Origin of the sequence: Streptomyces racemochromogenes (assembly GCF_044129415.1) — a bacterium.
Taxonomy (GTDB): domain Bacteria; phylum Actinomycetota; class Actinomycetes; order Streptomycetales; family Streptomycetaceae; genus Streptomyces; species Streptomyces racemochromogenes_A.
This window is the reverse complement of record NZ_JBBDHD010000002.1, coordinates 110,519-165,449: the sequence shown is the minus strand read 5'-3', so window position 1 is coordinate 165,449 and position 54,931 is coordinate 110,519. Positions and strand designations below refer to the sequence as shown.

Annotated in this window: 55 protein-coding genes (2 of these 55 cut by a window edge); 27 read left to right on the top strand and 28 right to left on the bottom strand. The window is 73.1% G+C overall.

The genetic code is table 11. The annotated features are described in order from the left end of the window. The 3 genes from WDV06_RS01740 to WDV06_RS01730 form a co-directional block, all read right to left on the bottom strand. Positions 1 to 201: the 5' portion of a PspC domain-containing protein gene (locus WDV06_RS01740; protein ID WP_395507771.1), read on the bottom strand. 12 nt of this gene lie to the left of the window's left edge; only the first 201 of its 213 coding nucleotides appear in the window; its start codon is at positions 199 to 201; its stop codon lies beyond the left edge, outside the window. A 57-nt stretch (positions 202 to 258) separates the two neighbouring features. Then, entirely contained in the window at positions 259 to 849 is a 591-nt protein-coding gene (locus tag WDV06_RS01735; protein WP_395507770.1) for a VanZ family protein, read from the bottom strand. A 269-nt stretch (positions 850 to 1,118) separates the two neighbouring features. Beyond that, positions 1,119 to 1,742, bottom strand: coding sequence for a PH domain-containing protein (locus tag WDV06_RS01730; protein WP_395507769.1), 624 nt, complete (start codon positions 1,740 to 1,742; stop codon positions 1,119 to 1,121). A 138-nt stretch (positions 1,743 to 1,880) separates the two neighbouring features. On the opposite strand from WDV06_RS01730, the gene deoC reads away from it, so the two are divergent. From deoC to WDV06_RS01715, 3 genes are read left to right on the top strand one after another with little or no spacing between them, the layout of a single operon-like run. Then, complete coding sequence (gene deoC, locus WDV06_RS01725; protein ID WP_395507783.1) at positions 1,881 to 2,843, top strand: deoxyribose-phosphate aldolase; 963 nt, start codon at positions 1,881 to 1,883, stop codon at positions 2,841 to 2,843. A gap of 5 nt (positions 2,844 to 2,848) precedes the next feature. Then, on the top strand, positions 2,849 to 4,285 hold the full coding sequence (locus tag WDV06_RS01720; RefSeq protein WP_395507768.1) for an aldehyde dehydrogenase family protein: 1,437 nt from the start codon (positions 2,849 to 2,851) through the stop codon (positions 4,283 to 4,285). Beyond that, positions 4,278 to 5,174, top strand: a complete 897-nt coding sequence (locus WDV06_RS01715) for an aldehyde dehydrogenase family protein (protein ID WP_395507767.1) — start codon at positions 4,278 to 4,280, stop codon at positions 5,172 to 5,174. The genes WDV06_RS01720 and WDV06_RS01715 overlap by 8 nt, the downstream gene beginning before the upstream one ends. A gap of 80 nt (positions 5,175 to 5,254) precedes the next feature. Here WDV06_RS01715 and WDV06_RS01710 read toward each other — a convergent pair whose 3' ends face one another. Next, positions 5,255 to 5,608 (bottom strand): hypothetical protein, encoded by a 354-nt coding sequence (locus tag WDV06_RS01710; RefSeq protein WP_395507766.1) that lies wholly within the window; start codon positions 5,606 to 5,608, stop codon positions 5,255 to 5,257. Between the two features lie 143 nt (positions 5,609 to 5,751). On the opposite strand from WDV06_RS01710, the gene WDV06_RS01705 reads away from it, so the two are divergent. Continuing rightward, on the top strand, positions 5,752 to 6,390 hold the full coding sequence (locus tag WDV06_RS01705) for a uridine kinase family protein (protein ID WP_395507765.1): 639 nt from the start codon (positions 5,752 to 5,754) through the stop codon (positions 6,388 to 6,390). A 168-nt stretch (positions 6,391 to 6,558) separates the two neighbouring features. Here WDV06_RS01705 and WDV06_RS01700 read toward each other — a convergent pair whose 3' ends face one another. Continuing rightward, a complete protein-coding gene (locus WDV06_RS01700) occupies positions 6,559 to 7,260 on the bottom strand; it encodes a SigE family RNA polymerase sigma factor (RefSeq protein WP_395507764.1) in 702 nt (233 codons plus the stop codon). Positions 7,261 to 7,467: 207 nt separating this feature from the next. On the opposite strand from WDV06_RS01700, the gene afsQ1 reads away from it, so the two are divergent. The 3 genes from afsQ1 to WDV06_RS01685 all read left to right on the top strand — a co-directional run bounded on the left by afsQ1 (position 7,468) and on the right by WDV06_RS01685 (position 10,263). Then, positions 7,468 to 8,145, top strand: coding sequence for a two-component system response regulator AfsQ1 (gene afsQ1 / locus WDV06_RS01695; protein ID WP_185117195.1), 678 nt, complete (start codon positions 7,468 to 7,470; stop codon positions 8,143 to 8,145). Beyond that, positions 8,142 to 9,632 (top strand): sensor histidine kinase, encoded by a 1,491-nt coding sequence (locus tag WDV06_RS01690; RefSeq protein ID WP_395507763.1) that lies wholly within the window; start codon positions 8,142 to 8,144, stop codon positions 9,630 to 9,632. The genes afsQ1 and WDV06_RS01690 overlap by 4 nt, the downstream gene beginning before the upstream one ends. Positions 9,633 to 9,714: 82 nt before the next feature. After that, complete coding sequence (locus WDV06_RS01685) at positions 9,715 to 10,263, top strand: hypothetical protein (RefSeq protein WP_395507762.1); 549 nt, start codon at positions 9,715 to 9,717, stop codon at positions 10,261 to 10,263. Positions 10,264 to 10,295: 32 nt separating this feature from the next. On the opposite strand, the gene WDV06_RS01680 is transcribed toward WDV06_RS01685, so the two are convergent. Further along, positions 10,296 to 10,769, bottom strand: a complete 474-nt coding sequence (locus WDV06_RS01680) for an anthrone oxygenase family protein (protein WP_395507761.1) — start codon at positions 10,767 to 10,769, stop codon at positions 10,296 to 10,298. Between the two features lie 5 nt (positions 10,770 to 10,774). Then, positions 10,775 to 11,431 (bottom strand): maleylpyruvate isomerase family mycothiol-dependent enzyme, encoded by a 657-nt coding sequence (locus WDV06_RS01675; RefSeq protein WP_395507760.1) that lies wholly within the window; start codon positions 11,429 to 11,431, stop codon positions 10,775 to 10,777. A 71-nt stretch (positions 11,432 to 11,502) separates the two neighbouring features. On the opposite strand from WDV06_RS01675, the gene WDV06_RS01670 reads away from it, so the two are divergent. Next, positions 11,503 to 12,486, top strand: a complete 984-nt coding sequence (locus tag WDV06_RS01670; RefSeq protein ID WP_395507759.1) for a LysR family transcriptional regulator — start codon at positions 11,503 to 11,505, stop codon at positions 12,484 to 12,486. An 82-nt stretch (positions 12,487 to 12,568) separates the two neighbouring features. Here WDV06_RS01670 and WDV06_RS01665 read toward each other — a convergent pair whose 3' ends face one another. The 3 genes from WDV06_RS01665 to WDV06_RS01655 all read right to left on the bottom strand — a co-directional run bounded on the left by WDV06_RS01665 (position 12,569) and on the right by WDV06_RS01655 (position 15,686). After that, positions 12,569 to 14,218 (bottom strand): phospho-sugar mutase, encoded by a 1,650-nt coding sequence (locus WDV06_RS01665; RefSeq protein WP_395507758.1) that lies wholly within the window; start codon positions 14,216 to 14,218, stop codon positions 12,569 to 12,571. Between the two features lie 51 nt (positions 14,219 to 14,269). Further along, positions 14,270 to 15,076, bottom strand: a complete 807-nt coding sequence (locus WDV06_RS01660) for a purine-nucleoside phosphorylase (RefSeq protein WP_045949141.1) — start codon at positions 15,074 to 15,076, stop codon at positions 14,270 to 14,272. A 172-nt stretch (positions 15,077 to 15,248) separates the two neighbouring features. After that, complete coding sequence (locus WDV06_RS01655; RefSeq protein WP_007266087.1) at positions 15,249 to 15,686, bottom strand: gamma-glutamylcyclotransferase; 438 nt, start codon at positions 15,684 to 15,686, stop codon at positions 15,249 to 15,251. A 183-nt stretch (positions 15,687 to 15,869) separates the two neighbouring features. On the opposite strand from WDV06_RS01655, the gene WDV06_RS01650 reads away from it, so the two are divergent. Then, positions 15,870 to 17,309, top strand: a complete 1,440-nt coding sequence (locus WDV06_RS01650) for an NAD(P)H-quinone dehydrogenase (protein WP_395507757.1) — start codon at positions 15,870 to 15,872, stop codon at positions 17,307 to 17,309. 235 nt (positions 17,310 to 17,544) lie between these two features. After that, positions 17,545 to 18,474 carry a DeoR/GlpR family DNA-binding transcription regulator gene (locus WDV06_RS01645; RefSeq protein WP_395507782.1) on the top strand — a complete coding sequence of 310 codons (930 nt, stop codon included), beginning with the start codon at positions 17,545 to 17,547 and terminating at the stop codon, positions 18,472 to 18,474. 270 nt (positions 18,475 to 18,744) lie between these two features. Here WDV06_RS01645 and WDV06_RS01640 read toward each other — a convergent pair whose 3' ends face one another. Continuing rightward, positions 18,745 to 20,508 (bottom strand): acetyl/propionyl/methylcrotonyl-CoA carboxylase subunit alpha, encoded by a 1,764-nt coding sequence (locus WDV06_RS01640; RefSeq protein ID WP_395507756.1) that lies wholly within the window; start codon positions 20,506 to 20,508, stop codon positions 18,745 to 18,747. 378 nt (positions 20,509 to 20,886) lie between these two features. Here WDV06_RS01640 and WDV06_RS01635 point away from each other — a divergent pair, with 378 nt between their 5' ends. Next, a complete protein-coding gene (locus WDV06_RS01635) occupies positions 20,887 to 21,318 on the top strand; it encodes a hypothetical protein (RefSeq protein ID WP_395507755.1) in 432 nt (143 codons plus the stop codon). Here the strand turns inward: WDV06_RS01635 and WDV06_RS01630 are convergent. From WDV06_RS01630 to WDV06_RS01615, 4 genes are all read right to left on the bottom strand, one after another. Continuing rightward, on the bottom strand, positions 21,299 to 21,907 hold the full coding sequence (locus WDV06_RS01630; RefSeq protein ID WP_395507781.1) for a Maf family protein: 609 nt from the start codon (positions 21,905 to 21,907) through the stop codon (positions 21,299 to 21,301). The genes WDV06_RS01635 and WDV06_RS01630 overlap by 20 nt on opposite strands. Positions 21,908 to 21,919: 12 nt before the next feature. Then, positions 21,920 to 22,054 carry a morphogenic membrane protein MmpB gene (gene mmpB / locus WDV06_RS01625; protein WP_395507754.1) on the bottom strand — a complete coding sequence of 45 codons (135 nt, stop codon included), beginning with the start codon at positions 22,052 to 22,054 and terminating at the stop codon, positions 21,920 to 21,922. A 97-nt stretch (positions 22,055 to 22,151) separates the two neighbouring features. Next, a complete protein-coding gene (locus tag WDV06_RS01620; RefSeq protein ID WP_395507753.1) occupies positions 22,152 to 22,364 on the bottom strand; it encodes an acyl-CoA carboxylase subunit epsilon in 213 nt (70 codons plus the stop codon). A gap of 21 nt (positions 22,365 to 22,385) precedes the next feature. Next, positions 22,386 to 23,978 carry an acyl-CoA carboxylase subunit beta gene (locus WDV06_RS01615; protein ID WP_395507752.1) on the bottom strand — a complete coding sequence of 531 codons (1,593 nt, stop codon included), beginning with the start codon at positions 23,976 to 23,978 and terminating at the stop codon, positions 22,386 to 22,388. A 131-nt stretch (positions 23,979 to 24,109) separates the two neighbouring features. Between WDV06_RS01615 and WDV06_RS01610 the strand changes: the two genes are divergently transcribed. The 5 genes from WDV06_RS01610 (at position 24,110) to hutH (ending at position 30,147) form a co-directional block, all read left to right on the top strand. Further along, the gene (locus WDV06_RS01610) at positions 24,110 to 24,976 is read left to right on the top strand and encodes a biotin--[acetyl-CoA-carboxylase] ligase (RefSeq protein WP_395507751.1); all 867 of its coding nucleotides are present in this window, start codon (positions 24,110 to 24,112) and stop codon (positions 24,974 to 24,976) included. A gap of 297 nt (positions 24,977 to 25,273) precedes the next feature. Beyond that, complete coding sequence (locus WDV06_RS01605) at positions 25,274 to 26,431, top strand: adenylate/guanylate cyclase domain-containing protein (protein ID WP_395507750.1); 1,158 nt, start codon at positions 25,274 to 25,276, stop codon at positions 26,429 to 26,431. Between the two features lie 30 nt (positions 26,432 to 26,461). Beyond that, the gene (locus tag WDV06_RS01600) at positions 26,462 to 27,271 is read left to right on the top strand and encodes an enoyl-CoA hydratase/isomerase family protein (RefSeq protein WP_395507749.1); all 810 of its coding nucleotides are present in this window, start codon (positions 26,462 to 26,464) and stop codon (positions 27,269 to 27,271) included. A gap of 111 nt (positions 27,272 to 27,382) precedes the next feature. Further along, positions 27,383 to 28,498, top strand: coding sequence for a GGDEF domain-containing protein (locus tag WDV06_RS01595; protein ID WP_395507748.1), 1,116 nt, complete (start codon positions 27,383 to 27,385; stop codon positions 28,496 to 28,498). Between the two features lie 107 nt (positions 28,499 to 28,605). Beyond that, positions 28,606 to 30,147 carry a histidine ammonia-lyase gene (hutH, locus tag WDV06_RS01590; protein ID WP_395507780.1) on the top strand — a complete coding sequence of 514 codons (1,542 nt, stop codon included), beginning with the start codon at positions 28,606 to 28,608 and terminating at the stop codon, positions 30,145 to 30,147. A gap of 80 nt (positions 30,148 to 30,227) precedes the next feature. Here hutH and WDV06_RS01585 read toward each other — a convergent pair whose 3' ends face one another. Continuing rightward, positions 30,228 to 30,572 (bottom strand): hypothetical protein, encoded by a 345-nt coding sequence (locus tag WDV06_RS01585; RefSeq protein ID WP_395507747.1) that lies wholly within the window; start codon positions 30,570 to 30,572, stop codon positions 30,228 to 30,230. A gap of 164 nt (positions 30,573 to 30,736) precedes the next feature. On the opposite strand from WDV06_RS01585, the gene WDV06_RS01580 reads away from it, so the two are divergent. Beyond that, positions 30,737 to 31,021: a hypothetical protein gene (locus WDV06_RS01580; RefSeq protein WP_395507746.1), complete on the top strand. Its 285-nt coding sequence runs from the start codon at positions 30,737 to 30,739 to the stop codon at positions 31,019 to 31,021. Between the two features lie 144 nt (positions 31,022 to 31,165). Beyond that, positions 31,166 to 32,419: a L,D-transpeptidase gene (locus tag WDV06_RS01575; RefSeq protein WP_395507745.1), complete on the top strand. Its 1,254-nt coding sequence runs from the start codon at positions 31,166 to 31,168 to the stop codon at positions 32,417 to 32,419. A 70-nt stretch (positions 32,420 to 32,489) separates the two neighbouring features. Here WDV06_RS01575 and WDV06_RS01570 read toward each other — a convergent pair whose 3' ends face one another. After that, on the bottom strand, positions 32,490 to 33,404 hold the full coding sequence (locus WDV06_RS01570; RefSeq protein WP_395507744.1) for a helix-turn-helix transcriptional regulator: 915 nt from the start codon (positions 33,402 to 33,404) through the stop codon (positions 32,490 to 32,492). A 196-nt stretch (positions 33,405 to 33,600) separates the two neighbouring features. On the opposite strand from WDV06_RS01570, the gene WDV06_RS01565 reads away from it, so the two are divergent. Further along, complete coding sequence (locus WDV06_RS01565; protein ID WP_395507743.1) at positions 33,601 to 34,647, top strand: NAD(P)-dependent alcohol dehydrogenase; 1,047 nt, start codon at positions 33,601 to 33,603, stop codon at positions 34,645 to 34,647. 102 nt (positions 34,648 to 34,749) lie between these two features. Here WDV06_RS01565 and msrA read toward each other — a convergent pair whose 3' ends face one another. The 4 genes from msrA to WDV06_RS01545 all read right to left on the bottom strand — a co-directional run bounded on the left by msrA (position 34,750) and on the right by WDV06_RS01545 (position 38,632). Beyond that, on the bottom strand, positions 34,750 to 35,418 hold the full coding sequence (gene msrA / locus WDV06_RS01560; RefSeq protein ID WP_395507742.1) for a peptide-methionine (S)-S-oxide reductase MsrA: 669 nt from the start codon (positions 35,416 to 35,418) through the stop codon (positions 34,750 to 34,752). Positions 35,419 to 35,506: 88 nt separating this feature from the next. Next, complete coding sequence (locus WDV06_RS01555; protein ID WP_395507741.1) at positions 35,507 to 35,722, bottom strand: hypothetical protein; 216 nt, start codon at positions 35,720 to 35,722, stop codon at positions 35,507 to 35,509. After that, positions 35,719 to 37,317, bottom strand: coding sequence for a M48 family metalloprotease (locus WDV06_RS01550; RefSeq protein WP_395507740.1), 1,599 nt, complete (start codon positions 37,315 to 37,317; stop codon positions 35,719 to 35,721). Before WDV06_RS01550 ends, WDV06_RS01555 begins: the two co-directional genes overlap by 4 nt. A gap of 208 nt (positions 37,318 to 37,525) precedes the next feature. Further along, positions 37,526 to 38,632 (bottom strand): hypothetical protein, encoded by a 1,107-nt coding sequence (locus tag WDV06_RS01545; protein ID WP_395507739.1) that lies wholly within the window; start codon positions 38,630 to 38,632, stop codon positions 37,526 to 37,528. A gap of 142 nt (positions 38,633 to 38,774) precedes the next feature. On the opposite strand from WDV06_RS01545, the gene WDV06_RS01540 reads away from it, so the two are divergent. Beyond that, a complete protein-coding gene (locus tag WDV06_RS01540) occupies positions 38,775 to 39,932 on the top strand; it encodes a cystathionine gamma-synthase (RefSeq protein ID WP_395507738.1) in 1,158 nt (385 codons plus the stop codon). Between the two features lie 25 nt (positions 39,933 to 39,957). Here WDV06_RS01540 and WDV06_RS01535 read toward each other — a convergent pair whose 3' ends face one another. From WDV06_RS01535 to WDV06_RS01525, 3 genes are read right to left on the bottom strand one after another with little or no spacing between them, the layout of a single operon-like run. After that, positions 39,958 to 40,209 carry a hypothetical protein gene (locus WDV06_RS01535; protein WP_395507737.1) on the bottom strand — a complete coding sequence of 84 codons (252 nt, stop codon included), beginning with the start codon at positions 40,207 to 40,209 and terminating at the stop codon, positions 39,958 to 39,960. Continuing rightward, positions 40,206 to 40,655, bottom strand: a complete 450-nt coding sequence (locus WDV06_RS01530) for an RNA polymerase sigma factor (RefSeq protein ID WP_395507736.1) — start codon at positions 40,653 to 40,655, stop codon at positions 40,206 to 40,208. Before WDV06_RS01530 ends, WDV06_RS01535 begins: the two co-directional genes overlap by 4 nt. Before the next feature lie 60 nt (positions 40,656 to 40,715). After that, the gene (locus WDV06_RS01525) at positions 40,716 to 41,237 is read right to left on the bottom strand and encodes a MarR family winged helix-turn-helix transcriptional regulator (RefSeq protein ID WP_395507735.1); all 522 of its coding nucleotides are present in this window, start codon (positions 41,235 to 41,237) and stop codon (positions 40,716 to 40,718) included. A 238-nt stretch (positions 41,238 to 41,475) separates the two neighbouring features. Between WDV06_RS01525 and ilvA the strand changes: the two genes are divergently transcribed. From ilvA to WDV06_RS01510, 3 genes are all read left to right on the top strand, one after another. Beyond that, positions 41,476 to 42,705 carry a threonine ammonia-lyase gene (gene ilvA / locus WDV06_RS01520; RefSeq protein WP_395507734.1) on the top strand — a complete coding sequence of 410 codons (1,230 nt, stop codon included), beginning with the start codon at positions 41,476 to 41,478 and terminating at the stop codon, positions 42,703 to 42,705. Positions 42,706 to 42,869: 164 nt separating this feature from the next. Continuing rightward, positions 42,870 to 43,895 carry an ATP-binding cassette domain-containing protein gene (locus WDV06_RS01515; RefSeq protein WP_395507733.1) on the top strand — a complete coding sequence of 342 codons (1,026 nt, stop codon included), beginning with the start codon at positions 42,870 to 42,872 and terminating at the stop codon, positions 43,893 to 43,895. Further along, positions 43,892 to 44,749, top strand: coding sequence for an ABC transporter permease (locus tag WDV06_RS01510; RefSeq protein ID WP_395507732.1), 858 nt, complete (start codon positions 43,892 to 43,894; stop codon positions 44,747 to 44,749). The genes WDV06_RS01515 and WDV06_RS01510 overlap by 4 nt, the downstream gene beginning before the upstream one ends. An 80-nt stretch (positions 44,750 to 44,829) precedes the next feature. Here WDV06_RS01510 and greA read toward each other — a convergent pair whose 3' ends face one another. The 3 genes from greA to WDV06_RS01495 all read right to left on the bottom strand — a co-directional run bounded on the left by greA (position 44,830) and on the right by WDV06_RS01495 (position 46,530). Continuing rightward, positions 44,830 to 45,330, bottom strand: coding sequence for a transcription elongation factor GreA (gene greA, locus WDV06_RS01505; protein WP_395507731.1), 501 nt, complete (start codon positions 45,328 to 45,330; stop codon positions 44,830 to 44,832). A 109-nt stretch (positions 45,331 to 45,439) separates the two neighbouring features. After that, positions 45,440 to 45,949 carry a cupin domain-containing protein gene (locus WDV06_RS01500; RefSeq protein ID WP_395507730.1) on the bottom strand — a complete coding sequence of 170 codons (510 nt, stop codon included), beginning with the start codon at positions 45,947 to 45,949 and terminating at the stop codon, positions 45,440 to 45,442. A gap of 167 nt (positions 45,950 to 46,116) precedes the next feature. After that, positions 46,117 to 46,530, bottom strand: a complete 414-nt coding sequence (locus tag WDV06_RS01495) for a DUF4307 domain-containing protein (RefSeq protein WP_395507729.1) — start codon at positions 46,528 to 46,530, stop codon at positions 46,117 to 46,119. Between the two features lie 106 nt (positions 46,531 to 46,636). Here WDV06_RS01495 and mca point away from each other — a divergent pair, with 106 nt between their 5' ends. Together mca and WDV06_RS01485 are read left to right on the top strand one after the other, a co-directional pair. Then, a complete protein-coding gene (gene mca / locus WDV06_RS01490; protein ID WP_395507728.1) occupies positions 46,637 to 47,518 on the top strand; it encodes a mycothiol conjugate amidase Mca in 882 nt (293 codons plus the stop codon). A gap of 2 nt (positions 47,519 to 47,520) precedes the next feature. Beyond that, positions 47,521 to 47,754, top strand: a complete 234-nt coding sequence (locus tag WDV06_RS01485; protein ID WP_395507727.1) for a hypothetical protein — start codon at positions 47,521 to 47,523, stop codon at positions 47,752 to 47,754. A 387-nt stretch (positions 47,755 to 48,141) separates the two neighbouring features. On the opposite strand, the gene WDV06_RS01480 is transcribed toward WDV06_RS01485, so the two are convergent. Then, positions 48,142 to 51,366, bottom strand: coding sequence for a tetratricopeptide repeat protein (locus tag WDV06_RS01480; protein ID WP_395507726.1), 3,225 nt, complete (start codon positions 51,364 to 51,366; stop codon positions 48,142 to 48,144). A gap of 267 nt (positions 51,367 to 51,633) precedes the next feature. On the opposite strand from WDV06_RS01480, the gene WDV06_RS01475 reads away from it, so the two are divergent. Both WDV06_RS01475 and WDV06_RS01470 read left to right on the top strand, forming a co-directional pair. Further along, the gene (locus tag WDV06_RS01475) at positions 51,634 to 52,941 is read left to right on the top strand and encodes a recombinase family protein (RefSeq protein ID WP_395507725.1); all 1,308 of its coding nucleotides are present in this window, start codon (positions 51,634 to 51,636) and stop codon (positions 52,939 to 52,941) included. A gap of 48 nt (positions 52,942 to 52,989) precedes the next feature. Next, positions 52,990 to 54,931, top strand: partial view of a thioredoxin domain-containing protein gene (locus WDV06_RS01470; protein ID WP_395507724.1) — the 5' portion only. It continues 113 nt past the right edge of the window; the window shows 1,942 of its 2,055 coding nt (coding positions 1-1,942); it begins with the start codon at positions 52,990 to 52,992; the stop codon falls past the right edge of the window.

The window sequence follows — 54,931 nt, the reverse complement described above, 5'->3', positions numbered from 1 at the left end:
GTTCGCCGTGCCGACGCCCGGCTTCTCGTTCGGGATCAGCACCCACAGCGCCAGGTAGATCAGGAACTGGGGGCCGGGCAGCAGGCAGGACAGGACGAAGATGAGCCGCATCGTGCGGGGCTTCATTCCGTACCGCTTGGCCAGTCCGGCGCAGACGCCGCCGATCATCCGTCCGTCACGGGGGCGGGCCAGCGCGCTCATGGTGTTCTCCTTCGCATCGGGATTCGCGCGCTTTCCTTCTGTGCTCGGCGCGATGAATCAATACTCGCGCGGTACCGCCGACAGAACGTCGGTCCACGGGCCGAGCCCGACCCTGGGAATTCTCGGGGTGTTCCCCTGAGGAACGCCGTCGGGGGAGGTCAGGGGCCTGCGCAGCCGGGCCCGCAGCACCGGGACGACCGCCGCGTGCGCGATCACCACCCCGGCCGTGTTCAGCAGCAGGGCGTCCACGTCCAGCACCCGCCCCGGGACCGCCGTCTGGAGCATCTCGATGCTCAGCGAGATCAGTACGGCCGCCGCCGCCGTACGCGCCAGGGAGGACCATGCGGCCAGCGGGCCGGGCTCCAGCCGGCCGCCGGCCAGCGGCAGCAGCACCCCCAGCGGGGCCAGCAGCGCCAGCCCCTCCCCGATCCGCCGCGCGGCCTCCAGAGGCCCCATCGCCAGGTCCGCCCGGATCCCCTCCAGCGGGGTCAGGTTCGCGGCCGCCGCCCAGGGGACGTCCAGTGGACTGAGGGTGAGCCATCCGACGAGCAGCAGGTGCGCGGCCAGCAGGGCCCCGCTCAGGAGGCGCGGACGGACCGGGAGCTGTGTGGCGGTGGCGGCGCTGCCGCTGCCCTCATGACGGTGCACACCATCGAGGACGCCGCCCCCGGTGGCGACGGTTCCGGCCGGCCCCCGCCGTCTCGGCCCGCCCGGCACCCGCTCCCGCCCGGTACCAACGTCCGGCCCGCCCGGTACCCGCGGCCTGCCCGTACCCGGTCCCGCCCGGCCGCCGCCCGGCGGCGTTCACCGCCGCGTATCGCTCCGCCCGGTCGGCGAGACCGGTGAGCCGCTCGCAGGGCTCGCACCCCGCCTCGGTGGCGGCGTACCCCGCCGGGGCGCCGGGCCCCGCGGGCGTCCTACTTGACGACCAGCAGCACGGCGAGCGCCGCCGCGCCCACGACCGCCGGGGCGATGATCTCCCAGGCCCACCGCACGGAGACCGGGCCCTGCGCGCCCGGCCGGCCGGCCCCGCGCTCGGCGAGCTCGGTCATCTCGTCCACGGCCTTGTCGGCGGAGGCCCGCGCGACGGGTGCGGCCGGCCCGCCCGCGCCGCCGGACCCCTTGGCGCCCGGCGCCTCGTGCCGGGCGGCCGAGCGGTTCGCCTTCTTGCGCTCGCGCAGCGACACCGGCACCGACCAGAGCTGGTACTTCGCCCCGTCCGCCAGCACCTCCGCCGAGTACCCGGCACGCACCGCGTCGACGGCTCCCCAGGGCAGCTCGATGTTCCGGAACGGGTTGCGGATCCGCATCCGGTCCTCGTTGGCGAAGACGGCCGGCCGGATGGTGAACGCCACGGTCAGCGGTACGGCGCACAGCGCCGCGGCCAGCCCGATCCAGCGGCCGCTGCCCACGCCGCGCACGACGGCGTCCCCGCAGAGCCAGACGATCATCGCCAGGATCAGCACCCCGGTGACGACGGCCATGGGGGAGCGGTAGACGCGATCGGCGAAGGCCGGCTCATGGGGGGAGGGTGTGGTCATGCCGCCGATTGTGCCGCATGCCCGCCCGGCGGCCACCGGTGCACGGGTGCGGTGTGCACCGATGGTCGATGTCACGCCCAGATGTGCACGCGGGGGGTGACAGGTCGCTACGCGCGTAGATATGCTCATCTGGTGACCATGCCCACCACCCTCACCGCATTCGCTGACGTGACGACGTCCGACAGCGCGCTGCGCCGCTTCCTGCACGGGCTGCCCGGCGTCGACGCAGTCGGACTGGAGGCCCGCGCGGCCGCCCTCGGCACCCGCTCGATCAAGACGACGGCCAAGGCGTACGCCATCGACCTGGCCATCTCGATGATCGACCTGACGACGCTGGAGGGTGCGGACACCCCCGGCAAGGTCCGGTCGCTCGCCGCCAAGGCCGTCAACCCCGACCCCCTCGACCGTACGACGCCCATGACCGCCGCGGTCTGCGTCTACCCCGACATGGTGGCCACCGCCAAGGCGGCGCTGAACGGCGCCGACGTCAAGGTCGCCTCCGTCGCCACCGCCTTCCCGGCGGGCCGCGCCGCCCTCCCGGTCAAGCTGGCGGACACCCGTGACGCCGTCGCCGCGGGCGCCGACGAGATCGACATGGTCATCGACCGTGGCGCCTTCCTCGCCGGCCGCTACCTGGAGACGTACGAGCTGATCAAGGCCGTCAAGGAGGCGTGCGTCCGCGAGGACGGCACCGCCGCCCGGCTGAAGGTCATCTTCGAGACCGGCGAGCTGTCGACGTACGACAACATCCGCCGCGCCTCCTGGATCGGCATGCTCGCGGGCGCCGACTTCATCAAGACCTCCACCGGCAAGGTGGGCGTCAACGCCACCCCCGCCAACACCCTGCTGATGCTCGAAGCCGTCCGCGACTTCAAGGCGCAGACTGGAATCCAGATCGGCGTGAAGCCGGCCGGCGGCATCCGGACCACCAAGGACGCCATCAAGTTCCTGGTCCTGGTCAACGAGACCGCGGGCGAGGACTGGCTGACCAACGAGTGGTTCCGCTTCGGCGCCTCCAGCCTGCTGAACGACCTGCTCATGCAGCGCCAGAAGCTGAGCACCGGGCGTTACTCCGGCCCCGACTACGTGACGGTGGACTGATCACCATGGCTTCCCTCTTCGAGTACGCACCGGCTCCCGAGTCCCGCTCGGTCGTCGACATCGCCCCCTCCTACGGGCTCTTCATCGACGGCGAGTTCACCGACGCCGCCGACGGCAAGGTCTTCAAGACCGTCAGCCCCTCCAGCGAGGAGGTCCTGGCCGAGGTCGCCCAGGCCGGCGCCGCCGACGTCGACCGTGCCGTGAAGGCCGCCCGCCGCGCCTTCGAGAAGTGGTCCGCGCTGCCGGGCTCCGAGCGCGCCAAGTACCTCTTCCGCATCGCCCGGATCATCCAGGAGCGCAGCCGCGAGCTCGCCGTCCTGGAGACCCTGGACAACGGCAAGCCGATCAAGGAGACCCGCGACGCGGACCTCCCCCTGGTCGCCGCCCACTTCTTCTACTACGCGGGCTGGGCCGACAAGCTCGACCACGCGGGCTACGGCGCGAACCCGCGCCCGCTCGGCGTGGCCGGCCAGGTCATCCCGTGGAACTTCCCGCTGCTGATGCTCGCGTGGAAGATCGCCCCGGCGCTCGCCACCGGCAACACCGTCGTCCTCAAGCCGGCGGAGACCACCCCCCTCTCGGCGCTGTTCTTCGCGGACATCTGCCGCCAGGCCGGTCTCCCCAAGGGCGTCGTCAACATCATCCCCGGCTACGGGGACGCGGGCGCCGAACTCGTCGCCCACCCCGACGTCAACAAGGTCGCCTTCACCGGCTCCACCGCGGTCGGCAAGGCCATCGCCCGCCAGATCGCCGGCACCGACAAGAAGGTCACCCTGGAGCTGGGCGGCAAGGGCGCCAACATCGTCTTCGACGACGCCCCCATCGACCAGGCCGTCGAGGGCATCGTCAACGGCATCTTCTTCAACCAGGGCCAGGTCTGCTGCGCGGGCTCCCGCCTCCTGGTCCAGGAGTCGATCCACGACGAGCTCCTCGACTCCCTCAAGCGCCGCCTGAGCACCCTGCGCCTGGGCGACCCGCTCGACAAGAACACCGACATCGGCGCGATCAACTCCGCCGAGCAGCTCGCCCGGATCACGGCCCTGGCCGACACCGGCGAGGCCGAGGGCGCCGAGCGCTGGTCCCCGGCCTGCGAGCTGCCGTCCGCCGGCTACTGGTTCGCCCCGACGCTCTTCACGAACGTCACCCAGGCGCACACCGTCGCCCGTGACGAGATCTTCGGCCCGGTCCTGTCCGTGCTGACGTTCCGCACCCCGGACGAGGCCGTCGCCAAGGCCAACAACAGCCAGTACGGCCTCTCCGCCGGCATCTGGACGGAGAAGGGCAGCCGCATCCTCGCGGTCGCGAACAAGCTCCGCGCGGGCGTTGTCTGGGCCAACACGTTCAACAAGTTCGACCCGACCTCGCCCTTCGGCGGCTACAAGGAGTCGGGCTTCGGCCGCGAGGGCGGCCGCCACGGTCTGGAGGCCTACCTCGATGTCTGAGACCTCTGTGCGTCTGAACGTCTTCAAGACCTACAAGCTGTACGTCGGGGGCAAGTTCCCCCGCTCCGAGAGCGGCCGGGTGTACGAGGTGACCGACTCGAAGGGGAAGTGGCTGGCCAACGCCCCGCTGTCCTCCCGCAAGGACGCCCGTGACGCGGTCGTCGCCGCGCGCAAGGCCTTCGGCGGCTGGGCGGGCGCGACCGCGTACAACCGCGGCCAGATCCTCTACCGCATCGCCGAGATGCTGGAGGGCCGCCGGGACCAGTTCGTCCGCGAGGTCGGCGAGGCCGAGGGGCTGTCGAAGTCCAAGGCGGCGGCAGTCGTGGACGCGGCCATCGACCGCTGGGTCTGGTACGCGGGCTGGACCGACAAGATCGGCCAGGTCGTGGGCGCGGCCAACCCCGTGGCGGGCCCCTTCTTCAACCTCTCCACCCCCGAGCCGACCGGCGTCGTCACGGTCGTGGCCCCGCAGGACTCGTCCTTCCTCGGCCTGGTCTCGGTGATCGCCCCGGTGATCGCGACGGGCAACACCGCCGTCGTCATCGCCAGCGAGAAGGCCCCGCTGCCCGCCCTCTCCCTGGGCGAGGTGCTCGCCACCTCCGACCTGCCGGGCGGCGTCGTCAACATCCTCTCCGGCAAGGCCGCCGAGATGGGCCCGCACCTCGCGGCCCACCAGGACGTCAACGCGATCGACCTCGCGGGCGCGGACACGGCCCTGGCCAAGGAGCTGGAGATCGCGGCGGCCGACAACCTCAAGCGCGTCCTGCGTCCCCAGCCTGTGGACGACTGGGCCGCCGACCCGGGCACCTCGCGCATGACGGCGTTCCTGGAGACCAAGACGGTCTGGCACCCCACCGGGTCGCTGGGCTCGGGCGGCTCCTCGTACTAGTCGCACCGGGACCCCCGCGCGAACCGGCCCCGGCAGCCACCTCCCCCGTGCTGCCGGGGCCTTCGCGCGCCGTGACGCCGTCAGGACTTCGGCAGGACCGGCCCGAGCAGCGAGCCCACGGCCGCCTGCGGGATCTCCTTCACCGACGGCCCCTGCGTCAGCACCCCCGTCACCATCGTGGTGCCCACCGCCGGGAAGTCGGCGACCTTGGTGCCCACCCCGTTGTCCAGCGGGTCCACGCCGGTGTGGGCGAGGGGGTTCACCTTCAGGTTCGCGATCGGGTCGACGACCCCGGCGACGGCCGCCGCCGGGTCCAGTTCCCCGGCCTGCGCCCCGCCGGCCGCCATGGCCAGGGCCGCCCCGGCCATGGAGAGGGTCAGCCCGGCGGAGCGGAGCTTCTTGGAGGAGGAGTCGGAGGCTGCGTGACGTGCCATTGGTTCCCGCCTGTGGTCGTAGTCGCGTGCGCACACAGAGTAGTCGAGGCGGTGTCCCCGGTTCCAACCCGCCGTGTGAGACCGGTCGCAGGGGCTGTCCGCAGTGTGCCGATACGCCGGGTCATGCCTCACACTGGTCTCCCGTGAGCTGTTCATCTCCCCTTCCGACGCGCGTCGTGCTCCTGACCGGCCCCTCGGGTTCCGGCAAGTCCTCGCTGGCGGCCCGCTCGGGCCTGCCCGTACTGCGACTGGACGACTTCTACAAGGAGCAGACGGACCCGACCCTCCCCCTGGTCGAGGGCAGCTCGGACATCGACTGGGACTCGCCCGGCTCCTGGGACGCCGACACCGCCGTGGCCGCCGTCGCCGAACTCTGCCGCACCGGCCGCACCGAGGTCCCCGTCTACGACATCGCGACCAGCTCGCGCACCGGCACGGAGACCCTCGACATCTCCCGCACCCCGCTGTTCATCGCGGAGGGCATCTTCGCCGCCGACATCGCCGCCCGCTGCCAGGAGCTCGGCCTCCTCGCCGACGCGATCTGCCTGCGCGGCCGCCCCTCCACCACCTTCCGCCGGCGGCTGGCCCGCGACCTGCGCGAGGGGCGCAAGTCCCTGCCGTTCCTGCTGCGCCGGGGCCTGCGCCTGATGCGCGCCGAACGCGGCATCGTCGCCCGGCACGTCGCCCTCGGCGCCCACGCCTGCGGCCGTGACGAGGCCCTGGGCCGGCTCGCCGCGGCGGCGGCGGGCCGCCACCGCTCGGCGATCGGCGCGGTGGCGTAGCCGTACGCACGAAGCGGCGCCCGGACCGCGTGAGCGGCCCGGGCGCCGAAGAGGGAGCGGGACCGAGCGGACCCCCGACCGCCTGATCCCGCCCCCGTCCCCCCGTGGCCTCCGCCCCACCCCCGTAGGACGGACCCCCTGGCCGGTGGTCTGTGGTGTGTCTCCGCGTTACGCGACGAGCTCCCCGAAGGAGTCCGCCTCGTCCCGCCCGAAGCTGAGCGCCTCGTCCTCGCGCAGCCGGCGCAGCGAGCGCCAGATGCTCGACTTCACGGTGCCGACGCTGATGCCCAGGATCTCCGCGATCTCCGGGTCCGTGCGGCCCTCGTAGTAGCGCAGCACCAGCATCGTGCGCTGCGGCTCCGGGATCCGGGCCAGCGCCTGCCAGAGCACCGCGCGCAGCTCCGTACCGCGCATCGCGTCCGTGTCGGAGGCCGTCTCCGGCAGCTCCTCCGTCGGGTACTCGTTGAGCTTGCGCCGACGCCACGCGCTGATGTGCAGGTTCGTCATCGTGCGGCGCAGGTAGCCGCCCACCGCCGCCTTGTCGCTGATCCGGTCCCACGCCCGGTACGTGGAGAACAGGGCGCTCTGCAGCAGGTCCTCGGCCTCGTGGCGGTCGCCGGTGAGGTGGAAGGCCGTCGCGTACAGCGCCGCGCGCCGCTCCTGGACGTACGCCGTGAACTCCGCCTCCGAGGAGGAGGACGGGGAGGAAGGGGTCCGCTGGGCGGGAACCGCCTGGTACTGGTTCGCGTCAATGGCTACGACGCGAGCCTGTCGCCGGGAGCCCGGCACCGTACGGACACCTGCCCGGCGGTTCGCGTCGTGCAGCCGCGTGACAACCGCGCTGGTGGTGGTGCTGTGCAGCGTGTTCATCTCGCGCCCCCCGTCGTGGAGTCTGCTTCGGTCCGTGCTTCGATGACAAAAGACTGCCCGGCCGACTTAACCGCCGTGTCCGTCGACTGTCACAGCCCTGTCACAGCCGTCTTCGGCCGCCCTGCGGCACCCCCCGGCGGGGACCGCCGGCGGATCCGTCGCGCGCGACGGTCGAAGTCCCGACGGCCGATGGGACAGAATGAGCCCGTGCCTTTCCTGTTGCTGATCGAGGACGACGACGCCATCCGCACGGCCCTCGAACTCTCCCTGACTCGCCAGGGCCACCGTGTGGCCACCGCGGCGACGGGTGAGGACGGCCTGAAACTGCTGCGCGAGCAGCGGCCGGACCTGATCGTGCTCGACGTCATGCTGCCCGGGATCGACGGCTTCGAGGTGTGCCGGAGGATCCGCCGCACCGACCAGCTGCCGATCATCCTGCTCACCGCGCGCAGCGACGACATCGATGTCGTCGTCGGACTGGAGTCCGGAGCGGACGACTACGTCGTCAAGCCCGTCCAGGGCCGCGTGCTCGACGCCCGCATCCGCGCCGTGCTGCGCCGCGGCGAGCGCGAGGCCAGCGACTCCGCCGTCTTCGGGTCCCTCGTCATCGACCGCGCGGCCATGACGGTCACGAAGAACGGCGAGGACCTCCAGCTCACCCCGACCGAGCTGCGGCTGCTCCTGGAGCTCAGCCGCCGGCCCGGCCAGGCGCTGTCCCGCCAGCAGCTGCTGCGGCTGGTGTGGGAGCACGACTACCTGGGCGACTCACGGCTCGTCGACGCGTGCGTGCAGCGGTTGCGCGCCAAGGTCGAGGAAGTGCCCTCGTCGCCCACCCTGATCCGTACGGTCCGGGGCGTCGGCTACCGCTTGGACTCCCCGCAGTGACCAAGGCCCTCTTCGCGGGCCGGCGCTGGACCAGCCTGCGGGTGCGGCTGCTCGTGGTGTTCGCCCTGGTCGCCCTGGTGGCCGCCGTCTCCGCCTCCGGAATCGCCTACTGGCTCAACCGCGAGGCGGTGCTCACCCGTACCCAGGACGCGGCCCTGGGCGACTTCCGCCAGGAGATGCAGAACCGGGCCGCGGCCCTGCCCGCCGACCCCACCCCCGAGGAACTGCAGCGCACCGCCGAGCTGATGGCGGGCAGCAGCCCCGGCTACAGCGTGCTGCTCGTCCACGAACGCAAGGACAGGCGGCTGGTGTTCGGTGCCGCGGGAGCGGACTCGTTCGGGCTGGACGACGTACCGAAGTCCCTCCAGAACGCGGTGAACGACCGCCAGAAGAGCACGGCCGCGAACGACGCCGAGTACCACATGTACTGGCAGCGGACGAAGCCCGGCGGCAAGCCGTACCTGGTCGGCGGCACGCGGATCGTCGGTGGCGGACCCACCGGCTACATGTACAAGTCCCTGGCGACGGAACGGGACGACCTCAACGCGCTCGGCTGGTCCCTGACCATCGCGACGGGGCTGGCCCTGCTCGGGTCCGCGCTGCTCGCGCAGGCCGCGGCGCGGACCGTCCTCAAGCCCGTCCAGCGGCTCGGCGAGGCGGCCCGGCGGCTCGGCGAGGGCGAGCTGGACCACCGGCTCGACGTATCGGGCACCGACGAACTGGCGGACCTCTCGCGGACGTTCAACCGGACGGCGGAGGCGCTGGAGAAGAAGGTCGCCGACATGAGCGCGCGGGAGGAGGCCAGCCGGCGGTTCGTCGCCGACATGAGCCACGAACTGCGCACGCCGCTGACGGCGTTGACGGCTGTCGCCGAGGTGCTGGAGGAGGAGGTCGACGACCTCGACCCGATGATCGCTCCCGCGGTGGGCCTGGTGGTCAGCGAGACCCGGCGGCTGAACGACCTGGTGGAGAACCTGATGGAGGTCACCCGCTTCGACGCGGGGACGGCGCGGCTGGTGCTCGACGACGTGAACGTCGCCGACCAGGTCACCGCCTGCATCGACGCCCGGGCCTGGCTGGACGCCGTCGAGGTCGACGCCGGCCGCGGGATCGTCGCGCGGCTCGACCCGCGGCGGCTGGACGTGATCCTGGCCAACCTGATCGGCAACGCCCTCAAGCACGGCGGATCGCCGGTACGGGTGTCGGTCCGGGTCGACGGGGAGTGGCTGGTCGTCGCGGTCAAGGACAACGGGCCCGGCATCCCGGAGGAGGTGCTGCCGCACGTCTTCGACCGGTTCTACAAGGCCAGCGCGTCCCGGCCGAAGTCCGACGGCAGCGGGCTGGGCCTGTCGATCGCCATGGAGAACGCGCACATCCACGGGGGCGACATCACGGCCGAGAACGGCCCGGAAGGCGGGGCCGTGTTCACGCTGCGGCTCCCGGTGGACGTGGGGAAGGTGATCGCCGGTGGCGGCACGGACGCATAGGGCACTGCCGGCTGTCGCCCTTCTTTCCCTTTCCCTCTCCCTGACCGGGTGCGGGATCAGGGCCACGACCGTTCCGGTCGACGTGGGCCCCGCCCCGTCGCGGGTCTCCTGCGACACCCCGGACCTGCCGTCCGGGCAGAGCGGGGTGCAGGGGTTCCGGGCCAGGATCGAACTGGTCTGCGGATCGCAGCTGGTGGCGGTGGAGCGGGTCGTCCCGGTGCCCGACAAGCGGACCGGGCGCGACCCCGTCACGCTGGTCGCGCAGGCCCTGCTGGAGGAGCTGGAGCGCACCCCGTCCGAGCAGGAACGGGAGGGCGGCTTCACCACCGGCGTCCCGGACGGCCTGTCGGCCGCCCCGGCCCGGCCCGGCGACCCGGCGGGGACGGTCCGGCTGAGCCGCAAGCCCGAGGACCTGCCGCCGGTGGCCCTGGCCCAGATCGTGTGCACCCTCTCGGCGAGCGACGCCGTCTCGGCCGGCCCGGGCCCCGTGGTCCTGGGCGGCCCGGACGTGGACCCGCCGCGGGCCTGGGAGTGCACGGACGCGGTCCGCAGCCGCCCGGAATCGGCCCCGACCCTGGGCGAACTGGTACGCCCGACCGGCTCGCCGTCACCGTCGGCATCGGCCTCCTGAGCCGATCGGGGACCCCGATCGTCATGCGTCGCTCAGGTGCGTTCGCCGGACGGCCGCCTGAGGGTGAGGGCGATGAGCAGTGCGAAGGCGAGGGCGGCCGTTGCGGTGCGGGCGTCGTTGAAGAGCTCCCAGCGGCGCAGGATCTCCGCGTGGTCGGGCGGTGGCGCGGTGGCGGCCCACTGCTTGATGCGGCCGTTGATCGGGACGTTCCCGAAGCGCGTGATCAGGAACGAGGACACCGTCAGGGACCCCGCCGCGGCCGCCAGGACGCGGGTCCGGCCGCGCAGCGAGGCGGCCAGAGCGAGGGTGCCGATGGCCGAGACCGCCATCGTGGTCTGCATGGTGATGCCGTTCGTCTTCATCAGCTCGGCGTGGAAGTCGAGCCGCATCCCGATCGGCACGGCGTTGAAGGCGGGGACCAGGTTGGCGGCGCCGTAGCCGAACGCGCCGGCCAGCAGGCCGGTGGAGAAGAGGGCGAGTGCCTGGAGGAGTCGGGTGCGTCGCACCGCCGTCACCGGCCGGTGAAGCGGCCGGCCGCCTCGCCGCGGAGCCGGCCGGGCGGCAGACGGCGGCCGAAGGCGAGCAGGAGGAGGTCCTGGGCAGCCCCGTACACCGGAGTCGGCCCGGCCCCGTAGGACCAGCCCGTGTCCTCCGCGCACAGCCGTGTGCCGGCCAGGTCGACGCCGAAGAACCTCAGACCGCGGGGCCGGATCTCGTCGAGCAGGATGCGCAGCCGGTCCTCCGGGACGCGCCGGCCGAGCCCCAGGGCGGTGGTGACGTCCAGGCCGTGGACCACGTCGTGGCCGAGGGCTGCCGGGAGCCCGCCGACCGGCGGGGTCCACGGGTGGTGGGCGTGGTCGCGGAGGAAGGCGCTGAGCTCGGCGGTGGAGTGGGCGGCCGCGTCCCGGCGGGCGACCCGGTCGGTCATACGGTGGAGGCTGCCCCTCGCCTTGAGGAGTTCACCCAGGGTGGCGGGGAGGGAGAGCCGGAAGCCCATGGACATGTGGGCGACGACCTCGCGGACGCTCCAGCCCGTACACAGGCTGGGCGCCTGCCAGTCCTCGGCCCGCAGGGTGTCGAAGAGATCGGCCAGCTCGCGGCGTTCGCCGGCGATGGCGGACGTGAGGGCGGCCTGCCGGTCCGGGGTGGGTTCCGTCGCGCTTTCCATGGGATCAAGCCTGCCGGTGGGCGATCCATAGGGCCAATAGATGGTTCTGCTGCCCTCTAGCATCGGCGGTTATGGAACTGCGGCAGCTGCGCTACCTCGTCACCGTCGTCGAAGAGGGCGGCTTCACGCGTGCCGCCGCCCGGCTGCACCTCGCCCAGCCGGGCCTGAGCGCACAGATCCGGCAACTGGAGCGGGAGTTGGGGCAGCCGCTGCTCGACCGCTCGCACCGGTCGGTGACCTTGACCGAGACCGGCCGGGCGGTCCTGCCGTACGCGCGGGCGGCGCTGGCCGCCGCGGACGCGGTGCGGGAGACGGCGGACGCGTTCACCGGGCTGCTGCGCGGGCGGGTCTCGCTGGGCCTGGTCCCGGGAGCCGCGGGGCACGCGTTCGACATCCCTTCCTTTCTGGCGGACTTCCACGACGCCCACCCGGCGCTGGAGATCGCACTGACCGAGGATTCGTCGGAGCGGATGCAGACGGCGCTGCTGGCCGGCGAGCTCGACATGGCGCTCCTCGGGCCGACCGAGGAGACGCCGCCGCACGGGCTGTCCTTCCAGACGGTGATCGACGTCCCGCTCGTGGCCCTGGCGGCGGCCGGGGACCCGCTCTTCGAACGGGCCGGCGCCACGAGTGTGCCGCTGGCCGGCCTGCGCGACCGGGCGCTGATCTGCCTGCCGCGCGGGACCGGGGTGCGGGCGGCGCTGGAACGCGCCTGCGGGCGGGCGGGATTCCGGCCGCGGGTCGCCTTCGAGGCGGCGGCGCCGCCGGTGCTGGTGCAACTGGCGGCCCGGGGGCTGGGCGTCGCCATACTGCCGGGCGGGGAGGGGCACCGGGAGGCCGGGGACGGAGCCACGGTCGGCGGAACCGCCGTGCGGACCCTGGCCATCGTCGACCCCGCCATGCGCGCCCGCATAGCCCTCGCCTGGCGCTCCACCGGCCCCGCGAGCCCGGCGGCCAAGGCCCTCCTGGACAGCCTCCGCGGACGCCTGCGCGCGAGCCTGCCGACGACGACCACGACGGCGGGAGGGGCGGGGCCCGGACCGGCGGGCACCTGAACGACCGGTGAGCCCCGCGCGCCACCACGGCGACGGCCCCCGCAGGTGGAGCTGCGGGGGCCGTCGGCGTGGGCGGGAGGGCCTACAGGCCCATCGCCGCCGCGAGGTCCTTCTTCACCGTGTCCAGGATTTCCTGGCCGCGGACGCGGGCCGGGGCGAGGTCCGCGGCTTCGGCCACCGGGACCACGACCTCCAGGTAGCACTTCAGCTTGGGCTCCGTGCCCGACGGGCGGCAGATGACCCGGGCCTTGTAGTCGCCCTCCAGGTAGTAGCGCAGGCCGTCCGTGGGCGGGAGCTTCGCCGTGCCCTGGGAGAGGTCCTCCGCCGAGACCACCCGCAGGCCGGCCAGGGCCGTCGGGGGTTCCGCGCGCAGCCGCGCCATCGCGTCGGCGATGACCGACAGGTCCTCGACGCGGACCGACAGCTGGTCGGTGTGGTGGAGGCCGTGGGCCATCGCCAGGTCGTCCAGGAGGTCGGTCAGGGTGCGGCCCTGCTCCTTGAGCTCCGAGGCCAGCTCGGCGACCAGGAGGGCGGCGGTGATGCCGTCCTTGTCGCGGACGCCCTCGGGGTCCACGCAGTAGCCGAGGGCCTCCTCGTAGCCGTAGCGCAGGCCCTCCACGCGGGAGATCCACTTGAAGCCCGTCAGGGTCTCCTCGTAGCCGAGGTTCGCCGCCTCGGCGATGCGGCCCAGGAGGGACGAGGAGACGATCGACTCGGCGAAGACGCCCTGGGCGCCCTTGTGCACCAGGTGGGCCGCAAGGAGGGCGCCGACCTCGTCGCCGCGCAGCATGCGCCAGCCGCCGTTGTCGGGGACGGCGACCGCGCAGCGGTCCGCGTCCGGGTCGTTCGCGATCACGATGTCCGGCTGGACCTCGGCGGCCCTGGCGAAGGCCAGGTCCATCGCGCCCGGCTCCTCCGGGTTGGGGAAGGCGACCGTCGGGAAGGCCGGGTCCGGCTCCGCCTGCTCGGTGACGAGCACCGGGGCGGGGAAGCCGTGCCGGGCGAAGGCCGCCAGGACGACGTCCTTGCCGACGCCGTGCATGGCCGTGTACACGGTCCGCACGCCACGGGGGGACCCGGGGGTCAGGACGGCGTCCGTGCGCGCCAGGTAGGCCTCCAGGACCTCCTCGTCGAGCTGGAGCCAGCCGTCCGAGGGGCGGGGGACCGAGGCGAGGGTGGCGATCGCGTCGATCTCCGCCGCGATCTCGGCGTCCGCCGGGGAGACGATCTGCGAGCCGTCGCCGAGGTAGACCTTGTAGCCGTTGTCCCGCGGAGGGTTGTGGCTCGCGGTCACCTCGACGCCGGCGACGGCTCCCAGGTGCCTTATCGCGTACGCGAGGACCGGTGTGGGGAGGGGGCGGGGGAGTACGGCCGCGCGCAGGCCGGCGCCCGTCATGACGGCGGCGGTGTCGCGGGCGAAGTCCGCGGACTTGTAGCGCGCGTCGTAGCCGACGACCACCAGGCCGCCCTCGTGCCCCTGGGCCTTCAGGTAGGCCGCCAGTCCCGCCGCGGCGCGGATGACCACCGAGCGGTTCATCCGCATCGGGCCCGCGCCGATCTCCCCGCGCAGTCCGGCGGTGCCGAACTGGAGCGTGCCGGAGAAACGGTCGGCGAGCCCGGCGGTGTCGCCCGCCTCGATGAGCGCGCTCAGCTCGGCCGCGGTCTCCTCGTCGGGGTCCTCCGCCAGCCAGGTCCGCGCCCGGGTGAGCAGGTCGTCCTGTGCCTGTTCCACTGGTTCCGCCTTACCTCTCGTACGTCGTCGGTCGTCGAGTCGGGTCGTCGATCAGATGCGGGCGAGGACCTGCGTGAGCAGGGTGCCCATGCGGGCGGCGGAGTCGCGGCCGGCCTGGAGGACCTCTTCGTGGTTCAGCGGCTCGCCGGACAGGCCCGCGGCCAGGTTGGTGACCAGGGAGATGCCGAGCACCTCGGCGCCGGCCTCACGGGCGGCGATGGCCTCCAGCACGGTGGACATCCCGACCAGGTCGGCGCCCATCACGCGGATCATGTTGATCTCGGCCGGGGTCTCGTAGTGCGGGCCGGGGAACTGGACGTAGACGCCCTCTTCGAGGGTCTCGTCGATCTCCTTGCACATCGCGCGCAGGCGCGGCGAGTACAGGTCGGTCAGGTCCACGAAGTTCGCGCCGACGATCGGAGAGGTGGCGGTGAGGTTGAGGTGGTCGCTGATCAGGACGGGCTGGCCGGGCTTCATGCCCTCGCGCAGGCCGCCGCAGCCGTTGGTGAGGACGACGGTCTTGCAGCCGGCGGCGACGGCGGTACGGACGCCGTGCGCGACGGCGGCGACGCCGCGGCCCTCGTAGAAGTGGGTCCGGCCCAGGAAGAGCAGCGCGCGCTTGTCGCCGATCTTGTACGAGCGGATCTTGCCGCCGTGGCCCTCGACGGCGGGCGGCGGGAAGCCGGGCAGCTCGGTGACCGGGAACTCGGCCTCGGGCGCGCCGAGCGCCTCTGCGGCGGGGGCCCAGCCGGAGCCCATGACGAGGGCGACATCGTGGGATTCGACGCCGGTGAGCTCGCGGAGGCGGGCGGCGGCGGCGTCGGCGGCGGCGAAGGGGTCGGTAACAGATGCGTTCACGCAGACGAGCGTAGCCGCTGTTGGCCTACGCGCGTAGATGGCACAGCTCACGGTGTTCGGATCGTTGCCTTGTCGTTTCCGCCGAAACGTCCCGGAGGGGGTGGTGAGGGCCCTGCGGGGGCGCGGGGACCGCTGCGCGGAGCCGCCCGCCCCGCCCCGCCCCCGCCCTGCGTCAGCAGGGGCGCTTGCGGAGTTCCATCACGTAGTCGTGCGGGGCGCCGGCCGACTCGGCCGCGTCGGCGATCTCGCCCAGGTAGCGGGCCGAGGGGAGGCCGCCCTCGTAGCCGTTGAGGACGTAGCACCAGGCGGCCTCCTCGCCGTCCAGCGTGTGCACCCGGATCCGCATGCGGCGGTAGATGTCCAGGCCGACGCCCTCCCAGCGGTCCATGGAGTCCTCGTCCAGCGGCGCGATGTCGTACAGGGCGACGAAGACCTGCTGGCGGGGGGCCTCCACGATGGTGGCGAGGGCGCCCTCCCAGCCCATCTGCTCGCCGCCGAAGGTCAGCCGCCAGTCGTTGATCCAGCCCGTGCCGCGCAGCGGCGAATGCGGAGCGCGGCGCGTCATCAGCCGCGGGTCGAGGTTGCCGGCGTACGCGGCGTAGAGCGACATGAGGTCGAGGGTACGGGAGGGGCGCCCCGGCACGCGTGCCCGGATGCCGCACGGATGGCGGGACCGGGAGTGGAGCACCTTGAAGCGTGCGGGACAATGGGCGTGGAATGCATCCCCCGGGGAGACCCCCCGGATCGCCGGCCGGGGCGGCAGCCGGCCGGGCAGACGTGAGGCGGAGTTTTCGTGACCCGGATCGTGATCATCGGCGGCGGACCCGGCGGGTATGAGGCGGCCCTGGTGGGGGCCCAGCTCGGCGCGGAGGTGACCGTCGTCGACTGCGACGGTCTGGGCGGGGCGTCGGTGCTGACCGACTGCGTGCCCTCCAAGACCCTCATCGCGACCGCCGAGGTCATGACCACCTTCGACTCCTCGTACGAGGAGCTCGGCATCGTCGTCGCCGACGACACCCCGCCCATCGAGCAGGCCGCCCGCGTCGTCGGTGTCGACCTCGGCAAGGTCAACCGGCGCGTGAAGCGCCTCGCGCTGGCCCAGTCGCACGACATCACCGCCTCCGTGACCCGGGCCGGCGCCCGCGTCCTGCGCGGCCGCGGCAAGCTCGGCGGGCCGCAGGGCATCGACGGCACCCGGGACGTGATCGTCACCGCGGCCGACGGCACGGAGACGATCCTCACCGCGGACGCCGTCCTGATCGCCACCGGCGGCACCCCCCGGGAGATCCCCGACGCGATGCCCGACGGGGAGCGGATCCTGAACTGGACGCAGGTCTACGACCTGGAGGAGCTCCCCGAGGAGCTCATCGTGGTCGGCTCCGGCGTCACCGGCGCCGAGTTCGCCGGCGCCTACCAGGCGCTGGGCTCCCGGGTGACGCTGGTGTCCTCCCGCGACCGCGTGCTGCCGGGCGAGGACCCGGACGCGGCCGCCGTCCTGGAGGACGTCTTCCGCCGCCGCGGCATGAACGTCATCGGCCGCTCGCGCGCCGAGTCCGCCAAGCGGGTCGGCGACCGGGTGGAGGTCACCCTCTCCGACGGCCGGGTCATCAGCGGCACCCACTGCCTGATGGCGGTCGGTGCGATCCCCAACACCCGGGACATGAACCTGGAGGAGTCCGGGGTCCGGCTGAAGGAGTCCGGCCACATCTGGACCGACAAGGTCTCGCGGACGTCCTCGCCGGGCGTGTACGCCGCCGGTGACGTCACGGGCGTCTTCGCGCTGGCCTCCGTCGCCGCCATGCAGGGCCGCATCGCGATGTACCACTTCCTCGGCGACGCGGTGGCCCCGCTGAACCTGAAGACGGTCTCCTCGAACGTCTTCACCGACCCCGAGATCGCCACTGTCGGTTACACCCAGGCCGACGTGGACGCCGGGAAGATCGACGCCCGTGTCGTGAAGCTGCCCCTGCTGCGCAACCCGCGCGCCAAGATGCAGGGCATCCGGGACGGCTTCGTGAAGCTGTTCTGCCGTCCGGGCACCGGGATCGTGGTCGGCGGCGTGGTCGTCTCGCCGCGCGCGAGCGAGCTGATCCACCCCATCTCGATCGCCGTGGACAACAACCTGACGGTCGAGCAGATCGCAAACGCGTTCACGGTGTACCCCTCGCTGTCCGGTTCGATCGCCGAGGTCGCCCGTCAGCTGCACACGCGCAAGACCGCCGCAGAGGCGTAGGGCCGCGACTGCGCCCGGATCAACCGCCCCTTCCCGTACGGGGATTGGGGCGGATTCCCGGGAGCGGGGAGGGCCGCCGGGCGGGCGCCGGGCGACCGTTCGGACGCGTATACCACTTGTCGCCCCACGGTATGGACAACTTCGGTATTCCGGCGCAAGGAGCTGAAACAAGACGGTCGTTGGGGTTACTGTCAGTTTCGTGTTCGCTGCTGAACGTCGCCAATTGATCCTCGAAATGGTGCGTGCCAACGGAGCGGTTTCGCTCCGTGAGCTCGCCCGCGTCGTCCAGACCTCCGAAGTGACCGTACGGCGGGACGTGCGGGCACTGGAGGCAGAAGGACTCCTCGACCGCCGGCACGGCGGTGCGGTCTTGCCGGGCGGTTTCACGCGGGAGTCCGGCTTTCCGCAAAAATCCCATCTCGCGACGGCGGAGAAGACCGCCATCGCCGATGTCGCGGCCGGCCTCGTCGAAGAAGGCGAGGCCGTCGTCGTCGGCGCGGGCACCACGACCCAGGAGCTGGCCCGCCGGCTCGCACGGGTGCCCGGTCTGACCGTCGTCACCAACTCGCTGCTCGTCGCCCAGGCGCTGGCGCACGCCAACCGGGTGGAGGTGGTGATGACCGGCGGCACGCTGCGCGGGTCGAACTACGCCCTCGTCGGCAGCGGCGCCGAGCAGTCCCTCCAGGGGCTGCGGGTGTCGCGGGCCTTCCTGTCCGGCAGCGGTCTGACCGCCGAGCGCGGGCTGTCCACGTCCAACATGCTCTCCGCGAGCGTGGACCGGGCGCTGGTGCAGGCGGCGGCGGAGGTGGTGGTCCTCGCCGACCACACGAAGCTGGGCACCGACACGATGTTCCAGACGGTGCCGACGGACGTGATGACGCGGCTCGTGACGGACGAGCCCCCGCCGCACGACGACCGGGCCGCCACCGAGCTCCAGGCGCTCGCCGACCAGGGCGTGCAGATCACCGTGGCCGGGGCCGCGCCGGCCTCCGGCGGGCACGGGGGCGCCGGGGAGGGCATGCCGGGGCGCAGGCCGCGCCGGGACGCGCCGCTGCCGGTGCAGCGGCGGGGCGGACCGACGGCGCAGCTGCGGAGCGCGCCCGCGGGGCTGCTGGAGCAGCAGGCGGGGGAGCGGGCCCGGGTCGCCGACATGCGGCGCCGCTAGCCGCCGGCCGCTCGGCGTTCGCCGCCGAGGTCCCGTCCGCCGGCTTCCGCCGCCGTGCCCCCGGCCGGTGTCCACCGGGCCGTCCCCGCCAGGGCGGCCCGTCGGACACCGGCCGGCGGCGCGCTGGGGCCCCGGCGGGGGCCCGCTCCCTGGCGGCTCCGCCCCCAGGCCCCCGCGCCTCGAACGCCGGCGGGCTGGATCCTGCCGCGCGCGAAGGCCCCCGGCCCGGGGGATGGTCCGGGGCGGGGGCCTTCGTGATGTGCGGGGGCGTCAGTCCTTGATCTCGCAGATCGTGGCGCCGGAGGTGAGGCTCGCGCCGACCTCGGCCGTCAGGCCGACGATCGTGCCGGAGCGGTGCGCGTTCAGCGGCTGCTCCATCTTCATCGCCTCCAGGACGACGATCAGGTCGCCCTCGTTGACCTGCTGGCCCTCCTCCACGGCGACCTTCACGATCGTGCCCTGCATCGGCGAGGCGAGGGTGTCACCGGAGGCGGCCGGGCCGGACTTCTTGGCCGCGCGGCGCTTCGGCTTGGCGCCGCCCGCGGCGGCCGTGCGGGCCAGGGTCATGCCCAGCGAGGACGGGAGGGAGACCTCCAGCCGCTTGCCGCCGACCTCGACGACGACGGTCTCGCGGCCGGGCTCGTCCTCGGTGTCGTCGGCGGCCGGAGCCGAGAACGGCGGGATCTCGTTGACGAACTCGGTCTCGATCCAGCGGGTGTGGACCGTGAACGGGTTGCCGTCGGCCGGGGCGAAGGCGGGGTCGGCGACGACCGCGCGGTGGAACGGGATGGCGGTGGCCATGCCCTCCACGTTGAACTCCGCCAGGGCGCGCGCGGCCCGCTGGAGGGCCTGCTCGCGGGTGGCGCCGGTGACGATCAGCTTGGCCAGCAGCGAGTCCCAGGCGGGGCCGATGACCGAGCCGGCCTCCACGCCGGCGTCCAGGCGCACGCCCGGGCCGGTCGGGGCGTCGAACCGGGTGACGGTGCCGGGGGCGGGCAGGAAGTTGCGGCCCGGGTCCTCGCCGTTGATGCGGAACTCGAAGGAGTGGCCGCGCAGGACCGGGTCCCCGTAGCCGAGCTCCTCGCCGTCGGCGATGCGGAACATCTCGCGGACCAGGTCGATGCCGGCGACCTCCTCGGTCACGGGGTGCTCGACCTGGAGGCGGGTGTTGACCTCCAGGAAGGAGATCGTGCCGTCGGTGCCGACGAGGAACTCGACGGTGCCCGCGCCGACGTAGCCGGCCTCCTTGAGGATGGCCTTGGACGCGGCGTAGAGCTCGGCGTTCTGGGCCTCGGACAGGAACGGGGCCGGGGCCTCCTCGACGAGCTTCTGGTGGCGGCGCTGGAGCGAGCAGTCACGCGTGGAGACGACGACCACGTTGCCGTGGGAGTCGGCCAGGCACTGGGTCTCGACGTGGCGCGGCTTGTCGAGGTAGCGCTCGACGAAGCACTCGCCGCGGCCGAAGGCGGCCACGGCCTCGCGCACGGCGGACTCGTACAGCTCGGGGACCTCTTCGAGGGTGCGGGCGACCTTCAGACCGCGGCCGCCGCCGCCGAAGGCGGCCTTGATCGCGATGGGCAGCCCGTTCTGCTCGGCGAAGGCGACGACCTCCTCCGCCCCGGAGACCGGGTCGGGGGTGCCGGCGACCAGCGGGGCGCCGGCGCGCTGGGCGATGTGGCGGGCGGCCACCTTGTCGCCGAGGTCGCGGATGGCCTGCGGCGGCGGGCCGATCCAGGTCAGGCCCGCGTCGATGACGGCCTGGGCGAATTCGGCGTTCTCGGACAGGAAGCCGTATCCGGGGTGGATGGCGTCCGCACCCGAGTCGGCGGCGGCCTGCAGGACCTTGCCGATGTCGAGGTAGCTGGCCGCAGGGGTGTCACCGCCCAACGCGAAAGCTTCGTCTGCCGCGCGGACGTGCAGAGCGTCCCGGTCCGGATCGGCGTAGACGGCTACGCTCGCGATCCCGGCGTCCCGGCAGGCCCGAGCAACGCGGACAGCGATTTCGCCACGGTTGGCGATGAGCACCTTGCGCACGATGGCTCCCTCCTTGAAACAAGCTGAGTTTAGGGACTGCCGACACGGCCTTACGACCCTTCCCCGGTGGTGAGCTTGCCCACACAGAGCGTGATGCGAGTGCCCCTTGAGTGTGAAAACCCTTGTGTCGCCCCAGGTCAGGGAGATCCCCGACTGCACAGTAACCCCGTGGCGCGTCGAAGGTCTCTGTTCGGCGGGTCAGCGGCCCCCGTCGATTCTTTGTGGAGTCCCTACGAACGGCCTAGGCAATCTTTGCGTGAGAGCCGTCACGGCCCCGGTCCCGTAACGGAGCGGCCCGAACCCCTTGTCCGCGGGTTTACTCGTTAGTAGCCTCCGTGGCGTCGAACACGCTTGTGGCGTGGGAGGGATGGGGGCGTCGTGCTGCGCAGACTCGTGGCGGGGCTGGGCGCGCTCGCGCTCGTCGCCGAGGCGGCGGTGCTCGTGGTCGTCCATCTCGTGCTCGGCCGGGCGACGGCCGGTCAGTCGATGTCGGTCGCCGGCAGTGACCCGGAGGTCATGTCCAAGGCGACGTACGGGCTGGGGGCCGCCCTCGGGGCCTTCCTCCTGCTGGCCGCCGCGCTCCTCGCCGCAGCCGCCGTGCGCGACCACCCGCCCGGTCGCACCGCCCGGGTGGTGCTCGTCGCCGCCGCCGTCACCCATGTGGTCCTCGGCGCCCTCGCCGCCGCACTCGTCGGCTGGGGCGCCTTCGCGGCGGTCATGTCGGCCTTCTGCCTGATCGCGGGGACCCTGATCCTCCACGGGGACCGGACGGGACCGCCGCGGCAGGGGCTCAGACCCACAAGTCCGTGATGGAAACGTCCAGTTCGCCCAGCAGGGAGCGCAGCAGCGGCATCGACAGGCCGATGACGTTGCCCGGGTCCCCGTCGATGCCGTCGATGAACGCGGACGACAGCCCGTCCAGGGTGAACGCCCCGGCCACGTGCAGCGGCTCACCGCTCTCCACGTACGCCGCCACCTCCGCGTCCGTCGGCTCGCCGAAGCGGACCGTCGTCGAGGCCGTCGCCGAGACCTGACGCCCCGTCGCCGTGTCGATCACGCAGTGGCCCGTGCGCAGGACGCCGGCCCGCCCGCGCATCGACTTCCAGCGGGCCGTGGCCTCCGCCGCGTCGGCGGGCTTGCCCAGCGCCTCGCCGTCCAGCTCCAGCACCGAGTCGCAGCCGATCACCAGCGCGCCGGCGGCCTCCGGCAGCTCGGCCACCACCCCCGCCTTGGCCTCGGCCAGGGCCAGCGCCAGCCCGGCCGGCTCGTCGTGGTTCAGCGTGTCCTCGTCGAAGCCGCTGACGATCACGTGCGGGGCCAGACCGGCCTGCCGCAGCAGGTTCAGCCGGGCGGGGGAGGCGGAGGCGAGGACGAGCGTGCGTACGGTCATGGGGGCCAGCCTAGGCCGTGTCTAGAACGGCGCCACGCCCAGTACGTAGATGCCCACCACCGTCGCCAGCAGCAGCACCACGAGCATCCGCCGCAGCATGGCCTGGGCGTCGCGCATGTCCTTCGGCGGCTCGTCCTTCGGGTCTGACCAGAGCATGCTCCGATCCTTGCCCTGGTACACCGGGTGGCGCCTGAGTACGGGTACTCAGGCGCCACCGTCCGTTCGCGCCATATTCCGCGGGCGCCGCGCGGGTTCAGCCCTGGTGGGGCCAGTACGTACGCCCCCACGCCCGCGGCCCCGGCCGCAGCGCGTGCCGGCGGGCCACCCGGCCCGGCGCCGCCCACTCGTCCGGGACCCGGGGCGCGCCCGACGGCGCCGAGGCCAGCGCCGCCGCGCGCAGGTGGACCACCGCCAGTGCGGCGGCCAGCTCCTCGGGGGTCGGGTTGCCCTTGACGACCTTGATCATCACTGTGAGCTCCTCGGGAACCTAGAGGGGGATGTTGCCGTGCTTCTTCGGGGGCAGCGACTCCCGCTTGGTGCGCAGCTGCCGCAGTCCCTTCACCACGTGGGCGCGGGTCTCGGACGGCATGGTCACCGCGTCGATGTAACCGCGCTCGGCGGCGGTGTAGGGGTTGAGCAGGGTGTCCTCGTACTCGGTGATGAGCCGGGCCCGGGTCTCCTCCACCTCCTCCGGAGCGGCTTCCGCGATGGTGCGCCGGTGCAGGATGTTCACCGCGCCCTGCGCGCCCATGACGGCGATCTGGGCGGTCGGCCAGGCCAGGTTCAGGTCAGCGCCGAGGTGCTTGGAGCCCATGACGTCGTAGGCGCCGCCGAAGGCCTTGCGGGTGATGACGGTGATGAGGGGGACGGTGGCCTCGGCGTAGGCGTAGATCAGCTTCGCCCCGCGCCGGATGATTCCGTTGTACTCCTGGTCCGTGCCCGGGAGGAAGCCCGGGACGTCGACGAACGTCAGCACCGGGATGTTGAAGGCGTCGCACGTCCGTACGAAGCGGGCGGCCTTCTCCGAGGCGTTGATGTCCAGGCAGCCGGCGAACTGCATCGGCTGGTTGGCGACCACGCCCACCGGGTGTCCCTCGACGCGGCCGAAGCCGGTGAGGATGTTCGGGGCGAACAGGGACTGCGTCTCCAGGAACTCCCCGTCGTCCAGCACGTGCTCAATCACAGTGTGCATGTCGTACGGCTGGTTCGCACTGTCCGGGATCAGCACGTCGAGTTCGAGGTCGGCGTCGGAGACCTCGGTGTCCGCCTCCTCCGGGAAGGCCGGCGGCTCGGAGAGGTTGTTCGACGGCAGGTACGCGAGGAGCGACTTCACGTACTCGATGGCGTCCTTCTCGTCACCCGCCATGTGGTGCGCCACGCCCGAGGTGGAGTTGTGGGTCCGCGCACCGCCCAGCTCCTCGAAGCCGACGTCCTCGCCGGTGACAGTCTTGATGACGTCCGGGCCGGTGATGAACATGTGCGAGGTCTGGTCGACCATGACCGTGAAGTCGGTGATGGCCGGGGAGTAGACGGCGCCGCCGGCGCAGGGGCCGACGACCAGGCTGATCTGCGGGATCACGCCGGAGGCGTGGACGTTGCGGCGGAAGATCTCGCCGTACATGCCCAGCGCGCTGACGCCCTCCTGGATGCGGGCGCCGCCGGAGTCGTTGATGCCGACGACCGGGCAGCCGGTCTTCAGCGCGAAGTCCATCACCTTGATGATCTTCTGGCCGTAGACCTCGCCGAGGGCTCCGCCGAAGACGGTGAAGTCCTGTGAGAACACGGCCACCGGGCGGCCGTCGACCGTGCCGTAGCCGGTGACGACGCCGTCGCCGTAGGGGCGGGTCTTCTCCAGTCCGAAGTTGGTCGACCGGTGCCGGGCGAACTCGTCCAGCTCGACGAACGACCCCTCGTCCAGCAGCAACGCCACTCGCTCACGTGCCGTCAGCTTGCCCTTGGCGTGCTGCTTCTCGACGGCGCGCTCGGAACCGGCGTGCGTGGCTTCCTCGACTCGGCGCCGCAGGTCCGCGAGCTTGCCCGCGGTCGTGTGCATGTCGATCGGCTCTGAGGGTTGGGACATCGGGGTCGCGGCTCCCTGTGTGGTGTCAACTGCCTGGTCAATTGATTGACTGCTGCTGGCTACTGGTGCGTAGCGTATCGGCGGGCATGGCGCTCGGCAGTGCGGCGTTTGACACACCTACATTGGGTTGCATGACTCCACAAGATGCTTCAGCCGGAGCGACGCCGGGCCGCTGGTCGAGCCTGGACCGGCCGCCCCTGAACGCCTCCGCCCTCTCGCGGGCCCTCGTCACCGGGGGCGGGCTGTGGACCTCCCTGGAGGTCGTTCCCTCCACCGGGTCCACCAACTCCGATCTCGCCGCGCGGGCCGCCGGGCTGCCCGAGGGGGCCGTGCTGGTCGCCGAGGAGCAGACCGCCGGCCGGGGGCGCCTCGACCGCAGCTGGGTCGCGCCGGCCCGGTCCGGGCTGTTCTTCTCCGTGCTGCTCAAGCCGGGCCCGGGCGTGCCCGAGGAGCGGTGGGCGTGGCTGGCCCTGCTCGCCGGGGTGGCCACCGCGACCGGGCTGTCGCGGGCCGCGGGTGTGGACGCGCTGCTCAAGTGGCCCAACGACCTGCTGGTGACGGTGGAGGGCGAGGAGCGCAAGGCCGGCGGGATCCTCGCCGAGCGGGTGGGGGACGGGGTGGTCATCGGGATCGGCCTCAACGTGACCCTCACCGAGGACGAGCTCCCCGTGCCGCAGGCGGGTTCCCTGACGCTCGCGAAGGCGGCGGTGACGGACCGGGAACCGCTCCTGAAGGCCGTGCTGCGGTCCCTGGAGGAGTGGTACGGGCGCTGGCGCGACGCCGCCGGGGACCCCGGGGACAGCGGGCTCCAGGAGACGTACGCGGCGGGCTGCGCCACGCTCGGCCGGCACGTCCGGGCGGACCTGCCGGGGGGTCGGGAGCTCACCGGGACGGCCGAGGCGCTGGACACCGAGGGGCACCTGGTGATCCGGACGGCCGAGGGGGAGCGGGTGGCGGTAGGCGCGGGAGACGTGGTGCACCTGCGGCAGGTGAGGTAGAGGCTGGAAAGGGGGCCGGGTGCGGGGCCGGGGCGCGAGGGTCCCCTGTCCGGCCGAAGCGGGCACGAGGCTCTGAGCCGAGGGGCCGCGCCCGGGGAACGGGTCCGGGCGCGCGGAGGAAACCGCGGGGTACGAGCGGTTTTCGAGCGCGCGCGGAGCCGTCGGCCGGGCTCGGGCGCCCCGGAGACGAAGGGCCTCCCGAAAGAGGGGTGAGTGAGCTACGGCACACCTGCCGTATGGTTTAGGCGATCCCGTCGGGCTCCCGGGAATGCGCACGGAATGGACAGGAGGCGGCCCTTGACCGTCGGCGACTCTACGTCCAGCGCGTCCCCCTCCGGCCCCGCGGGCGGTCACGGGACCCCGATCGGGCGGGACCAGCACACCCCCTTCCACGAGGTCGACCACGCGGCGCAGCCCACGGCCGATCCGCTCGCCATCCGGCTGGAGCAGCTCATCCTGGGCGCCGAGCGGCGCTACACGCCCTTCCAGGCGGCCCGCAGCGCCGGTGTGTCGATGGAGCTGGCCTCCCGCTTCTGGCGGGCCATGGGTTTCGCGGACATCGGGCAGGCCAGGGCCCTGACCGAGGCCGACGTCCTGGCGCTGCGGCGCCTCGCGGGCCTGGTGGAGGCCGGGCTGCTGTCCGAGCCGATGGCGGTGCAGGTGGCGCGTTCCACCGGGCAGACCACGGCCCGGCTGGCCGAATGGCAGATCGACTCCTTCCTGGAGGGGCTGACGGAGCCGCCGGAGCCCGGGATGACCCGTACGGAGGTCACGTACCCGCTGGTGGAGCTGCTGCTGCCGGAGCTGGAGGAGTTCCTCGTCTACGTGTGGCGGCGCCAGCTGGCGGCGGCCACGGGCCGGGTGGTGCAGGTCGCGGACGACGAGGAGATGGTCGACCGGCGGCTCGCGGTGGGCTTCGCGGACCTGGTGGGGTTCACCCGGCTCACCCGCAGGCTGGAGGAGGAGGAGCTCGGCGAGCTGGTCGAGGCCTTCGAGACGACGGCTGCGGACCTGGTCGCCGCGCACGGCGGCCGGCTGATCAAGACGCTCGGCGACGAGGTGCTCTACGCCGCCGACGACGCGGCGACGGCGGCGGAGATCGCGCTGCGGCTGATCGAGACGATGGAGGCGGACGCGAAGATGCCGGAGCTGCGCGTCGGCATAGCGTTCGGGACGGTGACGACCCGGATGGGCGACGTCTTCGGGACGACGGTGAACCTGGCCAGCCGGCTGACCTCCATAGCGCCGAAGGACGCGGTGCTGGTGGACGGCGCGATGGCCGAGGAGCTGGGCCGGACGGGGGCCGCGCCGAAGTCCGAGAAGGACGCCGAGAACGAGGAGGGCGGCGGCTCGTACCGTTTCGCGCTCCAGCCGATGTGGCAGCGGCCGGTGCGCGGACTGGGTGTCGTGGAGCCCTGGTCGTTGACGCGGCGGACGCCTAAGATCCCCGGGTAACGTTCGTTAACTTTTCCGGGAGAGTGTGCCGTGGGCGGGAGCGAAGTCCGGTTCGGGGAGTTCGTGGCGGTGCGGCGGCACGGTGACGGCGGGGTGGTCGCGGAGCTGGTGCTGGACCGGCCCAAGGCCATGAACGCCGTCTCGACGGAGATGGCGCGCTCGATCTCCGCCGCCTGCGACGCGCTCGCGGCGGACGACGGCGTACGGGTCGTCGTCCTGTCCTCCACCCACGAGCGGGCCTTCTGCGTGGGCGCGGACCTCAAGGAGCGCAACTCGCTGTCGGACGCCGAGCTGGTGCGGCAGCGGCCGACCACCCGCGGTGCGTACGGGGGCGTGCTGGAGCTGCCGATGCCGACGGTCGCGGCGGTGCACGGCTTCGCCCTGGGCGGCGGCTTCGAGCTGGCGCTGGCCTGCGACGTGATCGTGGCCGACGAGACGGCGGTCGTGGGGCTGCCGGAGGTGTCGGTCGGCGTGATCCCCGGCGGCGGCGGGACGCAGCTGCTGCCGCGCCGGGTCGGCGCGGCGCGGGCCGCCGAGCTGATCTTCACGGCCCGCCGGGTGGAGGCGTCCGAGGCGCTGTCCCTGGGGCTGGTGGACGAGGTGGCGCCGGCCGGCGGGGACCGCGCGCGGGCGCTGGAGCTGGCGGCGGCGATGGCGGCGAACTCCCCGGTCGGACTGCGCGCGGCCAAGCGGGCGCTGCGGCTGGGGCACGGGATGGACCTGACGGCCGGGCTGGAGATCGAGGACGCGGCCTGGCGGACGGTGGCCTTCTCGGGCGACCGGGCGGAGGGCGTGGCGGCGTTCAACGAGAAGCGCAAGCCGCAGTGGCCGGGCCGGTAGGGCGGTAGCGGACCGCTCGCCGTCCGGTGGCGGCCGCGCGATGTGGTTTCGGGTTCACCCAAACTCGCGCCATCCCTCACTTAATCGGATAAACCTCCCTAATCTGGGGTGATGGGAGTTGACGGACGGCTTCGGGCCGTCGTGGGCCTCGCGCAGGCCATGGCGGCGGCCTGCGCGCCGCGGGACAGCGTCCGGGCCGCGGCCCGGGGGGCCCGGCTGGCGATGGACGGGTCCTTCGCGGCCATCTCCGCCTGGGAGCGGGAGCGGGGCCGGCTGCGGGTCCTGGTGAACGAGGGGGAGCTGCGGCCCGGGGAGCAGGAGTTCCCCGAGGACGAGTCCTACCCCGTGCACGACTTCCCGGAGATCGCCGAGTTCCTGCACGAGCGCTGGGCCGGCGGCGGCGGGCCGCACGCCTGGGTCGACAGCGCCGACGGGGGCCGGCCGGGGCGCCGGGCCGCGGCCCTGAGGGCGCGCGGGCGCGGGACGTGCGTGGTCGCGCCGATCGTGCTCAGCGGGCGCGCCTGGGGGGAGCTGTACGTCGCCCGGAACGAGGGGCTCCCCGGGTTCGACGACACCGACGCGGAGTTCGCGACCGTCCTCGCGGCCGTCGTGGCGGCCGGGCTCGCGCAGAACGAGCGCCTGGAGGAGGCCCGGCGCCTGGCCTTCACCGATCCGCTGACCGGTCTGGCCAACCGCCGGGCGGTGGACATGCGGCTCGACGAGGCGTTGGAGGAGCACCGGCGTACGGGGGCGGTGGTGAGCCTGGTGGTCTGCGATCTCAACGGCCTCAAGAAGGTCAACGACACCCTCGGCCACGCGACGGGCGACCGGCTGCTGGAACGGTTCGGCTCGGTGCTCAGCCTGTGCGGGGCCCTGCTGGCGGGGTCGCTGGTGGCGCGGCTGGGCGGGGACGAGTTCTGCCTGGTCAGCGTCGGCCCGTCGGCGGACGAGGTGGTGCGGGTCACCGAGGAGGTGTGCGTACGGGCCGCCGCGCTGGAGCTGGGGGAGGGCGTGGCCTGCGGGGTGGCCTCCACCGGAGACCCGATCGGGGCGGTGAAGTCCTCCCGGCGGCTGTTCCGGCTGGCCGACGCGGCGCAGTACAAGGCGAAGGCGGCCCGGTCCACGGGCCCGGTGGTCGCGGGACGGGACACGGCGGTGGTGCGGCTGGCCGATGCGGCGGCCCGTGAGTCGCCGGGGGAGCGGCGGCGGTTCCGGGGGCGGCAGTAGGCGGCCGGGGCGGAGGTTGATCCGTAAGGGGTAACCAGCCGACCCGATCGTGACATTCTCAGCTAGTGACATGAAGGGATTCAGTCCGTAGGGTGCTGAATATGGATATGCACACTGTCGTGGTGGGGACCTCCGGGACCACCGCCGAGGACGTCATCGCCGTCGCCCGAGGCAACGCGCGGGTCGAGCTGTCCGGCGAGGCGCTGGACGCCCTCGGCCGCGCCCGCGAGATCGTCGACGCGCTCGCCGCCAAGCCCGAGCCCGTCTACGGCGTCTCGACCGGCTTCGGCGCCCTCGCCTCCCGGCACATCAGCCCCGAGCTGCGCGCGCAGCTCCAGCGCAACATCGTCCGCTCGCACGCCGCCGGCATGGGCCCCCGCGTCGAGCGCGAGGTCGTCCGCGCCCTGATGTTCCTGCGCCTGAAGACGGTGGCCTCCGGTCACACCGGCGTACGGCCGTCGGTCGCCCAGACCATGGCCGACCTGCTCAACGCGGGCATCACCCCCGTCGTCCACGAGTACGGCTCCCTCGGCTGCTCCGGCGACCTCGCGCCCCTGTCCCACTGCGCCCTCGCGCTCATGGGCGAAGGCGACGCCGAGGGCCCCGACGGCGTCGTCCGCCCGGCCGGCGAACTCCTCGCCGAGCACGGCATCGAGCCCGTCGAGCTCCGCGAGAAGGAGGGCCTCGCCCTCCTCAACGGCACCGACGGCATGCTCGGCATGCTGGTCATGGCCCTCGCCGACCTGCGCACCCTCTACACCTCCGCCGACATCACCGCCGCCCTCACCCTGGAGGCGCTGCTCGGCTCGGAGAAGGTCCTCGCGCCCGAGCTGCACGCCATCCGCCCCCACCCCGGCCAGGGCGCCGCCGCCGCCAACATGGCCGCGGTGCTCAAGGGCTCCGGGCTCACCGGGCACTTCCAGGAGGAGTCCGCGCCGCGCGTGCAGGACGCCTACTCCGTGCGCTGCGCCCCCCAGGTCGCCGGCGCCGGCCGCGACACCCTCGCGCACGCCGCCCTCGTCGCCTCCCGCGAGCTGGCCTCCTCCGTCGACAACCCGGTCGTCCTGCCCGACGGCCGGGTCGAGTCCAACGGCAACTTCCACGGCGCGCCCGTGGCCTACGTCCTGGACTTCCTGGCCATCGCCGCAGCGGACCTCGGCTCCATCGCCGAACGGCGCACCGACCGCCTCCTGGACAAGAACCGCAGCCATGGTCTGCCGCCGTTCCTCGCGGAGGACGCCGGCGTCGACTCCGGCCTCATGATCGCCCAGTACACGCAGGCCGCCCTGGTCAGCGAGATGAAGCGGCTCGCCGTCCCGGCCTCGGCCGACTCCATCCCCTCCTCCGCCATGCAGGAGGACCACGTGTCCATGGGCTGGTCGGCGGCGCGCAAGCTGCGCACCGCGGTCGACAACCTGACCCGCATCATCGCCATCGAGCTGTACGCGGCCACCCGCGCCCTGGAGCTGCGCCACGGCCTCACCCCCGCCCCCGCCAGCCAGGCCGCGCTCGCGGCCGTCCGCGCGGCGGGCGTCGAGGGCCCCGGCCCGGACCGCTTCCTGGCCCCCGACCTCGCGGCGGCCGACGCCTTCGTCCGCGCGGGCGGCCTGGTGGCGGCGGTCGAGCCCGTGACGGGCCCGCTGGCGTAGCGGCCGCACCCTGCCGGCAGAGGCCGCGCTCCGGAGGAACCCGGGGCGCGGCCTTCGGCTTTGCCCCTCCGCGACAGGCCCTAACCCACCCGCGAGCGGCGGACGGAGAAGGTGACGAAGCCCGCTCCCAGGCCCAGGCAGAGGGTGCCGCCCAGGACGTACGGGGTGGTGTCCACGCTGCCCGTGTCGGCCAGGGAGAGGACCGTGATCGTCGCGGGGCGTGCCTCCGGGGCGGCGGCGCCGTCCTCCCCGCCTTCGTCGGTCCCGTCGCCCGTGACCGTCACCGTGCCCGTGTTGGCGGCCGCGGGGGCTCCGGAGGAGGTCTCGGGGGCCGGGGCGGTGGCGTTCGCCGACGGGACGAACCAGAGGGCGGCGAGGAGGGTGGTCGCTCCGAGAGCGGTGAGCAGCGGTCGGCGTGCGGACACGGGGCGATCCCCCTTGCGGAAGCAGCGAATTGGCCGTGAGCGCAGATGCTAGTGAAAGGGGCGGGTCGTGGGAAAGTCGAGGCTGTCGCGGGCTTACTCTCCGTCGTATGAACCCTTCTGAGACCTCACGTTATGTACGACTTCGGGTGGATTTGGTGCTGGAGGTGTCGGATTCCGATGCCCTCATCGGCGCCGCCCTCGCCCACATCAAGGCCGACGAGTTCATGCCGGACGAGGAACGCGGCCACGCCGAGTCCGCGGTGCGGGAAGATGAGTCGGAGGCCCTGGCCTACCTCGTCGACCCGACGGACCTGGTCGCGGAGCTCGCCGGTGTGGAGCTGGCCCAGGCCTCCTGGAGCAGCGAGCCCGTCGAATACGACCCCGAGTCCCTGGAGTGGGACCTGGACGAGGAAGATGGGCACTTCGAAGAAGAGGCCGACAACGCCTGACCGTGGGGTTGCACACATTCGAACGGAGTGTGGAACCGATCCGCGTCGTTAACGCGTTGTCAGGACGTGCAGGGGGCGATGCCCCCTGCCCGGCCCGATCCCGGGAATGCAGCCTCGGGGTTTCCGGCAACGATGGAGTGACGTGTGAGGACGTACAGCAAGCGGCGGCGAAGGCCCCTGGTGGCCGTGTCCGCCGTGCTCGGCGGCGTACTGATGCTTTCGGCCTGCAATGACGGGGGTGCCGACAAGTCGCAGGACGGCACGGCCAAGTCGCAGGCCGATGTCGACGCGGCGGCGGCGAAGGACGCCTCCAAGGCGAAGATAGCGATCACGCCGAAGGACGGCGCCACCAACATAGCCACGACCGACGGAGCGAGCGTCACGGTCAGCGACGGAACGCTCACCAAGGTCGAGTTGAAGAGCTCGGACGGTACGGCCGTCGAAGGCAAGATCGCGGCCGACGGCAAGAGCTGGAAGCCGGACGCGGCGCTGAAGCGTTCCACGAAGTACGCCCTGTCGGCGACCGCGAAGGACGAGTCGGGGCGCGAGGCACACGAGAACGCCTCCTTCACCACCCTCTCGCCCGAGAACAGCTTCATCGGCGACTACACGCCGGAAGAGGGTCAGACGGTCGGCGTGGGCATGCCGGTCTCGATCAACTTCAACAAGCCGATCAAGGACATGAAGGCCGTCCAGGCGGCCATCACGGTCACCTCCAGCAGCGGCCAGGAGGTCGTCGGCCACTGGTTCGGCAACCAGCGCCTGGACTTCCGTCCGGAGCAGTACTGGAAGGCGAACTCCACCGTCACCCTGAAGCTGGCGCTCCAGGGTGTACAGGGCGCGCCCGGCATCCAGGGCGTGCAGAACAAGACGGTCACCTTCAAGATCGGCCGGAGCCAGGTCTCCACGGTCGACACGAAGACCAAGAAGATGACGGTCACCCGGGACGGGCAGGTCCTCAAGACCATCCCGATCTCGGCCGGCTCCCCGGAGAACCCGACCTACAACGGCCAGATGGTGATCTCCGAGAAGTTCAAGGAGACCCGGATGGACGGCTCCACCGTCGGCTTCAAGAACAGTGAGGGCAAGGGCGAGTACGACATCAAGGACGTCCCGCACGCGATGCGGCTGTCCACGTCGGGCACGTTCATCCACGGCAACTACTGGGGCGCCGACTCCATCTTCGGCAGCGTGAACACCAGCCACGGCTGTGTCGGTCTCAACGACTCCAAGGGCGCCAACGACCCGGACACCGCCGGTGCCTGGTTCTACGAGAACTCGCTCATCGGCGACGTGGTCACCGTGGTGAACTCCCCGGACAAGACCATCAAGCCGGACAACGGCCTCAACGGCTGGAACATGAGCTGGGCGGAGTGGAAGGCCGGCCCGTCCGCGTGACGTGACGTGACGCGGCGGTGAGCCGATGCGCGTGCGGCGGGGAGTCCTCGGGGCTCCCCGCCGTTCGCGTTCAGGCCCGCTCCTCCGAGGGCGCCTGCAGGGGCGCGGGCGAGGACGCGCCCGAGGACCCCGGGGCCATGGGGGCCGTCCACGACGACAGCAGGCGCAGGGCGTCCGCCGACGGGGAGCCGGGCTCCGCGTGGAAGGTGACCAGGAACTGCGCCGGATCGTCGGGCAGGGTCAGCGTCTCGAAGGCCAGCTCCAGCTCGCCCACCAGCGGGTGGCGCAGCCGCTTCACCCCGTGGGTCTTGTCGGCCACCGTGTGCGCCGCCCACAGCCGGCGGAACTCCTCGTTCTTCACCGACAACTCCCCGACCAGCGCCGTCAGCTGCTCGTCGTCGGGGTGCTGGCCGGCGTACAGGCGCAGGTTGCTGACCACCTCGCAGGCCCGGCACTCCCAGTCCGCGTACAGCTCCGCCGTCGCCGGGTCGAGGAACACCAGCCGCACCAGGTTCCGCTCCGCCGCCGGGTGCGCGCCGAAGTCCCCGAAGACGGCCGCCGCCAACCGGTTCCAGCCGATCACGTCCTGGCGCCGCCCCACCAGGTACGCCGGTACGCCCTCCATCGCGTCCAGCAGCGTGCGCAGCTCCGGGCGGACCTGCTGGGGGCGCCGGGCACGGCCCTGCTTGCGGGTGCGCGGGCTCGCCAGGTGGTTCAGGTGCGCCGTCTCGGCGTCGCCCAGGCGCAGCGCCCGCGCGACGGCGTCCAGGACCTCCGCGGAGACGTTGTGGCCGTGGCCCTGCTCCAGGCGCGTGTAGTACGCCACCGACACCCCGGCCAGCTGCGCCAGCTCCTCCCGGCGCAGCCCCGGGACGCGGCGCCGCCCGTAGTCGGGCAGGCCCACGTCCTCGGGGCGCAGCCGGGCGCGGCAGGTACGGAGGAAGTCGCCCAGTTCGGCTCGTTGGTCCAGGTGGTGGGGGTCCATAGCGCCAGTATCCGTGGCGGGAGGGCACGGCGCGGGGCTCAGCCTGACCCCCTCAGGGGTAGGTCCGGCAGTCGTAGGCACAGCAGGGGACTGGGTGGCCGCGGCGCGGCGGGGCATCGTGGAGCCCGTCGCAGTACGGACGCCCGGGCCGGCCCTTCCGGTGGGCCCCGGCGTCCTCGTCCGAGGAGAGCACCCCATGTCCGTCACCCAGGCAGCCGCCTACGCAGCCCCCGCCCCCAAGGCCCCGCTGGAGCGCACGACCGTTCCGCGCCGCCCGGTCGGCGAGCACGACGTCCTCATCGAGATCAAGTACGCCGGCATCTGCCATTCCGACATCCACCAGGCCCGCGACGGCTGGGGCGAGGGCATCTTCCCCATGGTCCCGGGCCACGAGATCGCCGGTGTGGTGGCCGAGGTCGGCGAGGGCGTGTCCCGGTTCGCGGTCGGCGACCGGATCGGCGTCGGCTGCCTGGTCGACAGCTGCCGCACGTGCGAGTACTGCCTGGCCGGGCAGGAGCAGCACTGCGTCAAGGGCGCGACCGGCACGTACAACGCGCTCGGCCGGGACGGCGAGCCCACCTACGGCGGCTACTCCACGCACCTGGTCGTGGACGAGAACTACGCCGTGCGCATCCCCGAGGGCCTGTCCCTCGACGTGGCCGCGCCCCTGCTGTGCGCCGGCATCACCCTGTACTCCCCGCTGAAGCACTGGGGCGCCGGGCCGGGCAAGAAGGTCGCGGTCGTCGGCCTCGGCGGCCTCGGGCACATGGGCGTGAAGATCGCGCACGCGCTGGGCGCGGAGGTGACCGTCCTGTCGCAGTCCCTGCGCAAGAAGGAGGACGGGCTGCGGCTGGGCGCCGACCACTACCACGCGACCGCCGACGAGGCCACCTTCACGGAGCTGAGGGGCCGCTTCGACCTGATCCTGTCCACGGTCTCGGCCCCGCTGGGCCTGGACCGGTACCTGTCCCTGCTGCGGGTCGGCGGCGCGCTGGTGAACGTGGGCGCCCCGGAGGAGCCGGTGGAGCTGAACCTGTTCTCGGTCATCGGCGGCAACAAGACGCTGGCCGGGTCCATGATCGGCGGCATCGCCGAGACCCAGGAGATGCTCGACTTCTGCGCCGAGCACGGCCTGGGCGCGGAGATCGAGGTGATCAGCGCCGAGCAGATCAACGAGGCGTACGAGCGGGTCCTGTCCAGCGACGTCCGCTACCGCTTCGTCATCGACACCTCGACGATCTGACCCCGCCCGTCCTCCCGCCTCCAGGACGGCGGGCTCGCCGTAGACCCGGTAGCCGGTGGGAGGAGATCAGCCCGGCGCCCCCGTAGTGGCGCCGGGCGCGGGTCACTCCCCGGGGGCCGGGGCCACGCCGATGGGGCAGGAGACGCCCGTGCCGCCGATGCCGCAGTAGCCGCCGGGGTTCTTGTCGAGGTACTGCTGGTGGTACGGCTCCGCCGGCCAGAAGGGGCGGTCCTCCGCGGGGAGGACGGCGGTGGTGATCGTGCCGTGGCCCGAGGACGTGAGGACCCGCTGGTAGGCGTCGCGGGAGGCTTCGGCGGCCTTCTGGTGGGCGGGGGAGTGGGTGTACACCGCCGAGCGGTACTGGGTGCCGACGTCGTTGCCCTGGCGGAAGCCCTGGGTGGGGTCGTGGGACTCCCAGAACAGCTTCAGCAGGGTTTCGTAGGAGACGGCGGCCGGGTCGAAGACCACGCGGACGACCTCCGTGTGGCCGGTGAGGCCCGAGCAGACCTCCTCGTACGACGGGTTGCGCGTGTAGCCGCCCTGGTAGCCGGCCAGGGTGGTCCACACGCCGGGGGTCTGCCAGAACTTGCGCTCCGCGCCCCAGAAGCAGCCCAGGCCGAAGTCGGCCACCTCCAGCCCCTCCGGGTAGGGGCCGGCGAGGGGGTTGCCGAGGACGGTGTGGCGCTCGGGCAGGGAGAACTGCGCCTCCGGGCGGCCCTTGAGGGCCTCCTCGGGGGTGGGGAGCTCGGGCGTGCGGCGGTACGAGAACATGGAATTCCCTCCTTGTGGGAGGCACAACGGACGGGGGGGGGCGGGGGTTCCCCCCCCCCCCCCCCCGGCGGTCACGCGTCCGGCGCCGTCACGTCCACCGCCCAGTCTCCGCGACGAAGCCCAGGGCGACGGCGGCGGCGGCCTTGCGGGCCTGCTCGTCGGTCCGGGCGGCCTCGGTCCGCGCGTCCAGGGCGCCGATCTCGGCTTCGAGCCGCTTGGCCTTGCGGATGACGAACACGCCGCGCAGCACCCAGCAGACGACGGCGAGCAGCAGGACGCCGAGGACGGCGAGTACGAGGGTCACGGGGCGAGCACCAGCTTCCGCAGGAGTCCGGTGTCGGGCAGGTCGGCGACGGCCGCGTCCAGGGCGGGGCCGAGCTCGTCCTCGAATCCGGGAACGGGGTAGGACAGGGCGGCCGGCTCCGACCAGGACAGCTCCCAGCGGGCGGCGCCGCGCGCCAGCAGTTCGACGGTGACCAGCCGTTCGAGGGCGCGCCGGACGACCGGGCGGGCGAACTCGCGGGCGGTGCGGCCGGTCGCGGCCCGCGCCTCATCGGACTTCGGGAACCGGTCGGCGATCCGCCAGCGCACCGCCGGGTCGGCGTCCACGGCGTCCAGCAGGTCGCCCAGGCCGGGGCCCGCGCCCTCGGCGGTGAGGGCCTCGCGGATCTCCTCGGCGCCCCGGCCGACGTAGGTGGTCATCGACCGGTGGACGAGCTCGTCCCAGTCCACGCGGGTGAGGGACAGGGCCTCGGGGGTGAGGACGGCCTGCTCCAGCGCGGCCAGGGCCTCCTGCGGGGAGGAGAGCAGTTCCAGGGCCGGTCGGGCCGCCTGGCCGGTGCGGCCGTCGTCGGGCAGGGCCTCGATGCGGGCCACGCGCTCGGCGAGCGCGGGGTGCGAGTCGTACGGGGAGGCGGGCTCGGTGGACAGCTCGCGGCGCATGTCCTCCAGCTCGGCGGCACGGGCGTCGAGGAGGTGGCGCAGACCGCCGAAGACCTGCCCGGGGGCCGGCAGCAGGCCGGCGCCGACGCCGAGGGTGGCGTACGAGCGCATGTAGAAGCCGTGCGCCGAGCCGAGGGCGCCCAGCTCGCGCAGCGCGGAGGCGGCGGAGTCGCGGCCGGCGACGCGGAACGAGGCGAGGTCGGCGGCGAGTTCCTGGCGGCGCGAGGAGGACAGGGTGGCGCGCATGTAGAAGTGGGCGTACCCGGTGTAGATCTTCGCCATGGCGCGGTAGGAGACGCCCGCGCCGTCGGTGTCGATCTCCTTGGCCTTCTTGCCCCGGGCGATCCGCTTCTCGGCGCGCTTCTCCTGCCGGGCGCGCTCCTTGGCCTCGGTGTTGTCGGCGCGCTCGTGGAAGTGGGCGATGGTGCGCACCAGTTGCGCGCGGCCGCGGGCGATGAGGGGGGTGAGGCGGGTGTCGAAGTTGGCGTAGTGGCCCATCTCGTGGGCGAGGACGGCGCGCAGCTGCATCTCGTCCAGGCCGGTCATCAGGGGCAGGCCGAGGTAGAGGCGGCGGGTGCCGGCCCGCAGGCCGAGGAACCGCGCGTCCTCGGAGACGGCGGCGTTGACCTCGTCGATCAGCACGATCTCGTCGGGGGCGCGGGTGCCGACCTGGTCGGCGATCTCGCGGACGGCCTGCCACAGGGCGGGCTCCTGCGCCTCGGTGACGCGGACGCCGGGCAGGGGCCCGGGCCGGGGGGTGCGGAGCATGAACATGCCGCGGACGATCGGGACGGCGAGGACCGCGGTGCCGATGACGATCTTCCCGGCGACCGCGCCGTGCAGCCAGGCGAAGGCCGCCCAGTCGGCGAGCCCGAGGGCGGCGAGCAGGACGAAGCTCAGCAGGTAGAAGCCTGCGAGCAGGACGAGGGCGCGCAGAGCGCGCAGCGAAGCGCCCATATGGACGGGGTCCCCCCACGGGATGGCGCGGCGTTCTGACGCGCTTGGTGCGATGTTTACGCGCACCTTATGTCTCCGCGGGGGCGGCCGGAAGCCGGGGGTGCCGGGGGCCGCGGGCCGCATCCCGCCCCCCGTCGCCCCGTCCGCGCGCCCGCGTCGCCCCGTCCGCGCGCCCGCGCGCGGCAACTCCCGTACGCCCGGCGCCGGATCAGTGCGGCAGCGTCGCCGGCGAGCCGCCGTTCGCCTCGTAGCCCGCCACCGCCAGCGCCCGGACCACCGCGTACGCGTGCGCCGGGTCCTCGGCGGCCGACCAGGGGAGCGCGCCCACGTAGCCGTCGACGTGCCGCACCTGCTCCATCGCCTCCGCCCAGCGCTCCATCCTCACCAGGAACCACAGCAGCAGGTGCCGTACGTGCGCCAGCATCGGGTCGTCCGGCCGGGCCTGGTGCACCGCGAACAGGGCCCCCTCCACCGCCCGCGAGACGACCGCGGTCCGCCCGAAGTCGCTCACCAGCAGCTGGTCGGGCAGGTTCTCGTACACGGAGAACAGCGGCAGCGCCGCGAGCAGTGAACCCCGCGGGGCGCGGGCCGCGGCGGCCTCGGCGAAGGCGGCCGCCTTCTCCCGCGAACCGTGCCACTTCTCGCACCAGTAGTGCAGGGCCGCCAGGTGCGCGCCCAGGTGGGCGGGCGCCACGTCGATCACCTTGGCCCACAGGGCGTCGAACTCCGCCTCGGAGTAGCCCAGTCCCCGCGCCACCGCCAGCTCCGTGATGAACGGCACCGGGTCGCCGGGCGCCAGCAGCGCCGCCTTGCGGCAGGCCTCCCGCGCCTCCTCCAGCATGATCCGGTGGTCCTGCGCGCCCACCCCGCCGGAGGACCGCCAGGCCTGCTGCACCAGCAGCTCCGCGTGCACCTGGGCGCCGCCCGCGTCCTTCTCCGCCTCCAGACGCCACGCCTTCAGCCACGGCGCACCGACCCCCGGACGCCGGACGAGGTCCAGCGCCGCCGCCCCGCCGAAGGCCTGCACCCGCTGCCAGCGCAGCTCGCCGTCCTTCGGGGTGCCGGCCAGCAGCGCGGAGGCGGCCTGCCATCCGCCGCCGCGCTGGACGTTCTCCAGAGCGTCCATCAGGTCCTGGTCGGGCCCGGGCACCCGGACGTCGAGCTCCTCCTGCCGCGCGAACCCGTAGTCCGCGGGGTCGGCGGCGTCGGGGCTGCCGGGGGAGACCAGGCGCAGCCCGCCGCGCCGGATCCGCACGAACCGATAGATCATGAGGCCGGCCAGGGCCGATGTCATCAGGACCCACAAAATCTGCATGCCTCCCAGCGAACCAGACCCGGCCGGTCGAACGCGAATGTGAAGCGGGCCCCGGTCCCGCGGCCGGCCGGGTCAGCGCCGGGTCGCCGCCGCGTCAGGCCAGGAGAGGAACGATTCCCGCGCGGGGCATAGCATCTGCCCCATGAGCGACGACAGCCACGAGCACCAGAGCTTCGAGACCCGTGCGATCCACGCGGGCAACACGGCGGACCCGCAGACCGGCGCGGTCGTACCCCCGATCTACCAGGTGTCCACCTACAAGCAGGACGGGGTGGGCGGCCTGCGCGGCGGCTACGAGTACAGCCGCAGCGCCAACCCGACCCGCACCGCGCTGGAGGAGAACCTCGCGGCGCTGGAGGGCGGCCGGCGCGGCCTCGCCTTCGCGTCCGGGCTCGCCGCCGAGGACTGCCTGCTGCGCACGCTGCTCGCCCCGGGCGACCACGTGGTCATCCCCAACGACGCCTACGGCGGCACCTTCCGCCTCTTCGCCAAGGTCGTCGCCCGCTGGGGCGTGGAGTGGTCGGTCGCCGACACCTCCGACGCCGAGTCCGTGCGCGCGGCCATCACCCCGAAGACGAGGGTCATCTGGGTCGAGACCCCCTCGAACCCGCTGCTGGGCATCACCGACATCGCGATGATCGCGGACATCGCCCGCACGGCCGGCGCGAAGCTCGTCGTCGACAACACCTTCGCCTCCCCCTACCTGCAGCAGCCGCTCGCGCTCGGCGCCGACGTGGTCGTGCACTCGCTGACCAAGTACATGGGCGGCCACTCCGACGTCGTCGGCGGCGCCCTCGTCACCGCGGACGAGGCCCTCGGCGAGGAGCTCGCCTACCACCAGAACGCCATGGGCGCCGTCGCCGGCCCCTTCGACTCCTGGGTGGTGCTGCGCGGCATCAAGACCCTGGCCGTACGCATGGACCGGCACGCCGAGAACGCGGCGAAGATCGTGGAGGTGCTCCAGCGCCACCCGAAGGTCACCAAGGTCCTCTACCCGGGCCTGCCCGAGCACCCGGGCCACGAGGTCGCCGCCAAGCAGATGCGCAACTTCGGCGGCATGGTGTCCTTCCAGGTCGCCGGCGGTGAGGAGGAGGCCGTCGCGGTCTGCGGCCGCACCCGGATCTTCACCCTGGCCGAGTCCCTCGGCGGCGTCGAGTCCCTCATCGAGCACCCGGGCCGCATGACGCACGCCTCGGTGGCCGGCTCCGCCCTGGAGGTCCCCGCGGACCTGATCCGCCTGTCCGTCGGCATCGAGAACGCCGACGACCTCATCGCGGACCTCACCCAGGCCCTGGGCTGACCTGCCCGCACCGTCCCCGGAGGGCCTACCAGCCCTCCAGGGGCGGTGAGACGTGACTGGGCGGCGTCACCCACGGGTGCGCCAGCGCCGCCCACACCGCGAAGGCCGCCGCCGCGGCCCACAGCACCGCCCAGCCGAACCGGCGCAGGGCGCGGCGCCGGCGCAGCAGCCGCCGCCCCCGGGCCGCGGCGGCCGAGGCCAGACCGGCCGGAACCGCCGGATGCGGCCCCTCCAGCAGCTGTCTGACCTGCGATTCCTTGCGGTCGTACGCGCTCATGGCGTCCCCGCCGAAGAACGCACCGTCTCGCGCAGCGCGGCCACCGCCCGGTTGCGCAGGGCCTCGACCCGCTCCGGCGCGAGCCCCAGCTGCGCGGCCGTGACCTCCTCGGCGACGCCCTCGTACACCCGCATCACCAGCACCAGCCGCTGGACCGGGCTCAGCGGCGCGAGGACCCCGCTCCCGGGCGGCAGCCGCCGCGCGGCGCGCGCGTACAGGGCGCAGAGCTCCTGGCGGGTGTGGTCGTACGGGTCGTCGCCGCGCAGCCGCTCCCAGTGCGCGTACGTACGGGCCAGCGCGCCGGCGAGGATGCGGTGCGCGGCGTACGCCTGCGCCGGGGGCTCGGCCGTCAGCAGGACCGCGACGTGCAGGAGCCGCCCCGCCGCGCCCGCGACGAAGGCCTCGAACTCCGGGTCCCGCACCGCACGCCGGTCCACGGCACCCATGGTGCGGCCTGCGCCACCACCCCGGTCAAGGGGTGGGACGCCGCGGGATCTCCCGCCGTTTCAGGAGGCGGGGCCGCCCTCGGCGCCGGCGGACATCAGCTCCGACAGCGAGCCGTTGAAACGGGTCAGCAGCCGTGTGAACACCTCGCGCTCGTCCTCCGCCCAGCCCTCCGTCACCCGGGCCATCAGCTCGCGCCGCGAGGAGCGGACCTCCTCCAGCCGCGCCAGCCCGCGCGGGGACAGCGCGAGGACCACGGCCCGGCCGTCCTCGGGGTGCGAGGTGCGCTTGACCAGCCCGCTGTCGACGAGCGGGGCCACCTGCCGGGTGACGGTGGAGGAGTCGATGCCCATGCCGGCCGCGAGCGCCTTGACGCCCATCGGGCCTTCGAGGTCGAGCCGGTTCAGCAGCAGGTACGCGGCCCGGTCCATGGAGTTGCGGGCCTGGCCGACCCCGCCGAGGCGGGTCTGCTCGGCCCGGCGGGCGAAGACGGCGACCTGGTGCTGGAGCGCGTCCAGGAGTCCGGATCCGGCGGGCGCTTCGGCCGCCGTGGGCAGGTCGGAACTGGCCGGGATGGAGGGCATGGCCGTGGCTCTCTTCGCGTGGGGCCGACAAGGATGGGGGACAGAGTACGCGGCCGCGCGGCGGCTCGTACGCCGCGTTTGACAACTGATACGCCCCGTCCGCGCGGCCGCCCCCGGCTCGTTCCGCATGGCGAGATCTCGCCCCCCTCCGCCGGCCCGCCCGGGCTCTGCCCCGAGGCCGCGCGGACGGTCCCTCCATCCCTGCGCCGGGGCCTGCGGGGGCTGCGAGACTGGCCGCATGAACTACCGCGTGCAGCCCGTTCCGCAGGTGATCCTCGACGACGTCCGGGGGGCTCAGAAGATGCTGTCCGGGGTGTCCCGGGTGACCGCCATGGAGGGCAGCCGGCACCTCACCGCCCTCGTGGGCGCCCCGGTCCACCTCAAGTGCGAGAACCTCCAGCGCACCGGCTCCTTCAAGCTGCGCGGCGCGTACGTGCGCATCGCGGGTCTGCGCCCCGAGCAGCGCGCCGCCGGCGTCGTCGCGGCCAGCGCCGGCAACCACGCCCAGGGCGTGGCGCTGGCCTCCTCCCTGCTCGGGGTCCGCTCCACCGTGTTCATGCCGGTGGGCGCCCCGCTGCCCAAGGTGGCGGCCACCCGGGAGTACGGCGCCGAGGTGCGGCTGGAGGGGCAGGTCGTCGACGAGACCCTGGCCGCCGCGCAGGAGTACGCGGACCGCACCGGGGCGGTGTTCATCCACCCCTTCGACCACCGCGACATCATCGCCGGCCAGGGCACCGTCGGACTGGAGATCCTGGAGCAGTGCCCCGAGGTCCGCACGATCCTCGTCGGGGTCGGCGGCGGCGGGCTGGCCGCGGGCATCGCGGTGGCGGTCAAGGCGCTGCGCCCGGACGTGAAGGTGATCGGCGTTCAGGCGGCGGGCGCGGCCGCTTACCCGCCCTCCCTCCGGGCCGGCCACCCGGTGTCGGTCGACCACCCCGTCACGATGGCCGACGGCATCAGGGTCGGCCGCCCCGGCGACGTCCCCTTCGCGATCATCGGGGAACTGCTGGACGACGTACGCACGGTCTCGGAGGACGCCCTGTCCAGCGCGCTGCTGCTGTGCCTGGAGCGGGCCAAGCTGGTCGTCGAACCGGCCGGCTGCGCCCCCGTGGCCGCGCTGCTGTCCGAGCCCGAGCGGTACGCGGGCGGGCCGGTGGTGGCCGTCCTGTCCGGTGGCAACGTCGACCCGCTGCTGCTCCAGCGGATCCTGCGGCACGGCATGGCGGCGGCGGGCCGCTACCTGTCGCTGCGGCTGCGGGTGGCGGACGCCCCCGGCGCGCTGGCGGGGCTGCTGGGGGTGCTGTCGACGGTGGACGCCAACGTGCTGGACGTCAGCCACGTACGGACCGACCCGCGCCTGGGGCTCACCGAGGTCGAGGTGGAACTGCACCTGGAGACGAAGGGGCCCGAGCACTGCAGGGAGGTCGCCCGCACGCTGCACGGCGCGGGGTACCGGGTGATGGGCTGAGCCCGCCGGGGGAACGCACGTACGCAGCGCGCGACCCATGGCGGAACGCGATATGACGCGATAGGGTGCGGTGGTCGCGCCGGGCGGCCCTGGCCCGGCGCTCCTACGATTTGCCTAGTACCGCCCCGATCCGACTGATCGCTCTGATCGCTGGGAGAATCCGTATGCCGGGCGCCATCTACGCCGAAGCCCTGGTCAAGACCTTCGGCGACGTACGGGCACTGGACGGCGTGGACCTCGACGTCCCCGAGGGAACCGTGCTGGGCCTCCTCGGCCCGAACGGCGCGGGCAAGACCACGACCGTACGCGTCCTGACCACCCTCCTGCGGCCCGACAGCGGCCGCGCCGTCGTCGCCGGGATCGACGTCCTCAAGCACCCCAACGACGTCCGCCGCTCCATAGGCCTCTCCGGCCAGTTCGCCGCCGTCGACGAATACCTCACCGGCCGCGAGAACCTCCGGATGGTCGGCCAGCTCTACCAGATGAGCGGGCGCGCGGCCAAGGCACGGGCCGCCGAACTCCTGGAGCGCTTCAACCTCGCCGAGGCCGCCGACCGCACCGCCAAGACCTACTCGGGCGGCATGCGCCGGCGCCTCGACCTCGCGGCCGCCCTCGTCGTCCGCCCGCCGGTGATGTTCATGGACGAGCCCACCACCGGCCTCGACCCGCGCAACCGCCAGGCCCTCTGGGACGTCATCGAGGAACTGGTCGCGGGCGGCACCACCCTCCTGCTCACCACCCAGTACCTGGAGGAGGCCGACCGCCTCGCCCACGACATCTGCGTGGTCGACCACGGCAGGGTCATCGCCCGCGGCACCTCCGACCAGCTCAAGGCCCGGACGGGCGGCGAACGCGTCGAGGTCGTCGTCCACGAACGCGACCACATCGCCACCGCCCGCGAGGTCCTCGCGGGCTTCGGCAGGGGCGAGACCACCGTCGAGGAGCACACCCGCAAGCTCACCGTCCCCGTGCAGGGCGGCGCCAAGCTGCTCGCCGAGGTCATCCGCGAGCTGGACCTGCGAGGCATCGAGATCGACGACATCGGCCTGCGCCGCCCCACCCTCGACGACGTGTTCATCTCCCTCACCGGCCACGCCGCGCAGCTGACCGGGGAGGGCGCCGACGGCGCCGGCCCGCCGCAGGCCGGGGGCCGCGGCGACGCCCTGAAGGAGAAGGAGGCGGCACAGTGACCACCACCTCCCCGGCCACCGGCCTCACGGCCCCCCGCCCGCGCGGCGGCATCGTCGGGAGCGCCAAGGACTCCCTGGTCATCGCCCGGCGGAACCTGCTGAGGATGTCCAGGATTCCCGAGGTGATCGTCTTCGGGCTGGTCCAGCCGGTCATGTTCGTCGTGCTGTTCAGCTACGTCTTCGGCGGCTCGATCGCCGTCGGCGGCAGCACCTCCCCGCAGGCCTACCGCGAGTTCCTGATGGCCGGCATCTTCGCCCAGACCGTCACCTTCGCCACCGCCGGAGCGGGCGCGGGCATCGCCGACGACATGCACAAGGGCCTGATCGACCGCTTCCGCTCCCTGCCCATGGCCCGCGGCGCCGTCCTGACCGGCCGCACCCTCGCCGACCTCGTCCAGACGACCCTGACCCTGGTCGTCCTCGCGGTCGTCGCCCTGCTCGTCGGCTGGCGCACCCACACCAGCCCCGTCGAGGTCCTCGCCGGATTCGCCCTGCTGCTCCTGCTCGGGTACGCCTTCTCCTGGATCGGCGCCCTGATCGGCCTGTCGGTGCGTACCCCGGAGGCCGCCACCTCGGGCGGGCTGATCTGGCTCTTCCCGCTGACGTTCATCTCGAACGCCTTCGTCCCCTCCGAGAACATGCCGCCCTTCCTGCGGACCATCGCGGAGTGGAACCCCTTCAGCGCCACCGTCCAGGCGGCCCGCGTGCTCTTCGGCAACCTCCCCGAGGGCTACCCCGTGCCGGACGCCTGGCCCATGCAGCACCCCGTCGTGGCGTCGGTCCTGTGGTCGGTACTGATCATCGTGGGCTTCCGCACCCTCGCCGTGCGCAAGTACCGGTCGGCCACCGCCTGAGCCCGGGCGTGCGAGAGCCCCCGCCGGAACCGGTCCGGCGGGGGCTCTCGCGTACGGCCTGGGCCTCGTGAAGGGGCGGCTCAGCCGTTGAACGGCTTCACGGCCATGACCTTGACGGTGGCCTTCTTGCCGTTCGGCAGCTCGTACTGGGCGTCCTCGCCGACCTTCTTGCCCAGCACGCCCGCGCCCAGCGGGGACTGCGGGGAGTAGGTCTCGAAGTCGTCGGAGGCGTACTCGCGGGAAGCGAGCAGGAACTCCAGCGTGTCGTCCTCGTCGCCGTCGAACGCGATGGTCACGAGCATGCCCGGGGCCACCTCGCCCTCGGCCGTCGTGGGCGCGGTGCCGACCTTGGCGTTCTCCAGGAGCTGGGTGAGCTGGCGGACGCGGAGCTCCTGCTTGCCCTGCTCCTCCTTGGCCGCGTGGTAGCCGCCGTTCTCACGCAGGTCGCCCTCCTCGCGGGCAGCCGCGATCTTCATGGCGATCTCCGTGCGGGCGGGACCAGAGAGGTAGTCCAGCTCGGCCTTCAGCTGGTCGTACGCCGCCTGGGTCAGCCAGGTGACGCTCTCGCTCGTCTGGGTCACGGGTGCTCCTCGTCGGTACAGGGGACTACAAAGCCGCCGGTGGCGGGCGAAACCACGAGCCTAACAATTCGGGAAGAAAAGGGGGAGGACACCCTGTGTATGAAGTGTGTCATTGACCCCGGGGGGCGCGCGCGTCCTCCCAGGCGGTGCTGGTCCCGAAGTACGTGTCGTACAGCTCCTGGACCTCCAGCAGGCTCTCCGGCGGCACCTTCCCGCAGCGGATGCGCTCCAGGTGGCGGAAGTACTCGAACCGCTCCACTCCCGGGGTGATGACCACCAGCATCTCGGCGCTCTCCCCGGGCGGAGCGGCGAAGGCGTGCTGCTGCCCCGGCGGCACGACGACCAGGTCGCCGGCCTCGGCGGTGACCACCTTGTCGCCGGCCAGCAGCTGGGCCGTCCCGTCGATCATGTAGAACATCTCGGCGGACCGGCCGTGGTGGTGCGGGCGGGCGCCGTCGGAGCCCGCCCGCAGGCTCACGCGCATGGTGGACAGGAACCCGCCGCCCGTGGAGCTGTCGGCCAGCAGTCGCAGGGAGGAGTCCGGCCCGTAGTGGATCTCCTCCGCGTCGCCGGCGCGGACGACCACCGCGTCGTCGAAATCCGGGATGAACAGTGACATGCGGGCTCCTGGGGCTGCTGGTGTGCGGATGGCGTGACACCCCGGTCCCTACCCCGCCCGGCGCGTGCCGTGAACGCCCCGGGCTGCGGTCGCGGTCAGGATCCGCTTGAAGCGCATGGGGTTCTTCCGTCTGCCGGGCAGGGCACGCGGGGTGTCGCCCGGCAGGTTCAGCGGGCGGTTCCCGCCGCCTGGCAGCCGACCAGCTCGACCATCGTCGCCCGGCCCGTGGTCTTCAGCGTGACCACCTCGTCCACGCGCGTGCTCTCCTGCGGGAACGTGAAGTCCGCCCGGCCGACCTCGGTGTGGTCCTGGTCCTGCGAATCGAGGGTGCAGACACCGGTGACCGAGGCCTCCTTGCGGACCTCCAGGTGCACCTTCACCTCGGAGTCGGAGACGATCTGGAACTTGATCACCTCGGCGCTGACGCTCTGCCCGCCGACGTAGTCCCAGCCGATCCACCCGACGAGGGCCAGCAGCCCCACCCCGAGCACCGACCCGACGACCTTGAGCTTCCGGTCCGCACGCTCGTCCGCCGACCGGCCGTAACGGCCTTCCGGGAGCCCTTCGCGCACCGCGCTCATGATCGATTCCTCTCGCTGGGGAGGGTGAGGCACCCAGGAATTTTCCGTCCCCCGATTCGGTCAATATAGAGGTTGACCGTCGCGCCGAATCACAGAGGATCCTGTCTTGACCGAGCAGCTTCGACTGATGGCCGTGCACGCCCACCCCGACGACGAGTCGAGCAAGGGCGCGGCCACGATGGCCAAGTACGTTTCCGAGGGCGTGCCCGTCCTGGTGGTGACCTGCACCGGCGGTGAGCGCGGTTCCGTACTGAACCCCAAGCTCCAGGGCGACAAGTACATCGAGGAGAACATCCACGAAGTGCGCGCCAAGGAGATGGAGGAGGCCCGCGAGATCCTCGGCGTCGAGCAGGAATGGCTCGGCTACGTCGACTCCGGCCTCCCCGAGGGTGACCCGCTGCCCCCGCTGCCGGAGGGCTGCTTCGCCCTGGCGGACGTCGATGAGGCCGCCGGCGAGCTGGTGAAGAAGATCCGCGCGTTCAAGCCGCAGGTCATCACCACGTACGACGAGAACGGCGGCTACCCGCACCCCGACCACATCATGACCCACAAGATCACGATGGTGGCTTTCGACGGCGCGGCCGACACCGACAAGTTCCCCGAGGCCGAGTACGGCGCCCCGTACCAGCCGCAGAAGCTCTACTACAACCAGGGCTTCAACAAGCCGCGCACCATCGCCCTGCACGAGGCGCTCCTCGCGCGCGGACTGGAGTCCCCCTACGGCGAGTGGCTGGAGCGGTGGAAGGAGTTCGAGCGTAAGGAGCGGACCCTCACCACGCACGTGCCCTGCTCGGACTTCTTCGAGATCCGCGACAAGGCCCTCATCGCGCACGCCACGCAGATCGACCCCGACGGCGGCTGGTTCCGCGTCCCGATGGAGATCCAGAAGGAGGTCTGGCCCACCGAGGAGTACGAGCTCGCGAAGTCGCTCGTCGACACTTCCCTCCCCGAGTCCGACCTCTTCGCGGGCATCCGGGAGAATGCCTAGCTATGAGCGCTATGCAGGCAGCAGTCACCCAGCTCGTTCCGCTGGCCGCCGACACCTTCGACAAGAACAAGGTGACCCCCGGTCTTCTGGGGTTCATCGTGTTCGCGGCCCTCGCCCTCGGCGTGTGGGGCCTGATGAAGTCGATGAGCAAGCACATGGGCCGCGTGGACTTCGAGGAAGCCCCGGAGCCCGCCGCCGCGTCGGCGGCCCCGGCGGCCGACGCGACCAAGGCCTGAGCCACGCGGTACCACGGGTGAGCACCCGCCCCGCCGGAACCCGGCAGGGCGGGGCGCTGCCGTGCGCGCACCCCTCCGTACGGTGAGAGCGGTGCACGCGCCGTGGAGCGGTGCGCGGAAGGCTGAGCGGTGCTCGCGCCGACGGCGGGTGCTCACCCCTGCGAGCGGTGTTCACGCCGGAGAGTGGTGATCGTGCCGCCGAGCGGTGTTCACGCCGGAGTGCGGTGATCGTGCCGGCGGGTGCTCCCCCCCCTGCGAGCGGTGCTCACACCGCCGAGCGGTGTCTACGCCGCAGAGCGGTGCACGCGCCGTCGAGCGCTGATCGCACGCCGGAGAGCGGTGCCCACGTCCGCCGAGCGGTGATCAGCTTCCAGAGCACCGCACCGCTCACGCCGGCGGCGTCGGCAGTGCCACCCCCATGACCTCACGGGCACGGAGGTCCGGCACCAGACCCAGACGCCAGGCCTGCCAGCCCTCTGCCGGGTCCACACCCCGGCCCAGGACCGCCCCGTACGCCTCCACGCACTCCTCCAGACGGTCCCCCCGCAGCCCGTGCGCCCCCTGCGCCAGCCGCGCCAGTTCCGCCCGGGCCGCGTCCGTACCCCCCGCCGTCCCCCCGTAGGGCAGCAGCGTGCAGCGCAGGAACCGCGCCCAGTCCTCCCCGCGCCGGTCCCCGTACGAGCCGAACAGCACCGCCGCCTCCCCGCACAGCGCCAGCGCCTGCGGCACCCGCCCGTTCCCCGCGTCCACCACCGCCAGCTCCAGGCAGGTCCAGCCCTCCCCGTGGGCCAGCCCGATCCGCCGGAAGTCCGCCCGCGCGTCCACCAGCAGCTGCCGGGCGAACCCGGAATTGCGCAGATTCCCCGTCTGCGCCGCCCGCAGGTCCCGCGTCACCCGGCCCGAGTGGTAGCGGGCGTGCGCCAGCCCGTACACGTCCCGCATCCGCGAGAACATCGTCCGGGCCCGCTCCAGCTCCCGCACCGCCCGGTCCAGCCCGCCCTCCTCCTCCAGCGCCTGCCCCAGGTAGTACAGCGTCCACGCCTCGCCCCGCGCGTCCTCCGCCAGCCGGTGCCGGGCCAGGGCGTCCCGCAGCCGCTGGAGCGCCGTCTCCGAGTCCCCGGCGATCACCCGGGCCCGGCCCAGCTGCGTCAGCGCCCATGCCTCACCCCGGTCGTCGCGCGTACGCCCGTACAGACCGAGCGCCAGCAGCAGCTCCTCCTCCGCCCGGGACACGTCACCCACCCGCAGGTGCACCTGCCCCAGCTGGAAGTGCGCCCACGCCTCGCCGTGCACGCTCTCGCTCTCCCGGTGCAGCGCCAGCGACCGCTCCAGCAGTCCCACCGCCTCCCCCAGCCGCCCCAGGTCCCGCTCGACCGCACCCAACGCGTGCAGCGACCACGCCCGGTCACCCGCCAGCTCCTCCGGCTCCTGGAGCACCAGGGCCTCCCGGATCCGGGCCGCCGCCTCCGGCAGGTTCCCCTGGTGGTGCAGGGTGATGCCCAGCGACAACAGGGCCATCGCCGCCCCCGCCTCCTGCCGGGCCTCCTTGTACTGGTCCACCAGCGAGGTCAGCGTCGTCCGCGACTTGTCCAGCTCGCCGAGCTGGCGCGCCGCGATACCGGTGCGCCACTGCACCGACCGGTTCAGCCGCCCCTGGTCCACCGCCCGCGTCAGCTCGTTGATCTCACCCAGCCGGTACAGGTCCCCGCGCAGCAGACAGAAGTCGCACAGCGCCCCCAGCAGATCCAGCACCGCCTGCTGGTCCACCCCCTCCGACTGCCGCAGCGCCGCCGTGATGAAGCTCGACTCGTCGTCCAGCCAGCGCAGCGCCGCGTCCAGCGACGGGAAACCGTGCCCCCCGAAATGGTCCGCCCGGGTCGACATCTTCCCGTCGACCATCCGGATCACCGCGTCCGCCAGCCGCGCGTAGTCCCGGATCAACCGCTCGTGGGCGGCCGCCGCCTCCGCCCGGTCCTCGTCCGCCGCCAGCCGCGCCGCCGCGTACGCGCGCACCGCGTCGTGCACCCGGTACCGCTCCCCGCGCACGAGGTCCAGCAGGCCCGCCCGGGCCAGCTCGCCCAGCAGCCGCCCCGCCTCCACCCGCTCGGCGTCCACCAGCGCCGCGGCCGCCGCCGCACCCAGCGAAGCCCGCCCCGCCAGGGTGAGCCGGCGCAGCAGCCGGCGCCGCTCCTCGGGCAGGCGTACGTAGGCCAGCTCCAGCGCCTGCTCCAGCGCACCCTCCCCGTCCCCGCCCCCGTCCGAGGCCCGCGCCGCCCCCAGCGGAGCCAGCACCCGCAGCGCCAGCGGCAACCCCGCCGCCAGCTCCAGCAGCCCCGCCTCCGCCACCGGCCCCGGCACGGGCTCACCCGCCGCCCGCGCCCCGGCCCGCAGCACCTCCGCCGCCTCCGGCCCGGCCAGCCGCACCACCGGCAACTGGTGCACCCACGCCCCCAGGTCCGCGGGCAGCTCCAGCGGCTCCCGCGCCGTGACCAGCACCAGGCTCTCCGAGCGCTCCGGCACCAGCGCCCGCACCTGTTCCGGGTCCACCGCGTCGTCCAGCACCACCGTCACCGGCAGCCCCTGGAGGTGCTGGTGGTACAGCTCCCCGAGCCGGCGCACCTGCTGCTCGGCCGAGGCCCCCTCCCGGAACAGCAGCTGCTCGCGCGGGGCGCCGAGCCGGTTCAGCAGGTGCAGCAGCGCCTCCCGCGTCGACAGCGGCGCCTCACCCGCGGCCGTCGCCCCGCCCCGCAGGTCCACCACGCACGCCCCACGGAACTGGTCCCGCAGGGCGTGCGCCGCCCGCAGCGCCAGCGCCGTGCGGCCCACCCCCGGCTCACCGTGCAGCACGACCACCACCGGCCGCGTCTCGGTACTCGCCCGCGCCGTCTGCACCCACTGCGCGATCCGCGCCAGCTCCGCCCGCCGGCCGGTGAACAGGGCGTCGGCGTCCGGGAGCTGCCCGAACGACTGCTCCAGCATGCTCCGCCGCCGCGCCTCCGCGCTCCGGTCCGCCCCGCGCAACTGCGGCGGCACGGCGGGCTGTCCGGCCCGTACGGGGGCGGTGACGGGGGCCGCGGTGGCGGTCGTGGCGGCCGCCACGGTCCGCTCCTGCTCCAGGAAGGGCCGGATCCCGCGCACCTCCAGCGCCGTCAGCCACTTCAGCCTCAGCTGCTCCGGCCCGCCCGGGCGCCCCGCCGCCCCGGCCCGCCGGTTCGCGGCGGGCACGTGCACGGCCGCCACCCGGGCCACCGCCGTCGCGGCCCCCGCCGCGCCGACCACGACGCCCGCGCCGAGCGCCGTACCGCCGTCGACGCCGAAGGCCAGGTCCGCCCCGGCGGCGGCCACCGCGGCGACGGCCGTCACCAGCAGCGCCGTCCCGCTGCCGGCCCGCCGGAAGGCCTCCCCGAGCGACTGCGCCCCGGCGGCGGCCTCGTCGAGCGCGGCCACGTAGGCGGCGTACTCCTCGTCCGCCACCCCGGCCAGCCCCCCGAGCGCCTCCCGCCCCCGCGCGAGCAACACCTCACCGTCCACGCCGCCCCCCGCCCGCCGAACCTCCTCCCCGACGACCCGGGCCAGCACCCGCTCCGCCTCGACACGATGGCTGTCCCGCATCGGCATCCTCCTCGGAGAGCTCCGCAAACGTCCGCCAAGTGTCCTGCGCGAAGGTCCACAAGGCGAGCCAATCTGAGCTAGATCAGAGGCAGTTGGGCCACGCACAGCCAACCGCGCGCATATATGCGCGCCGCCCGGACACGAGGCGGCGACACCGCCCCGGACGCCCCGCCTCAGTCGCCGGGCCATGGGGTGAGCATCCGTAACCCGGTCTCTCAATCGCTCGTTGGATCGGATATCGGACGAATTCCCGAGGGAGAACACGCCATGGAGCTCATACCGGTCGCCTCGTACGCACGTACCTCACAGGACTCACGGCACCGCGACGAACGCGGGGTGCGAAACCAACACCGGATCAATGAAAAGACCGCCCGCGACCAAGGCTGCGTCGTCGTGGCCACCTACACCGACAAAGCGCGCAGTGCGACGAAAGGCGACCGGGAGCGGCCGGCTTTCGACCGTCTGTTGGCCGACTTGCACCGCGGCCACGCCTTCACCGCCGGACCGCTGCGCGGCGTCGTCGCCGTCGCGGACGACCGGCTCTACCGAAGGCCGGAGGACTTCATCCGCTTCATGTCGGCGCTGACTTCGGGGCCCGGCCGTGTGTACGTCGGCCGGGACGGATTGCGCGACCCCTACACGAAGGAGGGGCTGCTGCAAGGCGCCGAATCCCTTCAGGGTGCTGTGGCCGAGGGGAGGATGCGCAGCCGGCGGGTCCAGGACTGGCACTGGTCCCGGGCGATGGACGGACTGCCGCACAGCGGCCCGAGGCCGTTCGGGTGGCAGGAGGACCGCCAGAGCCTGCACCCGGTGGAGGCGGAGCTGGTCCGCAAGGCCATCGAGGAGCGGATCGCCGGAGCCTCCGTAGGGGAGGTGGTGCGCGAGTGGGCCGCGCTGGGCGTCACCGGCACTCGCGGGGGACGGCCGAATCCGCAGACGGTCACACAGATCATCACTGCGCCGAGGGTGTGCGGCTTCCGGGCCAACCGCGGCGAGCTGCTGATGGATCCGGAGACGGGTCGGCCGTTGATCGGTGTGTGGCAGGCGATCGTGACCCCTGGGCAGTGGGAAGCCGTCTGTGCGACGTTCTCGGCAGGAAGCCTGTACATGCACCGGGGCCCGCTCAGTCCGCGGCTGACCGGCCGCAAGGCCGGCCCGAAGTATCTGGCGACCGGGTTCCTGCGCTGCGGTGCGGAGACAGAGGGGGGCGGCGTATGCGGCCAGCCGATGGGCGGGGGCAAGGCGGCGAGTCGCAAGAGCCCGTACAACTACATCTGCACGGCGGGCCGTGGCTGCGGGCGCTGCGCCATCAGCGGCCCTCTTGTGGAGGAGGCCATCGCGAGGTTGCTCTTTCCGGCAAACGGAAAGGGGAAGGTAAGGCTCCCCGAGTCCATGAGGGAGAGGTGGCAGTCCGGCGAAATGGGCTTCGAGGAGAAGCGGAGGGTGATCGGCTCGGTCTTCGCCCACCTCGTGATCACGCCCGGCCGAAAAGGCTGCCACACCTGGGATTACTCCCGTGTGGTCCCCGTCTGGAAATGGGCCGATCGTCTCTCCTCGGCCGAACCGGCGGCCTGATGGCCCCGCCCGCGAGGCGGGAGCCGGGCGGTGCGGCAGGATGGGCGTATGCCGAACCGCCTCGCGAACGAGACCTCGCCGTATCTGCTCCAGCACGCCGACAACCCGGTCGACTGGTGGCCGTGGTCGCCGGAGGCATTCGAGGAGGCGCGTGAGCGAGGGGTACCCGTGTTGCTCAGTGTCGGCTATTCGAGCTGCCATTGGTGCCATGTGTTCGAATTCGAGAGTTTCGAGGACGAGCTGACCGCCGCCTACATGAACGAGCACTTCGTCAACATCAAGGTCGACCGCGAGGAGCGGCCCGATGTCGACGCCGTGTACATGGAGGCCGTGCAGGCGGCGACCGGGCAGGGCGGGTGGCCCATGACCGTGTTCCTCACCCCCGACGCCGAGCCCTTCTACTTCGGGACCTACTTCCCGCCCGAGCCCCGGCACGGCATGCCCTCCTTCATGCAGGTGCTCGAAGGCGTGCGGGGTGCCTGGGTCGGGCGGCGCGAGGAGGTGGCCGAGGTCGCGCAGCGGATCGTGCGGGACCTCGCCGGGCGGCAGCTGGACTACGGGAAGGCCGGGGTGCCCGGGCCCGAGGAGCTGGGGCGGGCGCTGCTCGGGCTGACGCGCGAGTACGACGCCGTGCGGGGCGGGTTCGGCGGGGCGCCGAAGTTCCCGCCGTCCATGGTGCTGGAGTTCCTGCTGCGCCACCACGCCCGGACGGGGTCCGAGGGGGCCCTCCAGATGGCCGCCGACACCTGTGAGGCCATGGCCCGGGGCGGGATCTACGACCAGCTCGGCGGGGGGTTCGCGCGGTACTCCGTGGACCGGGAGTGGGTCGTGCCGCACTTCGAGAAGATGCTGTATGACAACGCCCTGCTCTGCCGGGTGTACGCGCATCTGTGGCGGGCCACCGGGTCGGACCTCGCGCGGCGGGTCGCGTTGGAGACAGCCGACTTCATGGTGCGGGAACTGCGCACGGAGCAGGGCGGGTTCGCCTCGGCGCTGGATGCCGACAGCGAGGACCCCGAGAGCGGGCGGCACGTCGAGGGCGCGTACTACGCCTGGACGCCGCAGCAGTTGGCCGACGTGCTCGGGGAGGCGGATGGGGAGCTGGCCGCCGCCTACTTCGGGGTCACCGAGGAGGGGACGTTCGAGCACGGGAAGTCGGTGCTCCAACTGCCGCAGGACGGGCCCGTGGTGGAGGCCGAGCGGATCGCCTCGGTCCGGGAGCGGCTGCTCGAAGCGCGCGGCCGGCGGCCCGCGCCCGGGCGGGACGACAAGGTCGTCGCCGCCTGGAACGGGCTGGCCATCGCCGCCCTCGCCGAGTGCGGGGCCCTCTTCGAGCGGCCGGACCTGGTCGAGCGGGCCATCGAGTCCGCCGACCTGCTGGTACGGGTGCACATGGACGGGACGGCCCGGCTGGCGCGGACCAGCCGGGACGGGCGGGTCGGGGCGAACGCCGGGGTGCTGGAGGACTACGGGGACGTCGCCGAGGGGTTCCTGGCCCTGGCCGCCGTCACGGGGGAGGGGGTGTGGCTGGAGTTCGCCGGGTTCCTCGTCGATCTCGTCCTGGCCCGGTTCACGGCCGAGGACGGCTCGCTCTACGACACCGCGCACGACGCCGAGCGGCTGATCCGCCGCCCCCAGGACCCCACCGACACCGCGGCCCCCTCCGGCTGGACGGCCGCCGCCGGCGCGCTGCTCTCGTACGCCGCGCACACCGGCTCGCGGCCCCACCGGGAGGCGGCCGAGCGGGCGCTCGCGGTGGTGCAGGCCCTCGGGCCGCGCGCCCCGCGCTTCATCGGGCACGGCCTGGCGGTGGCGGAGGCGCTCGTGGACGGTCCGCGCGAGGTGGCCGTCGTGGGGCACCCCGAGGATCCGGCGACGGCCGCCCTGCACCGCACCGCGTTGCTGGGGACGGCTCCCGGGGCGGTGGTGGCGGTCGGGCTGCCGCGTGCGGCCGACGGCAGTGGAGGGGAGTTCCCCCTGCTGGCCGAGC

What these genes read in the sequence shown, in the direction of transcription:
- WDV06_RS01730 (WP_395507769.1), bottom strand. Translation starts at nt 1,742, where the DNA reads ATGACCACACCCTCCCCCCATGAGCCGGCCTTCGCCGATCGCGTCTAC.
- deoC (WP_395507783.1), top strand. Translation starts at nt 1,881, where the DNA reads ATGCCCACCACCCTCACCGCATTCGCTGACGTGACGACGTCCGACAGC.
- WDV06_RS01720 (WP_395507768.1), top strand. Translation starts at nt 2,849, where the DNA reads ATGGCTTCCCTCTTCGAGTACGCACCGGCTCCCGAGTCCCGCTCGGTC.
- WDV06_RS01715 (WP_395507767.1), top strand. Translation starts at nt 4,278, where the DNA reads ATGTCTGAGACCTCTGTGCGTCTGAACGTCTTCAAGACCTACAAGCTG.
- WDV06_RS01710 (WP_395507766.1), bottom strand. Translation starts at nt 5,608, where the DNA reads ATGGCACGTCACGCAGCCTCCGACTCCTCCTCCAAGAAGCTCCGCTCC.
- WDV06_RS01700 (WP_395507764.1), bottom strand. Translation starts at nt 7,260, where the DNA reads ATGAACACGCTGCACAGCACCACCACCAGCGCGGTTGTCACGCGGCTG.
- WDV06_RS01675 (WP_395507760.1), bottom strand. Translation starts at nt 11,431, where the DNA reads ATGGAAAGCGCGACGGAACCCACCCCGGACCGGCAGGCCGCCCTCACG.
- WDV06_RS01670 (WP_395507759.1), top strand. Translation starts at nt 11,503, where the DNA reads ATGGAACTGCGGCAGCTGCGCTACCTCGTCACCGTCGTCGAAGAGGGC.
- WDV06_RS01655 (WP_007266087.1), bottom strand. Translation starts at nt 15,686, where the DNA reads ATGTCGCTCTACGCCGCGTACGCCGGCAACCTCGACCCGCGGCTGATG.
- WDV06_RS01645 (WP_395507782.1), top strand. Translation starts at nt 17,545, where the DNA reads ATGGTGCGTGCCAACGGAGCGGTTTCGCTCCGTGAGCTCGCCCGCGTC.
- mmpB (WP_395507754.1), bottom strand. Translation starts at nt 22,054, where the DNA reads ATGCTCTGGTCAGACCCGAAGGACGAGCCGCCGAAGGACATGCGCGAC.
- WDV06_RS01620 (WP_395507753.1), bottom strand. Translation starts at nt 22,364, where the DNA reads ATGATCAAGGTCGTCAAGGGCAACCCGACCCCCGAGGAGCTGGCCGCC.
- WDV06_RS01615 (WP_395507752.1), bottom strand. Translation starts at nt 23,978, where the DNA reads ATGTCCCAACCCTCAGAGCCGATCGACATGCACACGACCGCGGGCAAG.
- WDV06_RS01610 (WP_395507751.1), top strand. Translation starts at nt 24,110, where the DNA reads ATGACTCCACAAGATGCTTCAGCCGGAGCGACGCCGGGCCGCTGGTCG.
- WDV06_RS01595 (WP_395507748.1), top strand. Translation starts at nt 27,383, where the DNA reads ATGGGAGTTGACGGACGGCTTCGGGCCGTCGTGGGCCTCGCGCAGGCC.
- hutH (WP_395507780.1), top strand. Translation starts at nt 28,606, where the DNA reads ATGCACACTGTCGTGGTGGGGACCTCCGGGACCACCGCCGAGGACGTC.
- WDV06_RS01570 (WP_395507744.1), bottom strand. Translation starts at nt 33,404, where the DNA reads ATGGACCCCCACCACCTGGACCAACGAGCCGAACTGGGCGACTTCCTC.
- WDV06_RS01565 (WP_395507743.1), top strand. Translation starts at nt 33,601, where the DNA reads ATGTCCGTCACCCAGGCAGCCGCCTACGCAGCCCCCGCCCCCAAGGCC.
- msrA (WP_395507742.1), bottom strand. Translation starts at nt 35,418, where the DNA reads ATGTTCTCGTACCGCCGCACGCCCGAGCTCCCCACCCCCGAGGAGGCC.
- WDV06_RS01550 (WP_395507740.1), bottom strand. Translation starts at nt 37,317, where the DNA reads ATGGGCGCTTCGCTGCGCGCTCTGCGCGCCCTCGTCCTGCTCGCAGGC.
- WDV06_RS01545 (WP_395507739.1), bottom strand. Translation starts at nt 38,632, where the DNA reads ATGCAGATTTTGTGGGTCCTGATGACATCGGCCCTGGCCGGCCTCATG.
- WDV06_RS01540 (WP_395507738.1), top strand. Translation starts at nt 38,775, where the DNA reads ATGAGCGACGACAGCCACGAGCACCAGAGCTTCGAGACCCGTGCGATC.
- WDV06_RS01535 (WP_395507737.1), bottom strand. Translation starts at nt 40,209, where the DNA reads ATGAGCGCGTACGACCGCAAGGAATCGCAGGTCAGACAGCTGCTGGAG.
- WDV06_RS01530 (WP_395507736.1), bottom strand. Translation starts at nt 40,655, where the DNA reads ATGGGTGCCGTGGACCGGCGTGCGGTGCGGGACCCGGAGTTCGAGGCC.
- WDV06_RS01525 (WP_395507735.1), bottom strand. Translation starts at nt 41,237, where the DNA reads ATGCCCTCCATCCCGGCCAGTTCCGACCTGCCCACGGCGGCCGAAGCG.
- ilvA (WP_395507734.1), top strand. Translation starts at nt 41,476, where the DNA reads ATGAACTACCGCGTGCAGCCCGTTCCGCAGGTGATCCTCGACGACGTC.
- WDV06_RS01515 (WP_395507733.1), top strand. Translation starts at nt 42,870, where the DNA reads ATGCCGGGCGCCATCTACGCCGAAGCCCTGGTCAAGACCTTCGGCGAC.
- WDV06_RS01500 (WP_395507730.1), bottom strand. Translation starts at nt 45,949, where the DNA reads ATGTCACTGTTCATCCCGGATTTCGACGACGCGGTGGTCGTCCGCGCC.
- WDV06_RS01495 (WP_395507729.1), bottom strand. Translation starts at nt 46,530, where the DNA reads ATGAGCGCGGTGCGCGAAGGGCTCCCGGAAGGCCGTTACGGCCGGTCG.
- WDV06_RS01485 (WP_395507727.1), top strand. Translation starts at nt 47,521, where the DNA reads ATGAGCGCTATGCAGGCAGCAGTCACCCAGCTCGTTCCGCTGGCCGCC.
- WDV06_RS01480 (WP_395507726.1), bottom strand. Translation starts at nt 51,366, where the DNA reads ATGCGGGACAGCCATCGTGTCGAGGCGGAGCGGGTGCTGGCCCGGGTC.
- WDV06_RS01475 (WP_395507725.1), top strand. Translation starts at nt 51,634, where the DNA reads ATGGAGCTCATACCGGTCGCCTCGTACGCACGTACCTCACAGGACTCA.